The following is a 57,671-nucleotide window of genomic DNA, read 5'->3' as shown; positions in this document are numbered from 1 at the left end:
GCCCCTTGATTATAATAGTTTTACTCTTTGAAACCTGAGAAATCAAATGCCGCATCCTTGTCCAGCAGTAGCAAGAGAAAATCACTTCCCCAACCTGCAGCCCAGGGCGTAAATTTATGAGAATTGCTCGTCTCAAATTCCCCAATTTCTACCATTTTACCATTTCGGGGATTAAACCACCAGGCGGAAATGTTTGCTGAACTCATTTGGGTCAGATCGATGGTTAATGGAGCACCTGTTGGTGTGTAGGCAAGGATCAGGTCAGCTTTTTCTGTCTTTGATGCAAGCATGTAGGATTCGTTTTCCGGGTTTTCTCCCAGGATCAGACTTTGATCCAATTGCAGTTGCTGCCAGGGCAAAGCTTCAAATAACCTTTTCATGTATCCCATATGGGAAGCTCCTGGAAGATCGAGGGCAGCTTGCCAACCCGTGCGGGCATTGATAATGGGTGCACGGTTGTTGGCATACATCTGCCAGACATCATTGCAGCCATAGGTGTAACCTGCAGCCCCTGACAACATGCTCCAATAACCAGCAACCCTAACATCAGCATCATCCAGCCATCCATGGTGCTTGTCTTCCCAAAACCGGTCCGGAATATTCTCATAGCGTGCCTCTCCGTTGATTACAGGCTTTATCCGGTCTGAATTTCTGGCATCCATCACGTATTGATAGTCCTTTGCCAACCGGCTATGACCACTCTGAAACATGTCCATATCCAGCCAGGAATCCTCACTAAAAAAGTCTGTTGCTTTTTTTGCACCTACAGGGTGAAAAGTAATCAAATGATCCTCATCAAAGGAGCGTATGCCTTTTGCCATGGAGCGGATAATTTGGTAATGGGTTTCATTTTCCATGGCCCGGTCACCCCCAAGGATCCAAACCAGGTTGGAATGATCCCGGTACCTCTTGGCCAGTAACTCCCCGTATTTCTCCGCATTTTCCGCAGTAAAAATTTCAGGACCGGTACCCCATTTTTTGTTGAATTTATCGCCCCAGGTAGGTAGAAGGCCCACATACATGCCCATTTGGCCTGCTTTTTCTACCAGGTAATCTACCAGTTCAAAATATTTTTCATTCAGCTTCTCAGGATTATGATCAATCAAAGGGGTCTCCCCATAGGCATTGGGGGTATTCAGTCCATCCAGTTCAGCAAGTACTACTGTTTGGATAAGATTAAATCCTTTGTTGGCCCTGTCTTCCAGGTACTGATCAATTTCCTCCTTGTTTAAGCGGTGGATCAATTCCCAGGCCGTGTCTCCCAACCAAAAAAAGGCCTGCTCGTCTTCCGTGACAAGGTATCGTTGGTTTTCGGAGATTTTCAGGAAAGGGAGTTGCTGCCCGCTGGCGAAAAGGGACAGGAATAGCAGGGGCATAAGCAGGTAGATGGTTTTCATTTGGATGACATTTAGGTTTGACAAGGTTATTGAAAGCTGGGTATAAAAAAAGCAGGCCATTGCTTTCCGCCCGGCAACAATAAAGTAAATATCGGTTAAATGGAAAATAATTGCAACGGCCAAAGTGAAAAGCTGTTTCCTGGCAGGTCACCGTTACCATAAGGTTGGGATTGGGACCGCTTTTTAGGAGAATAAAAAAATGGCTAGAAGCTAGATCATTGACTAAGCTCTCACACTTAATTATTTTTTATTCGGCAATGTTCCAAACCATTTCTCAATTTTTTTTTTGTCAGACGGACGAGTAAATAAGGGAGTACTTGGTAGGTCCTTTAAAAGAAAATCGCTTTTTGCAAGAATTAGGGTAAACTTGGTTCTTATACGGATCGCCCTATTTTTGCTTAACGCATCCCAATGATTTGCCCATTTTCCTCCAGCCCAGCTTTTAATGCGGCATAGGGCAGGTTCTGAACGGCTACCTTGTTTTCCAGGCAAAGGTCCGCCGCAATGCCAACAGCTTCTCCCAACAGCATAAAAGTCCATTCCAGCCGGATGGCCCCATAGGCGATATGGCTGGAGGAAAGACAGGTTGGGGTCAGCAAATTGGTGGTTTCGGACTTCCGGGGAACGAGGCTCCTGTAAGGAATCTGAAAAGGTTTCCAGTTTTCTCCACCAAAGACGAATCCTTCATTATAGGCGAGCCCCTCTTTTACGATGCGCCGTACATGGTGTACATCCGGCGGCCAGAAGGCGATGGCTACCGGGTCTTCAATGAAAATGGAGCTGTCTTTTCGGGTATGGTGTTCGGTAATCACATAATCTGACTGTATTCTTCTGCCGTCCCGTATGTACAGCATTCTGGGCCACCCTTCATTATCGGTAAATTCATCTTTCGTTGTACCCCACTGGCTCCATTCCCGCCTGACACCTACCGGCACTTCCGGATCATTGGCCAAAAACCAAAACAGTCCCCGGGTAAAATCGAGGTGGTATTGGTAGATCTCCTGTCGTTTCTGGTAATCCCCTTCCGGATACTCGTGATTCATGCCGTAAAGGTTGTGTGACAGGTCGTGCCAGGCACCTAAATCGGTTTTGTTGTTGGGAATGGAATAGGAAGGTTTGTAAAGCGTACCTCCTGCATCCAGGTAACGCAGGTAAATTTCGTACCATTCCCGTTTGTAATTTTCCGGTTTGATAAAGGGAACCCTGTTGGCAGTATCCTTTGTCAGGCAGGCCCGAAAGCAATAGGCCTGTATGCGCTGGTCCCCGGCACCTGCTGCTCCCAGCGCTTCATCCTGAATGGTATGAATCAACCCACTTTCAGGGTTTCCGGGCACTACATAAGGGTCAACCGCAACTTCAAAATTCCGGTAGGTGTTGCTGTGCCGGATGCCATTTCTTGTTTCCTGGTAAAGGCTGTTGGGCTCCCGACCTACAATGGTGGATACGCCGGCATAGTGCAATAGGTCTCCTTCGTAGGATGCATCAATAAATAGATCGGCGCGAAAGATTTTCCCATTTTCGGTTTCAAAAGAGCGGAGCTGTTGGTTCTCTTTTTTGACAGCATCAAAAGCAAGTCGAAGCCGGGATTCCCTGTAAACCCGAATATCATAGTCCTCCAGCCATTGGTCAAAAATCCTTTTGGCCACATGGGGTTCAAAGCGCCAGGTTTTGGCATCGGTTCTTGCTGAATCAAAATTGGCGATACCATAATGCCGGGCTACTTCCTTATAAAATTCCAGGGTCATTCCTCCGATCACATGATCGTTTTTGAAACCTGCATGGTTGTTGATATCCGAGCCGCCGAGCCCTTCTATGGTCATGCCTCCCATATACTTATCGGGACTTACGATCACCACTTCCCTGCCGCTCTTTTTCAGTTGAATGGCTGCAAGCAGGGAGGCACTGGAGTTGCCATAGATGCAAACTTCGGCATCAATGGTGTCCTTTGGGAGTTGGCAGGCGGAAAGCAGGAGCCCAATCCCTAAAAAGGAAAGGGCTTTGCATAGGAATTTTTTCCCGGAAGACAGGATTGGACTTGCTTTCATGGGTCAGGGGTTATTACCTTTCAAGGTACCCATTTTTCCCATAATTCTTTTTGACCAATGGTGAGGTTAAGCCTCAGAAGTTTAAAAAGAGATTTAGGAATCGTCTTCATCATTTTCCTCAGGCAACAAACATTCGCCTTCAAACTCTGCTGCGACGAAATCTTCTTTATTTAACCAGTATTCTGAAGTGATCAGGGTATAATCGGTTGAGTCCTTTTTATTTAATTCCCATATAATGGCGTCAGCTTCCACAAATTCTTTTTCTGTGCTCATTTTTTCGGGAAACAGCCTTTTAATAAGATTTCTGTCTGAAATCCCCTTATAGAGGGATTTTAAAACTATCTCTTTGGTTATTTCCTGGTCGAAATCCGCCGCAGGAACCATTGAAAAATCGACAACGGTTGCTTTGGTATTGGGAAATTTTCCGTTAAACGCCTTATAGAGCAACTGATTGATATTGAACAGGTCATAGTGTAGGTCGATCTCCGGGTATTCTTCACTTACCTTGTCTTGTAACATGTCGTTAGAAATTTGGGCGATTTGCCCTTCATTCAATCTTTCTGCAAGTTTATAGGTCAGGACTATTTCTGCAGCCTCATTGGGTTCAAAGTCTGTAATCGCCATGTGGAGCATTTCCCGTAAATTTTCCGGTTTGACAGTATTGGCATCCGGAAAATTGAATTGTTCCAATAAGGTGATGAAATCCTGTTGCTGCCAATAGTGGGGTATTTCTTCGACAGTTGTAAGGTTTTTGATCGTGATGTTGAATTTCATTTTCAGATTTATTCACATTTCTACCTACTCTCCAAGCTTTTCGGCTAATGCTCCTTTGAAATGGAAGGTCATTCCGATAGGAATGAAATGAACCCATCCTACCTTTGGATATAACGACAGGTAGCAGGAAATCGTTGGATATTACTGGTTTTTTACCATCCCGGTATTTGGGGCTGTTCCTGACAGTTCAATGTGCCTTCCTTTATGCCAGGCGATTTACGGTTCAAAACACCTTCCTTCCAGGACCTTATTATCAGTAGTTTTCTCCAGATTCAGAAAGGGCATGAACAATCCCAGGCACCACTGCGGGGACATGGGTGCTTCATGACACCGCCTAAAAAATAGGGATCGAAACTGCTTCACTCTTGTGCGGCCTTGTAAATGGCGTCAAGGAGGCTGCCGGCTTCTTTGGTATCATTGCCTAGTTCCCAAAACATCAGGCCCCCCAATCCTTTGGACATGGCATATTTTGTTTTAAGCCTGACGGAAACTGTATCGTCATAGGATACCATGAGGCTGTCTGCGGCATGATACATATAAGGTGCTTCCGCAGTGGCATCCCAGTAGCGACGAAAATTATTGTCCGGTTCATACCGCTCCCGGATTTGATGATAGGCCAACCAGCCAATGTGAATCCCACCACTACGCTGATACAGGCCATTGTTCTCAGGAGGGACGCCTTTCCAGACACGCCCGTAAAAAGCACTTCCAATTACTATTTGCTCGGGGGCTACCCCTTCCTCTATCAGAAAATCTACAATTTTCTGTGCTGAACGCGGATGCGGGTCCCTATTCGCACCGACCTTGTACAAGCTATCCAGGTAATCATGAAAGGGCGTACCCTGAATGTCTTCACTGTGTACCTTTCCCAGTGGGGTATGATGACCTGTATATTCCGACACACCGGATACCTGGTCATAGGTCATGACATTGGTGTAATCGGCATATTTCATCACTTCATTTACCTCTATATGGTTATAGTATCTTTTCCAGCCGGCAGAGGCGAAGGTCAGTAGCTTGGGTGCATTGAAACTGTCCAGCATCTCCCGCAGGCCTTTCATCAAAGCAGTGAAATTTCGGGTATCTTCCTCGCGGGCTTTGGTACCGGCACCTGAAATTCCAGGATATTCCCAGTCCATGTCCATACCATCAAGCGCATATTTATTAATGAATTCCGCTGCGCTTCTGATAAATTTTGAACGGCTCTCTTCCGTCAGTGCCATGTCTGAAAATCCATCGGCACCCCAGCCACCACAGGCGATCATTACTTTGAGGTCGGGATTGCGTTGCTTTTGACGCACGAGGGCTTCCAGTTTTGGCCCTGCCACATCAGGGTTCCTGAATTTCATCTCCCCGTCAATCACATGAGTAAATGAATAAATGATATGAGTAAGCTTTTCTACCGGGAGCTCTTCCGGCTTATAATCTTTCTCCGGGACATAATAAGCCATTACCAGGGGGTTGTCTGGTCCCGGTGCAGCTGTTTGGGTTTCATCAGCAGAATTACCTGATGGTTGGGAACAGCTAAATAAAACGATTAAAAGCGAGATCGGAGATAGGGTTGCGTTTTTCCAGTTCAATAGATTTCTATTAAGTCTTGAGTAATCAAGAGGTGTTTAGGTATGTTTTATTTTTTCTATTGGCTAAAAAAACCATTTTTTCATGAAGGAGAAAACAATGCCGCCAATATTTTAAAATTCAATCATTTGTTTTTTGAGAAAAGGTGACTTATTCCAATGCTAATGGGGTATGGCCGGGTAATTTTACTTTGAAATTCAAATAAGGCTGGATTTTCATGGGGCTTTCGTATCTTTCCTGCTTAAACGCTCAAAATTCCAAACTTATGAAAAATTCGAAATACCTTTATTTGACCAGCTTGTTTACCTTTTTACTGATTTTTTCAGTTTTTTACCAATCCCATGCCCAGTTGCAGGCCCCGGCTCCCAGCCCCGCCGCTTTTGTATCTCAAAATGTGGGTTTCACCAAAATCAGTATAGATTATTCTTCTCCGGGGGTGAAGGGCAGGACAGTATTTGGTGAATTGGTTCCTTATGGGGTGCCCTGGAGAGCCGGTGCCAATGATCCCACCACCATCGAATTCAGTACTGCGGTAAGTGTCGGCGGAGTGGCACTCAGCCCGGGCAAATATTCCGTTTTCATCACGCCCGAGCAATCCGGTGACTGGACCATTCACCTCAATGGCAAGGGAAATGCCATCTATGCGTACATGCAGGGTGAAAATGTAGATGCTGCCGCCCTGGCTAAGGACGATGCAGTAGCCATCCAGGTAAGCCCCGTAATGATGGGGGACAATCAGGAAAGACTTTCTTATGCCCTATCAGCAGAAGACAATAAGGTGGCCAGGGTGACCTTTGGATGGGAAAAGGTAAGGCTTTCATTTATGGTGGATACCCAGGTGGATCAGCAAATGGAAACATTCAAGGCAGCATTTGACTAAATACCTGACGGCTTTATCGAAATAGCATAAAAACCATGAAAGAAACCTCCAGCCGGAGGTTTCTTTTTTACCGGAAAGGACCAGGCTGATTGAATTCAGCTATTCACGGTACTGCTTGCCGGAATAAAACCTCAGTAGCCAGGTGATGATACCTGTTGGACCATCAAATTTCTTATTTGACAAAATGAATCGCTTTCCCAAACTATGGCCATCTCAGGACCTGTCGTTAGAAAGCCCTGCAGATTGGAGCCGGTATGGAAAACGTCCATTCCATTTCTCCCGGTTCAGTAAACTAAAGGTGAAGGGGTACTGACTAGAACGATTCAAAGTTATCCTTTCTTACCTGTCCTTCCGTGTCAATGGAATAGCCATCGGGCGGCCCTTCTTTCCAGCTCATTTGTGGCAACAGGTCCAGCAGTACTTTTCGATGTTCTTCGATGACTTGCGCATTTTCTTTTTTATACGCAACATTATCCCATTCATTGGGGTCATTTTCGTGATCGTAAAGTTCTTCCAGATTGATTTCCGGATAATAAATATACCGGTACCTCATGCTCCTTACGGCATGTCCCGTGACCCCATTCGGTTTGGGGTTGGGAAATTTATAACTGGATACAACCGGGGAAGTCTCGGTACCTGGGTCGTTTAGTTGGGGTACCAGGCTTTTTCCATCCAGGTGGGCAGGTTGTTCAAAGTCTGTCAGATCTACCAGGGTGGGGTACAGGTCCATCAGGCTCACCGGTTGGTCACAGCGGGTCCCTGCCTGCGCCATACCGGGCACGGAAATGAGTAGGGGTACCCGGGTGGACCGTTCCCAGAGGGTAAATTTTTCAATGTTGTCTTTTTCGCCCATGTGCATGCCATGGTCAGACCATAACACTACAATGGTATTTTCCGCATAGGCTGATTGTTCCAGGGCATCCAGCAATCGTCCCACCATGGCATCGGAGAAGGTGATGGAGGCGGCATAAGATTGGATGATTTTTTCCCATTGCTTGTTGTCCAGTACCCATTCCATGATAAAACGCCGGCCATGATCGAAGGCGTCTTCCAGATCGTCCTTTCGGCGTTCCGGCAGGACAATGTCTTCCAGGGGATACATGTCAAAGTATTTTTGGGGAACTTCCCAGGGATCATGGGGTTTCCACATGCCTGCAGCCAGAAAAAAGGGTTTGTCATGTGATTGCCCGAGTTGGTGACTTGCCCAGTCCACGACATGGTAGTCGGCCATTTTTTCATCCGGAACAGGGATGGCACCCCAGGTCCACCATCCGTTTGCCCCGCCTCCAGGCCTGTTTTCGTTGTCTACATCCTCCGGATAAATGACTTCGTCTGGTGCCCGAATCTGGAAAGGATGGGAAATATAGGGACTGGGGTAGTAAAAATCCCAGTTGGCCGGTTCTACCTGGCTGGTGGGGGTCCAGGGAGGTGCCTGACTGTGGTAAATTTTACCCGCACCCAGTGTTTTGTAGCCATTTTGCTGAAAGAATTGCTCCAGGGTGACGACTTCCCTTAGTGCCTCAAATTCCCGCCACTTCGGGCCATCGCCCCAATACACGTTTTCTGCCCCGGAGCGTGCATGGTGAACCCCGGTAAGGATGGCTGCACGGGTGGGCGCACAGGCCGGTGCCGGGGTGTGGGCGTTGGTAAAAACCATGGAAGAAGCCGCCAGCCGATCGATGTTGGGCGTATGGATTTTCATGCCGGAGTGTCCGGCTAAAAACCCCGCCCAGTCGTTCATATCGTCAACAGCGATAAATAGGATGTTTGGCTTTGTTTCAGTCTTTTCCTGCGGTGCGTCGCAGGCATGGAGTAGCAGGACCGATGCTACCAAAAGGAAAAGGCGGGTGGGAGATAAGGTTCTCATGGGGGTTTCTTTATATTCTCGTTTCTGAAATAGTGACTATCACTCCGAAAGGTGACTTTTGTAACTGCCTATCGCAAAGCAAGTAGATACTTCCCCATTGTTGAGGTTAAGCACGGGGGCAGAGCTGGCAGAATAAACCTGCTGTATGGTACCCCAATAATGTTCCTTAACAGCCAGTTCACCGGGTGAAAATGCTTGGTATATGGCAGATAAGTCCTCGAAGAATGTTCCGTATCCCTGGTAGAAAATACTTTGTGCAGAAAAAGCTCCTCCTGCCAGAAGGGTGGCGTTTATCAAAAAAGAACGTCTATTTGATTTTGTACCCATTGCAAAATAATCTATTAGTGGTTAAGAAATAAATAAAATTAAAAATAGGGCAAAAGACCCATTTAATCAAAATTTCACCTGAAAATTTTGGGGTAGATTCCTGTTCAGATGAAAAATAGGATTTATGAGGTTCCCCCCGCCTGTTTTAGCCGGAGAAAAGAATATCCAGCGTATAGGAAAACAAATGGCCTACAATCAGGCCATTGATTTTTTGAATATTTAATGAGTGTTTTTAAACAATTAAATCAATCCCAGATGATGAGACAGTGACCTTAATTGCCCAGGATTATAAAAATAGAGAACGTGGAGGAATTTTAAATCCAATGTATGATTAATAATGGAAAAAGCAGGTTATTGGATTTTAAAAAAATATTCAGCGACTGGAATATTTCAAAAGAGGACATAGAATATCAACTTTTACAAAAATTATTGAGGCCGGATTGGGTAAGCAATTAAGATTGATAGTGGAGTAATTTGAAATGATGGGGGTTTACCGAAGGGCATTTCTGAAGAAGATTTAAAGTTCATCAATCAAATGCGATGCTCAAAGAGGTTCCAATAAAGAAATTGCTTTGAGTGGGAACCTGTTGGCTGTCCAGGAAAATTTCATCTCTCCTACTACTAAAGGTCCTACCTTCTACCCGCCAGAGCACATTTTCCATTACCTGCACATCCAAATTCAAAGAATACCCAAAGGTTTGAAAGCCACTGCCGGTTGAAATGATCACTTCATCTTTATCTGAATAGTACTCCGCCCTGGCGGAAACAGCCAGCTTTTCGGTAGGTGTAAATCGCCCTATGAGCACAGGCGAATACCAATGATGGTAATCATTGCTACCTTTCGCCACTTGCTGTGCACCCATATCAAAACCAGCGATCAAACCAAATTTTTTACTGATTTGAAATTGACCATAGAAATTGTGAAAATACCGCATCTGCCGTGTACTGTCCGGCGTGTCGCTGCCAATAAAGGAACTGCTGTTGAGCGTTACCTTATCATTTGGCGTCCAGGTAAGTTGATGGCCAAAAGCAGGGGTTTGGTTGCCAGGCACCCGTTGTATGCGCTGCCAGCCATTAAGGAGTAAGCCACTAAGAAACCAGGCTTCATTATCACTGGTATATGAAACTTTTGCCCCGGAGAGATAGTAAGGGGAGTTTTCCGCCAAAATACCCCGTGTCATGTTCCAGCAATTGGCCCCTATGGCGCTTTCAAAACCAATATGAGAGCCAAAGATGCCGGCATCGACCCAGAGATTTTTTGTTTTGGATATTTTTACTCCCGCATTGGCTTCAAAGATGTTTTTCAATACACCGGGTTCGGCCGCAAGATTGGCATTGGCATAGGTACCTGCCATCAACGCCAACGTTCCCCTTACCTGATCGTTGTCATAGGCGGCCTGAATGTACCCGAAGTTTAGACTTACTTCGTTGTGCCGGTTGAATGAATAAAGGAAATCGGGTCGATTGTGGTCCACGGGCTCGCCAAAATCGTACACGTAATAGGTTTCCAAATACCCGCTAATTTTCAATGGGTTATCACTTGAGCTGGTCTGGGCAAAAATCAGGTTAACCAGGCCAAAACTCATTGCGATTGAAATCAATATTTTATTCATGTCGTTTAAATTAAACCTTGTACAATGTAAGATTTTTTGAAGCCCGCTTTCATAATTATCAGAGCCATCATCTTACACAGATTAAAAAGCTCCAAACAAGCGGCTACTTTTGTAAAGTAACCAAGCAAATACTCGGTAGGAATGGAATTGCAGCCATTCTATTCATTGATCGGTTCAAAATTTAAATTTCTGGAATGGTAAGGCTAAAATGTAAAAAAGGTTTTTTTAAATCAAATCCCCAAAGTCAGTTGGTCTTTGACTTTGTGGTACCTTAAAGCCGCTTTGATGCATTCTTTTAGTTCCGGGACCGGGATTTGCTGGTTTATTGCAAATATAATGGCCCGATTTCCCTCGTAGTGAAAGGTACGGTCAAAGACCATTCGAAAGGTATCCACCAGGCGACTCGTGCATTGGAAATACAGGGCATACTGATCCGGGGCTTTTGCTTTCCAATCCATTCGGATGGTGCTGCCCTTTCTGGTCCGGTAGCTTGGTTCCCCCCATTTCAATGTCTCTTCCAGCTCGTCAACACCCTCCGTTTCTTCGGCCGTTTCGAAAATCAATTCCCGTAAAAAAAGCATTTTATTACGAACGGGGTCAGGATATTGGGCAAATACCCCCTTTACGGTTGGGTTTGTTTTTCGTGCCAGCTTTTCCATGGTCTATTTTTATTCAGCATGTCCCAGACTGATTACCACCTTGCCCTGATGCTTTCCCTCACCAAAATACTGAATCAGTCTGGGGGTATCCCCGAGTAAATAGGGCCCGTCAATGAAGATCTGAATCTTCTTTTGGCTAAAGAGTTCCAGGAAATAGTCTAGATCTTTATTGGGTTTCAAACTTACTATTTGAAGCTTTTTGGTGGAAAATAGGGATAGTATTTTGCCAAAAACGAGCAGATTTATCAAGCTGGCCGGTTTGCCACCGATCGTAATGTATTTTCCGTTCGTGGATAAGGCCCGTAAGTAGGACCAGGGATATTGGGCGGTTTTGCAATCCAGGATCAAATCGTAGGTCTCGCCCTTCTTTGTGAAATTGGTCTTCTTGTAATCAACCACAAAATCATAACCGATTGCCTTCATTTGCTCCAGTTTTTCTCCCGAGTCAACTCCGGTTACCTCGCAACCCTCCAGTTTGGCCAGCTGAACGGCCAGGCTTCCTACCCCACCTCCACCGCCGTTGATAAGGATTTTTTGCCCTTTTTTAAGTTTTCCATGGTCCCGAAGCGCTTGCAAAGCGAGGCAAAATGCATGGGGTACCGCCGTGGCTTCTTCGAAACCCAGGTTCTCTGGTTTTTTGATCAAAGCATTTTCATCTATACAGATGTATTCAGCAAAGGTCCCGAAACCATATTCCGAAATATCTCCAAATACGGCCTCTCCAACGGCAAATTTTGTCACATCCGATCCGACTGCATCCACCATTCCTGCCAATTCCATTCCTGGAATTTGCACCTTGGGTCGAAACAGGCCAAATAGCAGTCGGTACAGGTAGGGTTTGCCGCGTACCAGGCTCCAATCGTAATCATTTATGGCGGTAGCACGTATTTTTATCAATACCTCGTGATTTTTGGGAATGGGTTTCTCCACCCCCCTTACAGCAAGCACTCTTTCAGGATTGCCGTATGTTGTAAATTGGACCGCTTTCATAGGCGTAGGAATTGGTTGTTGTTATCTTTCGATTCAGATTCAGTGTACATCTCATTTCATCGCTGTTATTCCATTTGATGCGATTTCCAACCACGCCGCCAGGTTCCGGTCTTAGAAATGTGAAGAGGGAATGCGTATGTTTTCCATTCACGCAAACTTTATCCGACATAATAAAACTCACCCCATAGTTAAGCTGGCAAGACGCTTCGTTTCGAAATCATAAAACATTTTTTAGGTTCCATTTTTATTTTTCTGAGTCCATTTATTGAAAGCGCCGGTGGACCAAAGGGCCCATACAACCAATACAGGTTGGAAAAATAGCCGTATCAATCGTTTTTGGTCGGTATCCAAGCCAAAAGCATCGATACCATTGGTGTACTGAGATAGGTTTCCAGGGAAGATAAGTACGTAAAAGACCGCCAACGCAATCCCCACGTAATAGATATACCCGGTTAAAAAGATCATAGCAAGTCCCAGCGATATTTCTACCAAGCCAGAGGATATGACGACAAAATCCATAAACGCTGGATCCTCAGGTAACCATCGTGGAACCTGGGCCAGGAATTCCTCCCGTTGAAAAGTCAAATGACCCAGTCCTGCCAGTACCATTAGGCCACCCAGCAGGATTCTCATTAGGTTTTGAATAAGCGTTGTTTTCATTTTGACTATCGTTTAGGATGAATTCGTTTACGATAGAAATGTACCCAACATTTGCCGCATGATCAAACCGATGTGAATCATTTACTGAAAACCTTACGTCCGCCCGCGGATTTAAGCCAGGTAGTGGTTGGCCGCTCCCAAAGCGACATCTATGGAATAAATTGGCCAAAGCGCAGGTGCATGGGGTAGGTGTGCAGCGCCTCCAACCTACAGGCCAGTATCCATGATCACGACATATTTAGTTCTTTAATGCGTCCTGGTATTTTTTCGTTTGGGCTGTTGCGCTCCTCATTTTTTTGTGGATTATTGAATTTTTATTAATTTAAAACGATGGCAGGTATGCAGGTTTCTTACCTATTGGCTTTTCCAATGATCACTGCTGCTGCTTTATTGCCGAAATCGTAACCTATCCGTCCGTATATTGCGTACACGACCCTATTTCAAAAATGAGTATCAACCGAAGAACCTTTATTAAATCCGCTGCTTTTGCCGGAGCGGGATTAGCAGCTAGCCCGGACTTGTCAGCCGGCGCCAGGTCTGTTGTCGTTAAGGCAAAAGAGGGAATCGAAATTGATCCCGAGCCTACCTTTGCCTTGTCTCCTTATTTGTACATGCAGTTTATGGAACCCCTGGGCCGCACCGATGGGTCGGTAGAGGCCGCGTGGGATTTTAGTAAACACGCCTGGCGGGAGGACGTGCTGGAAGCCACCCGGGAGCTGGCGCCCAGTATGGTGCGGTTTGGTGGTATTTTCAGTTCGTATTACCGCTGGCGAGAGGGCATCGGTAAGCGAAGCAGTCGTGTACCCATGCAAAATCTACTGTGGGGCGGGTATGAATCAAACCAGGTAGGCACCGCAGAATTCGTCGACTTTTGCAGGCAGGTGGGGGCCGATCCGCTCATGTGCGTGAATTTTGAGTCGGAAGGCAGTCCCGGATGGTCGATTGACGGTATGGGTAGCGATCGGCGGGGTACCGCTCAGGAAGCAGCCGAATGGGTGGACTATTGCAACAATCCAGACAATTCGCTGCGAAAGGGCCACGGTATAGACGGTCCCTTGCAAATCCCCTTCTGGCAAATCGGTAACGAAACCTCCTATGCCAACGACCGTTTCCACCTGGATACCGCCGTTCAGAAGACACTGGCGTTTAGCAAAGAGATGCTTCGGGCAGATCCGTCTATCAAACTGATCGGCTGGGGCGGTTTGCAACGATGGGGTGAAGGAAAAGAAACCTTCTGGGCCAGGGAAATGATCGAGCGTGCCGGAGAGCACCTGGATTACGTGGCGTTTCACCACATGTTCAATCCCTACGGCAGGGACCCAGGCAACCCCTTGAAAGGAGTAGATTACCGGAAAGATCCAGCCCGAACCTGGGAATACCTGATGAATGCCTGTGCCTACCACGAGAAAAAAGTAGTTGCCATGCGGGAACAGGTGGAGCCCTACCAAATGCCCATGGCCCTGACCGAGTGCCACTACAGTTTTCCGGGCAGAAACCGAAACGAGGTGATGTCCACCTGGGCCACCGGTGTTTCCTATGCCCGCATGGCAAATTTACACGAACGCCACGGGGACCTGCTCAAGATCGCGACCATGGCGGATTTTTGCGGCACGCGCTGGCAGGTCAATGCCCTGATGATTCCTATTCCAAGATCCTACGGGGAAACATTCCTGATGCCCGTTGCAAAAGTGATGAAACTCTACAGAAAGTACAGCGGCACCAACTATTGCGCAACCACACAAACGCCCGCCTACCTGGACGTTACTGCAAGTAAAAAAGGGAATACGTTGTTTGCGCACGTAGTCAATACGCATCGATCTTCGCCCGTAAAAACCACCTTATCTCTAAAAGGGGAAACGATAGCCTCGATCAAGGTGCACGAGATGGCAGCCGATCCGGAGTTTGAAGTAATCTCCCGGGAGCCCGACCCACTCCAAATACAAACAAAGGAGGCACCTGTCGACGGAAAATGGACCTTTCCTGCTGCTTCGGTATCGGCAGTTGAAATCCAACTCGTGTAACGGGGGCCGTAGCGCCCGGCTTAGCCACCCGCTACTAGCCCGGACGGATGCTGGCGGTTCGGGGACACACAGGCTTCACAAGATCTGCCCTATCCCCGAACACAAAGTACGTTTTAAATAGCAGCATCCCGGCATTGTAATCCGAGGAATCCAAGGCCATCAGATACAGGTTAATGGCTTCTAAATTGGCATGCTGCCAGGACAACCATGGCCAGCTGTCTTTTTGATAGGGCCAAGCTTCTAGAAAAAGGCCTTGGTAATTACCAACAGCTGAGGGGTTATTTTTTTGAATGATTTCCTAGCCGATACTACCCGAAACACGTGCAGTAGTTCCACCTTACTGATTAACTTAGAGCTGAATTTTCTTGTTTGAGGGGCATCAAGATGTTGGCTTTGTGGCAGCATTTACCAAATCCCAGAATTCTTCCCGGTTATTGGTGCGGGGAAACGCCGTATCGGGGGCCTCTACGTTTAAATACCCGCACAATGGTTCCCAGCCTTCCTTTACCTGATATACCAGCAGTTGTTTGGGTGGGATTAAATCCACGACTGCTTTATTATGTGCTTCGTATCTTTCTGCCAGGCCCTCAAAATCAAGGCCAATTGGAAAACCTGATTTTTCAATCACCTTCACCACCATGTTGAGCCATTCCTGAACGGGTGCCGGTGCGTTTTCCCGCTCGGTAAGCAATTTGTAGATCGTAGAACCAAAGCTTTCTGCCCACGATTCTTTGCTCCGGTGTGTTAAAATAAATCGAGCATTCGGATACGTTGCATAAAGCTCTTTGTAAAAGGCAGCGGTAGGCCAATCCACGGCACTTTGCATGCCTTCATAAACGGCGTCAAAGTCGGTCGGATGATTCAATGCCTCATTCCAAAGGGGCAGTTGCACTGGCATGTTTTGCGCCACACGCTCCATGTGGTGGCAAGGACCCAGTTGCAGTTGTTCCAGTGCTGTTTTCAACGAATAGGTGCCGGTTCTTCCCAGACCTAATCCAATAACTTTCAATTTCATAAATATTTTTTTGTTTACTAACTACCTAGGCTAAATCGGTTTTCGGCCTACCCGTTTTTGAAAATTCTTCCAATGATAGGATAGTTGAATCCCCTAGTTTTTCAATACAATTCGGAAACGGGCCTTCCCAGATTCCAAATGTTCCAGGGCTTCGTTGACCTGTGACATGGGGAATTCTTCTGTAATCGGATAAATGCCATGTCTAACACAGAATTCCAGCATGGTTCGTGTCAGGGCCGGGCTTCCAAGAGGGCTACCTGCGACAGATTTTTCTCCCATAATCAAGGAAAATGCAGGTATGGCCATCGGTTCCAAAACCGCTCCCACATTGTGAAATTTTCCTTTTGGGGCTAAAGCGGTCAAATACGAATTCCAATCCAACGTAACATTGGTCGTATTGAGAATGAAACTCAAACTTCCGGCGATTTTTGCCAGTTCCTCTGGATTTGTGGAATCCACAACCTGTGTGGCCCCCATTTCCAGGACGGACTTCTTTTTATCAGGGTTGGAGCTAAAAGCAATTACTTCACAGCCCCACTTGTTCAGGAATTTGAGTGCCATATGGCCCAGGCCCCCGATGCCAATGACACCAACTTTATCAGTTGCTTTGACTCCGGCTATAATGATCGGATTAAACACGGTAATGCCACCACAAAGCAAAGGGCCAGCCTTATCCAGGTCGATACCCTCAGGCAGGGGAATAGCCCAGGACCAATGGCTACGCACATGGTCTGCAAAGCCACCATGTCTGCCACCAATAGTGAATTCGGCTGCAGTGCACAGGTGATGGGAGCCATCCATACACTCATGACAGGCCATGCAGGATCCCGATAACCAACCCACACCGACCTTATCCCCAACTCTCACATTTTTTACTGCATTGCCTGCTGCGATCACCTCACCAATAATCTCGTGGCCGGGGACAATGGGATAGGCCGTCATTCCCCAGTCATTGTTCATCATACTGAGATCTGAATGGCAGATTCCGCAGTTAATCACCCGGATATCGACTTGTTCAGCACCTGGTTCTCCTAATTCGTAAGAAAAGGGGGTTAATTTTTCATGGGGGCCGTTGGCGGCATAAGCGGATACGTTCATATTTTTTATTTAGTTTAAAGTGTGGACAAGGGTGATGGCGGATTGGTATAAATTAAATTCTTGGATTTTAACCTAATTGATTTTTTACTCAATTAAGGCATCATGTAATTTTTTCGTATCCACATATTGTTGAAAAGCAACCACTTTCCCGTCTTTCAATGTCCAGAAATGGGCCACTTGGGCATTGTATGTTTTTCCTTTTTTGGTTTTGGCATCATAGCGTAAGGTGGCCAATACTTTGTCATTAAACATCTCGTGCAGCTCGATATCCTTCAAATTAAAATATTCATGTTCCTCACCAATGCGGGCAAAAACACCATTCAGCACCGCATCTGGTCCTTTATATGGATTGCTATCTGCATAGGCATTGCCTTCAGCCTCATTCCAAATGATATTTGAATCCATCATTCCCAGAACTGCGGGAATGTCGCCAACGGCAAAGGCCTTATAGAGTACATCTATGACAGCCTGATTTTGGGTGGCAATTTTTAAATCATCTTCATGTGTTTTCATAAAAATCTTTCTTTTTTTAATGGTTAAGTTACTTTTTAACTTTTCCAAAGTTCCAAACTTTGGAAAAGTTAGTTATTGTGGTTTATGTACTTCCAATTCAATTTCGATCAGAAATTCAGGCAATGCCAAACCTTTGACCTCCAACCAGGAACCTGTCGGAAACTGCAGGGTGTAGATGGAATTGCGGTATTCGGCATGTTCCAAAAAAGCCTGCATATCGGTCGTAAATACATTCTCCACCACCACATCGTCAAAGGTGCAGCCGTAGTGCGTTAGTACTTTGTCCAGATCAGAATAACAATTTTTCATTTGTTGAAGAAAATCACCCACTGCGGTGGGCCCACCTTCGTCGTTCATGCTGACTGCTCCGGATATTTTGATGCTGTTGCCAATCTTGACGGCGTGGGAATATCCGTAGGCTTTTTCTACTTCAGGTCTTAGGTTAAAGTATTCTGGTTTATCATTATTCATTTTTTTTATTTAATAGTTAATGATAGAAATTAGACGCTCATAGTTGTATTAACTAAAATTATCTTTTTATTTTTTGAAATGAAACCCATCAAGGATGAAGCCACCCCATTTTTTGTCCGAATGCATCGATTTATTTTCTCAAGGAAAAAATGATCAATTGGTCACCCTTCTCTGTTCTTCCTGGGAGCCTACTTTTCGGTCTCTGGTTCCTTTGATTTTGCTATTACCAAACTTGTAGGTGTAGGTGGCCATAAACACCCTTTTTTCAAACTTGAGCCTACCTGTAATTTCCAAATCAGCACCATCGAATGATCTCCACCTGAGTTGACTGCTTTCGAGTATGTCGTTGCAGGATAACCTTAACACCCCGGCCTTTTGGAAGTCTTTTTGGATTCCCAGATTGAGAAAGCCCCGCGAAAGTACTTTGTAATATCCCATGATACTGGGAGACATATAATACCCCATCAACTCTATGGTATATTTTTTGGGAAGTGTAAAGGTATTTGTGAGCACTACCTGAATACCTTTCTGATCAACATCATAGGCCTCTCCATTCAGTTCTGAATTGACTTTCTGATAATTTGCCGTGAAGTTGTTTTGGGTTTCCCACCAGGAAGTCACTTTCAAGGGGAAAGCGACAATCATGGATACCGTCTGCCTTTGGTCGATATTTTCTGTTTTAAGGAATATGGTGTTGGTCTCTTCATTTAGGGTAGGTTGAAATTGTGCGATTACATCTTTATCCATGCTATGCTGCACCGAGAAAATCATACTCTTGTAAGAATAATCTGTTTTGATGTTGTTGGTGTAGGTAGGAAGTATATTTTCATTGCCGGCGAAAAAGGTAAAAGGGTCAGAAAAAAACACGAAAGGTGCCATCTCATTGAAAGTAGGGCGGGTAATCCTGCGTCCATAAGACAGCTGTACCAGGTTGTCATCATTTATTTTTCTGGATAAAAATGCCGTTGGAAAGAAATCCCCGTAATGCCTGTCAACGATTTTTTCTCCTGAAACGGTCGTCAGGTTGGTTTTGGTGTTCTCGTATCGTAGCCCTGCATTTAAGGTGGTTTTTTCATCAAATTCAATTTTTGCTGTGGAAAAAGCTGCCAATATATCTTCTTCGAGAAAGCCATCATTGGTGAAGTTTGGATCAACCAGCCAATCTGATCCAAGTTTCTCTTCGAAGCGCACCGTATTGGTAAATTCTGAAAAAGTAGCTCTGAGACCTGATTCTACGGCTACTGATTCCCCGATTTTCATGGAGTGGTTAAGATCTGTCACCCAAAGCTCAATTGGGGTATCCTTGGTTATTCTGAATTCCTCTGATCCGATCAAATCATTGGATTCATCATAATTCATAATGGTATACCTGGATGGGTTGGAATTTTTGTAGGTCAGGTAATCTACATTGGTACTGATGACCTGACCATTTTGGAATGTATGCTGAAGATTGATATTGCCCATGATATGACTCCATTTATTAACTTCTACCGTTGTCATTCTAAAAAGGGTATCCGGGGAGATGGAATAATTGGATTTTGTGACATTGGGTGCAGTCATATCCCAACGGTTAGTATAGCCACTGACCAAGCCACTGAAGATGGTATTGCTTCCCAATTTGTAGTCAAACCCTGCCTGATAATTGATGGACTTTCTGGTGGAAAACCGATCGGTATTTGTATCAATACTAATGTCTTCAAATCCGTTGTTATTGCCTCTAAATTGTTCCCATTCCTGAACCTGATCTACATAAGTCGTGGACAAAAGACCAAACCAACTGAATTTTGGCCCTTGATGGTTGAGATTGAAGCTCATATTGCCATTGTAGCCTGATCCATAGCCTTGTCCGATGGTCAGAGAACCGTTGGTGCCTATCATATCGTTGTCTTTTTTCATCACAATATTGATAAATCCGGCATCACCGTCCGCATCATAGTTGGCCGGAGGGACAGTAATGATTTCGATCTTTTCGACATCACTGGAGTTGAGACCGGCCAGCATCTGAAAAGCCGCCTCCAGGGGCATTCGGAACCGTTGGCCATTCATCAGGATAACCACGCCGTTTTTCCCTAAAACGGAAAGCGAATTACCCTGTCTGTTCACCATTACCCCGGGAGACCTGTCCAGCACATCGATGACGGACAAGCCCGCAGCAGAAACGCTGTTCGCTACATTGACCACCATTTTCCCCTGTTCCAACTCAAAGAGAGGCCGTGTGGCTGTTACCGTCACTTCATCCAGGTTCTGGTCTTCTTCCTTCAATAAGATAGCCGCCAAATCACTTTTTTCAGTTCCCAAAAAGGGGAACACCGGGGAAAAGCTTTTGGCATATCCCAGGATCGTTACTTCCACAAAGTATTGCCCTTTTGGGATGTCCGTAAATACATAGTTTCCGGAGTCGTCGGAAATGGCACCTTTGATCAGGGAGGAATCCGGCTCGTTCCTGAGCAGTACGCTGGCATAGGATAGGCCTTTTGACTGGGAATCAAACACTTTTCCCTGGATTATTCCTTGAGAAAAAACGCTGGAAGCCAATAGACAAAACAGTATGACAATCAATGGGACCTTCAAAAGATTACAATAAAATTTCATTGGATTAATTTTTTTTCAGCGGTAACACCTTCGAGTGTAGCAAAAAAACACCTCTCAAGCGGGAAACAAATCCCTTTGGTGATTTCAAGATCACCAAAGGAAATATGACATTATGAAGTTGGTGATTTACTCAATTAGCGGGAGGGGTCACCTTAAACCCCTGCGTTTCTAGAACATTGAGCATGTCATACCAATACCGAATAAATGTTATTTTACCATTTACGACTGTGGCGGCTGTATGATATGGAACCTCGATTATTTTCCCACTTGCCTTATTTGTAAGTGTGTTTGTTCCCCATGACAGGATCCATTCGCCTTCATTCCAATTGTTACTCACTTTGACAGGCAGATAAAGCTCTTGCGAAAGGCTGTGCTTGAATTGGTTGGTACTATTGGTGTAATATTCATTGTGCTGTGCCACAGTAAGGGAGTCCAGGCCTCCGCCCAAACCATAGATCATGGCTCCTGTAGCGAATTGAGCATTCATTGTGCCCACATCACCTGCTTGAAGTGCTTTCGTGTAGGTTTGGACTACTTCCATCGCTTTTGCTGCATTCTGAAATTCCAGCGTTACTTCCTGTGCCATTGAAATAGGGGTTGTCAAAATCAGCAGGAAGGCAGATGCTATGATTATTTTGAAAATTTTCATGGTAAATGGGTTTGATTGGTAAGGAATGGGAAAAGTTTATTTAATAAACTGAATATAAATAGATTAGCAGTGGTCGGAAAGAAGGGCAGGATGAAAGGATGGGTTTACTGTCCGAAGTCAATAGAATTCTTTTCGGGCCTAGATTTGAAGAACGGATTCTGAGCCTCATTTAGAAAAATAAAAATGGCCACATCAAAAAGCGGCGAAAAAATAAGGCCCGCTTCTTCCTCTCCAATATCAGGTTGGCAACCCTCCAAGGGAAAAGATTCCCTCCTGTATACCCTCCGAAAACAGAAAGATCATTATAACCGGATGCAAGTCAAAATCCATCAGCATGGGCAGGCGCTTGTACAGAGAAGCCCTGGTTCTAGAGGGCTTCCACGGGTGCTATACCATTGGCGAACTACCTGTTCGATATCCATCGTTTAAAATAACCAAAGTCAAGAGAGAACCCTTTGTATTTGACAACAGTAATCAGGGAGAAAATTTCATTTTTTGCAGGGTCAATTGTATGCTCTCCCCGAAAGCATTTATTCACGAAGAGTTTCAAGGTATTGGGCAAACGGCTCATTTACGCTAGGGCTTGTTTCCCGTACCAGCTTTCCCATGGTCTATTCTTGTTTGGTGGCCTTTTCATCAACAGTTGTTTTCAAAGGGTTTTTATTTTTGTCCCACGAATTCCGGTCGTATACGCCCGGTATCCCATGATCACCCTCTTTGAAATCAAAAGAAACATGATTTATTCCATGTAATTCAGTAAACGAATAAGTCGTGGAAACCATGAAACTCTCCGCACCAGCAGATCCCATTTGTTGTGTCAAAACTTGACTGTCAGGAATGGATATAAATGCCGTGTCATTTGAAGTTCTGATAAATTTAATTTGTACTTTCGGCCATGTTTTATTGATTATTTTTTCTAAAACCTCACCCGTTAACGCATTTCTGTCCACCCCCCGTAATTGGGTTACTTCAAATTCTTCAGTCTGCTGGTTAAAGTCATATCTCCAAATCGCTTCTGATGAGTCAAATACCTCTGAACGCTCTGAACGGAGTTCGCTTTTCTTTTCCTCACCACTTGAAGCACTCTCATCCTGCTTTTTCTCTTTACAGGCGATTATCAATAAAATCAGAACAAGTGAAATCAATTTAGTTTCCATACCTTATCAGTTGCTAAGAGTGTTTTGAATGGTGAATATATGCCAAAGATTTGACCCTTACAACGGCAAACAAGCCTGTGTTCCGTTTAATGAAATCAGCGCATGCACCCCGAAATAAATGGGACAGTATTAGTGAAAGCTTGCAAAAGTTTGGGCATATAAGGGGAGGATTTGCAAGGAGATACCTGTGCATTCGGAAATATTCTCGGTAAGATTTTTTTCAGGGTACCAGGTTCGCATCGGGAAGATGGGTAGGGTGCCGCCGAAGCTTTTCATGACATGATTCAGAAAGCCCTGAAAACCGATAGTTTTCTATTGGTCTTAAAATTGCAAAAGGTAAATGTAAACCTGTATTTTCACTTGTTAATGGCTTGGACATTGTTAATGAATAGGTCGTGGCATTTGTTCCTATCATTTAATCGACAAAAAGTATGAAACCTGAAATTAAAAGTGAACGGTATAAGCTGCTCAGAACAATAGAAAGCATTCTTGAATCCCCTATGATTTTTTTAGGATTTATTTGGCTAATCTTACTTATAGTTGAGTTGGTCTGGGGAAGAAACAGGACGCTTGAACACATTAGTTTAGGCATTTGGGGAATTTTTATTCTTGATTTTCTGATAAAAGTTTTTCTCGCCCCGGAAAAGCGATACTTCCTCAAAAAGAATTGGCTGACTACCATTTCTCTGTTCATTCCGGCATTACGTGTATTTCGGGTATTGAGGTTTGTCAGACTTTTACGTGGTCTCCGGGGAATCAGGATTGTCCGTATCGTATCTTCGCTCAACAGGAGCCTGCGTAGCTTAGGCAAAACCATGAAGCGCCGGGCCTTTGGTTATGTGATGATTGCTACCCTGATTGTAACCTTTGCTGGAGCTGCTGGGATGTATGCCTTTGAAAATTCGACCCCTGGCTTTACCAGTTATGGGCTGGCACTTTGGTGGACGGCGATGCGGGTTATAACGGCAGGTAATGAATTTAATCCCATGACTACGGAAGGCCGGGGTTTGGGCTTTTTAATTGCTGTTTTTGGATTTAGTATTTTCGGCTATTTCACAGCCACTTTTGCTACCTATTTCATCGGAAGGGATGCCGAGGAAAAGGAAGGCCCAATCGCCGGATCCATGGAAATTGAAGACCTGAAATCAGAAATAATGGCCTTACGAAGGACCATTGAAAAGCAAATAAATGCGTAAGCAGTTCCTCCTTCGAAATCTTTGTGCAGATGCAACTACCGAAGAAAATTTGGGGATGGGCTGCGACCTTTGGGTAAGGGTTCACAATTTGAACCCAAAATGGGGATGAATAGGCTTGTGACAGCCTGAAATTGCTTCAAAATCAGTCCATGTACTTTTCCTCGAAATTACGGATACTTTCATCGGTTCCGGCGATAATAACCTCATCCTGATCTTGAAACTCAAAAGTTTTGGGGTTCAAGGCGGAAATTTTTTCTCCGTTCCGGATGACGGCAAGTATGGTGCATCCCCTATCAGCTCGTATATCGCTTTTGGCCAGGGTAGTTCCAGATAACCTACCAGCCGGCAACTGCACGAGGTTAATCCGTTTTTCAGCGGCTAAGGACGTTTCGTCCTCAAATATGTTGGAGACAAGCATCCTGCCGCTCACTGTTGCGAGGGACTGAACGTAGTCAGCACCGGCATGATAGAGTTTTTTCACATTTCCAATATTATTGGCACGTACGATAATATGCATTTTGCTGTTCATGTTCCTCGCCAGCAAAGTGGCAAAAATCGCCATCGTATCATGCTGAATGGTGATAATGATGGCAGAAGCATCACTTACGCCGGCTTCCAGAAGAGTTTTAGTTTCACGGATATCACCGACAATGTGAACCCCTTCTTTTTCCTGTATGTCAATGACTTTTACTTCGATGCTCTTCGTCTTCAGTATCTCAAAAGCAGCCTTACCAGATAAGCCATACCCAACTATCAGAACCAGTTTCCGGGAAAATTGCCTGATGTTGGCTTCTGCCTTTTTATTGAGCTTTCCGAGCTCCTCTCTGTCTCCTGCGACAAGCAAACGTAGTTTGGATTTTAAAACCAGGTCAACAGGGACCGGGCTTTTAAACTCGCCGTCTTGCCAGGCACCAATAATATTCAGGTGATATTTATCCAATAAATGAGCGTCACTGATAGATTGATTGCAAAGTTCACTTCCTTCTTCTATGTCAATCTCTATCAGTTCAACGGTGCTATCAATTTCAATGCTATTTTTGATGGAGATGGCAGGAACCTGGCCAGCCAGGCTTTTTCCTATCAGTTGTCTTGGTGAAATGGTATGATCGGCCCCAGCCAGTTTATAATATTTTGCCATCTCTTCATCTTCAAGAACTGCAATTATTTTGACCGTTTTATGGATATTTCTGATGGAAAACAGAATGCTTATATTTTTGTCGGTGATTGAATTGAGAACGACGGTTTTTGCATGTGTTAACCCAGCCGCTTCCAACGTAGACTCCATCTCGGGATCGCCTACCATGACCTCCATGCCAGATCTCAAAAGAGCAATTGCCTTTTCCTCGCGCGATTCTACAATGACGTAGTCCTGATTTCGGGAAATAAGCTCTTTTACCAATACTTCTGCGTGGGTTGAATAGGAACAAATAATGACATGATCATTTTTAGTGACCTTGGTTGGAGGAGATTTTTCGAGTGCCCCCTTTAGCGAGGGGAGAAAAAAAACAGGGAAAGCTACGAAAACAAGTACCACACCCGTTAAATTCATGATAAGCACGAAGTAATTCAAGAAATCACTTTCCCAGGGTGAAAATCCTCCATAGCCACTCGTGGTCAAAGATTCTACTACTACTTGCAGGGCTTGGGGAAAAGTTACCTCCCGATGCTCAAAAATGCCCATGGACCACAAAAAAATTTCTGCATAAATCACAATGATGCAAGTCACCGTGAGGGCAGCAAAGAAAATTCTTCTTTTCAGGTTGTTGTGCATCAAATTTGTCCAGTGTTATTATTTAAGTTTGCGTATCGCCCCTCATCTTGCCAGTCTGGCTGGTAATTTAATAAATCATATAGAACTGATTCCCAATAATACTTCAATACTATTTTCGGGATCGGACTAACGAGCTGTCTGGAATTCGCCTTCAATAAAACTCTTTTCCATAGTGCTGCATACGTCAGAAATCGTGACAATCTGCTTATCCTTGCATGTACCTTTTGCTGGCAAACCAAACGGTTGAACTCCGGTTTACAGGTGTATAACGATCCTTAGAGGGCTATGATCGTGAATAAAATTCCACTACCCATCCAAAGATCAGCTTTGTTTTGGCCAGGAACTTTCTGCCTGTTATTTGGAAATAACGTTATCCTGGAATTAGGTGAGAGGTCTTACGAGGAAATAGGTGCTCTTTTCAGATAATCCTTATCCTAATTGTTAAACCACTCAATTATTCAACTGGGGTAAGGACAATATTCCTATAACTCACCTTGCCATGATCTCCCTGAAGATATATTGGTCCGGGAGCCAGCACCTCAGCACTCATGGCCCCTCCGGTGGGGCCCCAGGCTGGTTCATTGTCAATGATTTTTTTACCATTTAAAATAACCGTAACGTGGCGATCTACCAGGGTAATATCCATAGATTGCCATTCCCCTGCCGGTTTTTCAGCGGCCAAATCCGGAGTAATTCGGCTGTACAAAGCACCCATGTTGTGTGAATCCAGCGGTTTTCCATAAGAATCCACTACCTGGATTTCATAGATGCCCCGCAGGTATACACCGCTGTTGTTTCCCTCTGGTACGTTGACCTCTAGTTTTAGGTTAAAGTCTTCAAATTCCTGTTGGGTGCGAATGTTACCATAGGATATGTGCTCCCCATTTTCTGGCTGTACAGGATTGTTTACCAGAACACCGTTTTCTGCGGCAAAGCCATTGGTCTGGTTGGGATTCATCAGTTCCCAACCGGTAAGGTCCCCGCCGTTGAACAAGGAAATGGGATTGCCATAGCTGATTTGGGACAGGTCTGGTTTTTCCGGCATGGGAGGCATGCGTTTGGCGGTAAAGCGGGATTGGTATTCCCCGTTTCTTCCAGGTCCAGTCATGGTTCCTTTCAAGGATTCTCCGGATTTCTCTATCCGTAGGGTATGGGTGAGTACGTGCGTTCGCTCATCACTTTTTCGGGAGTTGCTCGTTCTCGTAACAACAAGGGTGTTATCATCTGCCAGGTAAACATGGGCCACAGGCAAGACACTTCCGCCAATCCAAAGTAGCTCGGCATCGAGGAATCCTTTCTCTTCGTTCACATGCAGCCACCCGACCCCACCGCCTTCGATTTCCAAACCCCACATGCCGAGGAAGGGATTGGCCAAAGGACTTTTGGAAGCGGGAATAACAAAACTACTTAATACAATAGCGAGCAGGAGGATAGGGCGAATGGTAGGTTTCATGGTGTTTTTTTGAGTTATTTTTCAGATTTACATTTATGGATAGGATGAATATCGAATGTACTAAAAATTTGAATTAAAACTTCAATTTGGTTGTGATATCAGGATCAGAAAGTGTCCTACTCCTGGTTTTAGAAGTGTTTACAGATTTTTAATTAAAATTTGATTTCTTCCTCTGACAGGATGCAGGATATAAAATTTAAAAACCAGGTTGTGGGGCTTATTGTCTTAATTTCCAGCCGAAACCCTTGAGCCGTAGCATCATTATCCGATTGTTTGCTATCTGCATTGCCAACAAAAAGGTATTTTGGATCTGACGGGACCATTATTGAAATACTTTTCCTTCCAATTCCGCATCCTCATTACAAGAATTAGTACCAATGATTGTCACAATTACCAAGTACAGGCTTATTTTTCTCCATCTTATCATTTTCATGGGCTTAGTTTTTTTATGATTAGTTATCTATTCAACGAATAGGGAACAATGATGTCATCAGGAAATTTCAGAAAATACCAAATGGAATATATTTCAATAGATCCCATTTTCCAATGAACAATCAGCTACGATGACGAATGGAGGCAAAATAAACATTTACAAAACAAAGTCAACGCTGTTCCTTATACTTCTCTACCTCAATTTCTTTTCAGCCACTTCATTTCGGTTAAGATACCATATTTTTTGGTTAAGATGTAGGATACAAAAGAGCCGGCATCAATCTAACTTAGCCTATCCTTAACACTTAATCAACGCATATGAAAAATTTTACCCTAAATCCCCTAAACCATAAAATATCCGGGATCCTTTGGATATTGATGGTTTTTATGATGACCGAAACCTTTGGTCAGAGCAGGGTTAGCGGCACTGTCCGCAATGAGACCAATGAGGCACTGCCCGGAGTCAGTATACTGGTGGTGGGCACCACCATTGGTACCGTGACGGATGTGGATGGTCAGTATTCCATCAATGTTCCCGAAGACGCTCAAAGCCTTTCTTTTTCGTTTATCGGTTTTGAATCCCAAACCCTGGATGCCAGCGGCAGAAGTACCCTGGACGTGGTCATGCGAGAGGATTCTCAGGACCTGGGAGAAGTGGTGGTGACCGCCTTCGGGGTACAACGCGAAAGAAAAGAACTGGGTTATACCGTACAAGCCCTGAAACCTGAAGACCTGACCTCTGCCAATGATTTTAACCTGGTCAATTCCCTGAGCGGAAAAATTGCTGGCGTGCAGGTGACGAATAGTGGCTCCCAGGTAGGAGCTTCCTCCCGGATTGTCATCCGGGGAAACGCTTCTTTCTCTGGAAATCAACCCCTGTTTGTGGTAGATGGCATTCCCATAGATAATTCCAGTAGTAACATCGGTGGTGCCGGAGGACTGGATTATGGGAATACAGCGGCAGACATTGACCCGGAAAACATTGCTTCCCTGACGGTCCTGAAGGGAGCCAATGCAGCAGCCCTCTATGGCAACCGGGCCACCCATGGGGTCATTCTGATTGAAACCAAAAAAGGACAACAGGGAAAAATGGGCCTGGGAGTAGAATTGAATTCTTCCATGGTTTTTGATGTACCCAGTTTTTTTATGAATTTCCAAAACGAATACGGGCCTGGACAAAGGGGCGGAGAATATGATTGGCAGCAATACCTGGAAAATAATCCGGGATCCAACCTGAGTTACAATGAATATGCCAAGCAAAATAGTTACAATTATGTGGACGGCACCGGTGGTGGGATCAACGAGAATGCCACTTCCTGGGGTCCGCGGTTTGATGCCGGTTTGCTACTGGATCAATGGGTAAAGGGACCCAACAGCCCCTGGGAGTCCATGCCCAATAATATCCATGACCACTACTTTCAGACCGGTAAAAACTTCATCAACCAGGTGGCTGTAACGGCAAAGGGCAAACAAGCCTATGGAAGGGTAGCCTTTTCCAACCGGCAAATGAATGGCACATTTTACAATACGGACCAGACGGTCAATACCTTTAACGCCAGCCTCACCCTGCTGCCCACCGACAAGTTGAAGGTCAGTTCTGACTTTAATTATGTCAACCGTTTTAGTGATAATATACCGGTGGTTTCTTATGGTTCGATGACCAAACTGGCTTGGGGAGCCTTTAGGAATATTCCCCTGGACGAAGTCCGGAAAGTGTATGAGGAGCATGGCAATGAAATGGGTAGCGGCTATAACATAAATTCCAATAACTTCTATTACGATCTGGAAAATACCAATAGTATGAACCGTCAGCGGTTTTTTGGAAATATCAATATAGATTACCAGCTCAATGATTGGCTTTCAGCCGATTGGGTTACCGGATTGGATTATTACAATGAAGAGCGGGAATCCATTACCCTTTCCAGAACCAGGGCCAACATCAATAATAACATGGGCGGTCAGTTTTCCCTCTCTGATCAAAGCAGGCAAGAGTTTAACAGTGACATCCGGCTGAACATCAACAAGGAATTTGCCAATGATTTCTCCCTGGTAGCATTGGTAGGAGGAAATTTTCGCCAGAATAAGTTCAATTCCATTTCTTTGAGCGCTCCAGACCTGGCCGTTCCGGACCTTTTCAATATTTCCAATGTAAGAGGGACTCCTGGAACAGGTATGTTTGAAAGCCTGAGAGAAACCTATAGTATTTATTCCTCAGCCACATTGGGGTACAAAGGATATTTGTTTTTGGGTGCTACCGGACGGAACGACTGGAGTTCCACGCTGCCAGAAGCAAACCGGTCCTATTTCTACCCTTCTGTAAACCTGGCATTTACCCTGTCTGAGGCACTGGAGTTTAATTCCTCTACCCTTAGCCATGCTCAGGTTCGGGCCAGCCTGGCGCAGGTAGGTTCAGATACAGATCCTTACCAACTTATGGGTACCTATGGTACCACTTCTTTCAACAATATTTCCCTGTTCACCCCCACAGCGGTTAAGCCACCTGCCAATTTATTACCGGAAATGACCACTTCTTTCGAGGTAGGCGCTGATTTGCGGTTTTTTGATGATAAGGTTTCTCTGGATGCAACCTATTACCGGCAGGTAACGGAAAACATGATATTGCAGGTACCGACAGCCAGATCCACGGGTTATGCCTCTCAATTGATCAATGCGGCGGAGATTGAAAACCAGGGGATTGAATTGATTCTGAGGGCCAGGATGATGCAAAGGGGAGACTTCTCCTGGGATGCCACCGTCAACTGGGCAAAGAATACCAGCACGGTAGTTTCTTTATATGAAGGTTTGGAGAACATCACCATTGCCTCCGGATTTGGCGGAGTGCGCCTGGTGGGTACCCCCGGACAGCCCTGGGGCGACCTGAGCGGTTTGCCTTATGTGCGGGACGACAATGGCAACATCATGATCAGTGCCAACGGTACCCCAATGACCACCAACCAGCAAGTGATCCTGGGAAATGTGACTCCAGACTGGATTGGAGGCATACAGAATAGTTTCCGCTATAGAAATTTCAGTTTCGGTGGCCTGCTTGACTTCAGAACGGGCGGCGATTTCTTCAGTACCACTTTATGGCATTCCTATCCCACAGGTGCTTTTCAAAACACCGTGCAAAACAATGTCAGGGAAGAAGGCATTATCGTAGATGGAGTCAAGGGAGACGGCTCCCCCAATGATGTGCGCATCTCTGCTCAGGATTATTATAACGGTTCCTGGGTATGGAACAACCACGAATATTCCATTGTAGATGGCTCTTTTGTCAAGCTTCGGGAATTGACCTTTGGCTACCGGTTCAATGTCTGGCAATTACAGAACGTTAATTTCTCCGTTTTTGCCCGGAACCTTGCCATCCTCCACCGCAGTGCTAAAGCGAAGGAGCTGGGCCTTGACCCGGAGTCTGCCTCCCAAATGGGTGGTGGAGAAGCCGGTACCGGATTTGAAAACTTCATGCCCCCAACCAACCGGTCTTATGGATTTAACCTGCGGATTACCCTTTAATGGGGTACCTGCCAGTTGGGTAAAATTGTTAATTTGCTAAATTCTGCTAAAAATGAAACATATCATAACATCTAAATTCACCGGCCTGGTAATGGCTTTCGTGATGGTTTTCGCTTCCTGTACGGAAGATTGGAATGAAATGAACATCAATCCCAATCAGCCATCAGAGGTACCGGCAAGTAATGTGCTAGGTGCTGGCATGACAGTAGTGGCCGGTCAGTTGTTTGGAGAGCGTATAGGCATCTATTATGCGGGTACCTGGTCTGGACAACTTGCCGCCATAGGCGCCGGAGATTATGAGTTCCGGGTAGATATCAACAATGGGCAATGGGATAACCTGTACCGGGCGATGGCCTACTTTGTGGATGCCGGAAAAATCGCCAGGGAAGGAGGTAACCAAAACCTGGAAGCCGTTTCCCTGATCATGAAGGCCTATACCGGTCATCAGGTGACGGACATGTGGGGAGATATTCCCTATACCCAGGCCTTCCTTTTGGATGAAGAAGGGATATTGAGTCCTGAATTTGATTCTCAGGCAGTAGTTTACGACAAGATCCTATCAGAATTGGATCAGGCCAATTCCATGCTCGACCCCAATGGTATGGCACTGGGAGTGGGGGATTTCATTTATGGAGGAGATATCATGCAATGGAAAAAGTTTGCGAACTCTATCCGCTTGAGAGTAGCCATGCGCATGTCCTCCGTTGTGCCACAGGAGGCTGCGGCGGTTCTGGCTGAGATATTGGGTAATCCAGCTACTTATCCCGTATTTGAAGACCACACGGATAATGCCTACCTAAACTGGCCTGGGGTCAGTTCCAATATAGAGCCCTGGAGGCAGCGATTGGGAACGCCCAGCAATAAAAATGACCAATACAGAACCAATTATGACCTGATCAGTATCCTGGAAAATCTGGATGATCCCCGGTTGCCGGTTTATGCAGACAGGAATCAAAATGGTGCATTCAATGGTTATAAAATGGGGATAGGGCAGACCAGCGACCCCATGAATTCCCAGGCCAATGTTTCTCATATAGGGGACCGTTTTGGTTACGATGACACCGGCTTTTCTCCCTTTATGAACGCCTCCCAGGTATGGTTTATCAAGGCTGAGGCCTATGAAAGGGACCTGGTTTCCGGTGGGAATAGCCAGGAAGCCTATGAAAAAGGCATTGAAGTGTCTTTGGAAGAAAATGGGATCGCTCCGGAAATGATCGATGCCTACCTGCAGCAGCCGGGAGTAGCCTGGGGTTCCGGATCTTCTACCAATCTTGAAAAAATACGGCTGCAGAATTGGCTTGCTTTGTACAAACAAAGTGTGGAAGCCTGGGCAGAGGTGAGAAGAACTGATGTCCCCTTATTGGATAAGGTATCTAATGATTACGCAAATAACCACAACCGACCACCATTTCGCATGTCCTATCCCGCCAACGAAATTGCCCATAATCAAAGTTTTCCTTCTGATATTGAAGAAGAGGACATCTTTTATGGGATACAGCTCTGGTGGGATACCCGTACCGGCGTGGAATAGCACAGGGTTGATGACGATTTAATTGATAATCATATGTATATACGAATTTTAGTGAGTGCCTTATTATTGGGAATCAGTGGCCTGGTGGTGCATGTTTCCGGACCCTTGAACAAAGACCCGATCAAGGCAGGTTATGAAATTTCCCAAAAAGCCAATGGACTCCACGGATACATTGGCTATAGCTCTCCCAGGCGTCCGGATGGATTTGGAGCAGGGATTGGCTTTTATACAGCAGTATGGCCGCTGGTGGAAAGGCCCCTGGCAGGCTTTCAGATTGGCTTGCCCGGAAATTGGATCATACCGGATAATCCGGACAACACGGATATCCCCTGCTGTCCGGAAGGGACCATTGCCAGGACCTGGGAACCCAGAGGTCCTACCTGGGCCAGTGTTTTTCAAACCCAGGAAGGGGGATTGGGCTATTGGCGGGGAAACCGCTACCACTACGGACCACCCAAATTCAGTATGAACGGTGTACCCAATTGTTACAATTCCGAAATTGCATCTCCAGGTTGGCCCTTCTTTTACCGGGCGGAAGCCCTGCCGGAGGATGAATTGGGCATTGCACAACTTAGCAACCGGATAGTGGTACCACCGGATGGGATCACCTTTGTGGAGGACCTGGATGGTAAGTTCCTGGGTTATACACATATGATGCTGCCCCTGACCGAAAAAAGGGATGGACCGCCACCAACCGGCGATCAAAGCTGGACCCTCTTTCTCAATGCAGCTAATTTCAAAGGACCTGTTGCTTATTATATTCCCGAAATGTGGAGCAGGCTCTCCAAAGATTACCCAGTCATAGAAGGTATGGGGTTGGATGCCCGTGAAGGCACCATGGGTGGGGGAGGTGCCATGGAAATCAATACAGTGCCTTCCTTTGAAATGGAGACTGCTGACGGTGAGCTCTTTATCAAAATTCCTCAATTGCAATTCCCCGTAGATGCCCAGGGTCGTTCTGTTCTGGTGCAGGACGTTACTTATTATTCCAAAGATGCTTTGTTTAATCCGGTTAAAAAGTGGAAAAATGGGGGGAAAGCTGTTTCCGGAGCATTTAGTGAAGCCCATTCCTGGAAGCCTGATATCAGTCCCAGGAAAATTTCCCTTGACCAGGGAGCACAGTTAAATGCCGGTGGTACGCAATTGGGAGCACTGGAGACCGTGGTGGAGACTACCGTCAATGAGGTCAATGCCTTTGGCCTGCAATGGCAGGACAATCCCTATGCTGACAAGGGTTTATTCCCTCAGTATTTCAAGCAGCAGGGAGAGCAGCGCATACCCATAACGGAGGAAGAGGTGCCAGCCGAATTGAGAGCAAGTACCTTTGCCGGAGCAGAGACAGAGGAACAATACATCAATTGGAGAGATGGAAATGAAATCGTTCCGGGAAATTTCAGAATTGATAAAGACCTTCCCTATTCTACACCTGAATCAGGAGCATGGACAAACCCGGGACCTGTTTCTGAAGCCTATTCCATTGACCTGAAGGATGGTTCCACCCTTACCTACAAATGGTATCGCTTTATAGATCAGCCTTCCTTCCAGCAGTTTGACTGGAGCAGGGAAGAAAAGGAAGCCTTGCAGCAGCTGGTAGAAAAGATCCATGAAAGCTGGACCATAGACAAAACCTACATGGCTCCCCCTACTGCAGGGGAACTGGTAGCCATAGATCCAGCCCTGATCCTCACACCACCTGCTGGAATGGAAGTAGGTTATGTCCCTATCGTTGTTCGCCAGGAAAGGAAAATGAACGCTTCAAAGAAAGCTAAAATGTCTCCGTTGGCTGATTTATAGGTATTTGGTAAACATACTGCCGGTTGACTAAAAAGATGCTTTTTCACCCGTTTTTTTAGTCACTATTATCACCCAAACAAACCCAAAAGATGCCGGTAGCTTTTGGGTTTTGTTTACCCGAAAATTCTGGCAATTCTTTTTGCATTGCCTTGGTGCAAACTCCTGACAAGATGCAGTATATGACTACAAATAGGAAATGGTTACTTTGGATGGTTGTACTTTGGTATTTTTCCCTCGATTCCGTCCATTCCCAAAGTAAGCCCGCATATCCTCCGAATATCATAATTTTCCTAACAGACGATTTGGGATATGGTGACCTGGGAAGTTATGGCCATCCCTTTATTAAAACACCAAACCTCGACCAGTTTGCCGGAGAGGGGGTAAGAATGACTGATATGCATTCAGCTGCAGCAGTTTGCTCACCTTCCCGGGCCGCTATCCTTACAGGTAGGAACGGCTACAGAAGCGGTTTTTATAATATTGCCGGATTTTTTGGTACGACTCTGGACAAAAATGAAATCACCCTGCCCCAATTGCTGCAGGAGGCGGGTTACGAAACGGCATTTTTCGGCAAATGGCACCTTTCCAAACTGGAGTCCCCCGATGAAGTATCGGTAAATGAAATGGGCTTTGATTATTCACTGGCTACCTCAGTCAATGCCTTTGGGACAGGCCCTAAAAATCCTGATAAATTTTTAAGAAATGGCATACCTGTAGGGGAGATGGAAGGTTGGTATGTGGACATTGTCTCCCGGGAGGCCGCAGATTGGATCGCTGAGAAAAGGGACAAAGACAAACCTTTTTTTATCATCATTTCTACCAACGAACCGCATACGCCCATTGATCCGCCCAAAAATTTTGCCAGTTTATATGACTCAGAAGAAATCCGGACACTAAGCCAGCAGGTTTCCTATGGTGGGGTGAAACGGCCGGAGAGGGATATCTCTCCCTACGCAAAACAATATTATGGTACCGTATCTCAGGTAGATGACTCATTTGGTGCTTTTATGCAATTTATTGATAATCAGGGACTGAAAGATAGTACCTTGGTCATATTCACCAGTGACAATGGCCCGGAATACCCGGTAACCCTGGAGGAATCTCACGGAGAGTGGGATGATCCCATCCGGGATAAATGTTTTGGCACACCGGGCATGCTGCGGGGAATGAAGCGGTTCCCCTACGAAGGAGGGCACCGGGTGCCAGGAATCATTCGATGGCCGGGACATATCCCGGCAGGAACCGTGAGTGATCAGTTATTTAACGGTACTGACTTTTTACCTACCCTTTGTAAACTGGCAGGGGCCAACGTTCCAAAGGACAGAACCATTGATGGGACGGATGCCTTCAATGCCTTCCTGGGAAGGAGTTATGAAAGAAAGGTTTTGCCCATCTGGTTTTTTCTATTGAATTCCTCTCACATGCCGGGCATGGCACAAATGGCCATGCGCTATCAGGATTATGTACTGGTAGGAAAACTTGCCCCCAGACGGGAAAATTTTGGTGGAACCGCTGCCGAAGGAACCTTTCCGGCAGTGGATTGGCTGAAAACAGCCATACCGGATGACTTTGAGTTATACCATATCAAAGAAGATCCCGGTCAAAGAAAAGATATCGCCCTGCAGGAATATGACACCTACCTGGAATTGATCCCAAAAATGCAGCAACTCTGGCTGGATATACGGGATGAAGGACCCTGGTGGGGCCGAATTCCCGATTAATGCCATTGCCATTGTTTTTTATTAACCGGATTTGAATTATATTTTGAAAATAGAATACCCTTTAATAACATGAACGTAAAATTTACTGCCTGGTACAGCCCTCTGATCGTATTGATGATGTTGGCTTGCCAAAAGAATTCGGACAAGGAATCGCTTTCAGATACCGCTGGATCCGGTTTTATCCTTCAGGAAGCCGACCTACCGGAATATGAGAAGAACATCGACCACATGGGCTTGCTGGAGGCATTGGGCGACAGGCACGGAGAATCCATGCGCACAGGGCAGCACATCTACAGCAATACTTGCTTCAATTGCCACGGAGATCCGGAGCAGGAGGGCTCCCTGCCTACTGCTTTTAAGTTCTGGAAGGATGCTTTCAAGGTAGGTAACGATCCCTATGCCATTTACCAGACCCTCACCCGGGGACATGGAGCCATGCCACCTCAGGTGAACCTTAGTCCGGTGGAAAAATATGATGTCATTCATTATGTCAGAGAGACATTTGTCAAAGAAGAAAATCCTTCACAGTATTTTGATATCGATGCAGCCTACCTGGCAGACCTGCCAGTTGGTACGACCATGGGCCCGGAACCCAGGGAATACAAGCCCTGGGCAGAGATGGATTATGGGAATTTTTTGATCAATACCTATGAGTTGGTAGATGAAGACGCTCCTCCGAGGGAACGGTCTACCGGACCGGTACAGCCCCTTCCGGATGAAGATTTTGGGGACGCCAATTTTGCCTATAAGGGCATTGCTGTAAGGCTGGATCAGGGTGTGGGAGGGGTAGCCGCTGGAAATGCCTGGATGATGTTTGACCACGACCTGATGCGGATGGCTGGGGCCTGGACAGGAGAAGGTTTTATCGATTGGGAAGCCATTTTATTCAATGAAAAGCACAACATTTCCCCCAGAACTATCGGCAAGCTGCATGTGGAAAATGAAACAGGTCCCGGATGGGCCCATCCGGAGACAGGTACTTTCAAGGATCCCCGTTTTCAGGCCAGAGATGGAAGAAAATTTGGCCCTCTCCCCAGGGAATGGGCGCATTTCAAAGGCCTTTATCCGTATGGCGACCGCCTTATCATGAGTTATACGGTGGGTAGTACACCAATTTTGGAAACTTTTGGCCTGGATTCCCTGGAGAATAACCCTGTTTTTACCCGGACATTGAATATCAAACCTGCCGGAGGACTGTTGAAAATGCGGGTAGCTCCCCCGGGCACTGCTGTCGCGCTGATGGGGGAAGGAGCTGAATTGAATGAAGAAAACGACTATCAGGTGGTACATGTCAAGGAATCCTCGGGGCTAGTGAAGATCAAAATATTTTTGGCAGCGCCCGGTGTTTCCGGCCTGGAGGAATTGGCCAGGTCCGCTGCTCCAGCGGAGTCTCTGGAGGAATTTACCAGGGGAGGCCCTGCCCGCTATCCTGAAAAACTGGAAACGAATATCGTGCAGGGAGAGCAGGAGGGGGCCTTTCAGGTGGATGTCCTGAATCCGCCGTTTAATAGTCCATGGAAAAACCAGTTGCGCTTGAGTGGATTGGATTTTTTCCGGGACCGAAATAGGGCAGTGGTGTGTGCTACAGATGGAGATGTGTGGTTGGTGGAAGGCTTTACGCAAAATGAGGAAACACTTACCTGGCAAAGGATCGCTTCCGGTTTGTTTCAGCCACTGGGCATCAAGGTGATTGACGAAGAAATTTTTGTTACCTGCCGGGACCAGATCGTCCGTTTACACGATTTTAATGGTGACCAGGAAGCAGATTATTACGAAAGTTTCAATAATGACCACCAGGTGACCGATCATTTTCATGAATTTGCCATGGGTCTGCAAGCCGATGAGCAGGGAAACCTGTACTATGCCAAAAGTGCACGGCATGCCCGGGAAGCACTGGTTCCCCAACACGGCACGCTTTTAAAGGTTAGCCCCGATGGAGAAAAAACCGAAATTATTGCTTCTGGCTTCAGGGCAGCTAATGGCGTTTGTATCAATCCGGACGGTTCTTTTATCGTCACGGATCAGGAAGGGCATTGGAACCCCATGAACCGGATCAACTGGGTAGAAGAAGGTGGCTTTTACGGCAATATGTTTGGCTATGATCCACCAGCGGACAGTACCGATTCCGGCATGGAGCAGCCGCTTGTTTGGGTGGAAAGGGAACGTGATCGGTCTCCTTCAGAACTGCTTTGGGTAGAAAGTGATAAATGGGGTCCACTGAACGGGAAGCTGTTGAGTTTTTCCTATGGCTATGGCAAGGTATACCTGGTTCCTTTTGAAAAAGTAGGCGGGCAGGTGCAGGGAGGAATCGTTGAATTGCCTCTTCCCCGTTTTGCCACCGGCGTCATGCGCGGAAGGTTCAATCCGGAAGATGGTCATTTGTATCTTTGTGGGTTGTCCGCCTGGGGTTCCACCCAACCTCAATTGGGTGGTCTTTACCGCATCCGGATGACCGGCGAACCAGTGAATTTACCAGTAGACATACAAGCGCAAAAAGATGGGGTTTTGCTGACTTTTACTGAAAAGTTGGACGAAGGCAGTGTAAAGGAATTGTCCAATTACTCTGTGGCCACCTGGGATTTGTTGCGTTCGAGAAAATATGGATCCAAACATTATAATGAAAAGGAATTGGAGGTTACTTCAGCTGAGCTGGGTACCGACGGAAAATCCATAAAACTTAAAATACCAAATATTGAACCTACCTGGGTAATGGAAATCAATTACCAGCTGGAAAGCGATCAGGGTGAAGTGATCGAAGGCCTGGTACAAAATACCATTCACCGCTTGGGGGAGGTGTCTTCTTAGCAAACAGAATTTGCAACTCCATTTATGTGTACGTCTGGGGGATCATAAATTCCGAGGAGCACGTGCTGTTCGACATTTGCAATGTCGAACCACAGATAATCAGGAATTGCAATCCTGCTTTCGTGCACATCAGGGGGATTACAAATCCCCCGAACTGTACCACGGGATTATAAATCCCGAGGAGCGGGTGCTGTTCGACATTTGCAATGTCGAACCACAGATAAGCAGGATTTGCAATCCTGCTTTCGTGCACATCAGAGGATTACAAATCCCCCGAACTGTACCACGGGATTATAAATCCCGAGGAGCGCATGTAGTTTAACATTTGCAACATCGAACTACAGATGAAAAGGAAGGCAAATAAAAATTCAACGGTACTTGAATTCCACTTTATCCTTCATAATTAAGAAGATCGAAGGATGCCTTAGCAGCTTTTATAAAATTGCCCTTTCCCTAGTCTTTTTTCGATTTCCTTGGCGGTTTTGGTAATGGAAAGTCCCCCGAGGTTGGTACACCTGAGGGTATTGGGGATGCTTTTTCCTACTTCATACATGGTTTCTATCACTTCATCCAGAGGGATCAGGTGATCATAATCTGCCAATGCCATATTGGCGCAAGAGAGGGCATTGGAGGCTGCCATGACGTTTTTATTCAGACAGGGAGCTTCTACCCGGTTACCAATAGGGTCGCAGATCATTCCCAGTGAACTTTGCAGGGCCATGGAGGCAGCAGAGATGCTCTGGTCCAGGTTTCCGCCTGCCAGGTATACAATGCCTGCAGCTGCCATGGAAGATCCGGATCCGCATTCGGCCTGGCACCCTCCCACTTCTGCAGCAAAGGTAGAATGGGCTGCGATGAAAACACCGATCAGTCCCGCAATCATCAGGGCTTTAACCGTTTCTTCTTCCGAAAGTCCCATGGTATCGGAAACCGCCAGCACAGCGCCAGGCATGGCCCCACAGGAACCGGCAGTAGGTGCAGCAACGATCACTCCCATGGAACTTTTGACTTCCATGATGGCAGATACGTACATGATAATCTTGTTCAGCACCTCTCCATCCACCAGCTTTTTGCTTTCCATCTGGGATTTGAATTTAACGGATTGAGGGCCCAGAATACGGTCCTCGTAGCTTGTTCCCTTAATGCCTGTGCTGACGGCATCTTTCAGGATTTTTCGTATGTTGTCCATTTTGGCCAGTACTTCCTCCTCAGAAATATTCCCTCTGATGCTTTCATACCTGACCGCCAATTCCCAGAGGCTAAGGTTTTTATCCTGGTTATAACGCATCATTTCCTCACAGGTGATGAAAGGAACGGTTTGATCTTTTTTGGTCAGCACCGGCAATACAGGCCTGATTTGTTTGACACGGGAAACGGTTTCCATTTCCCTTAAATCCTGTATGTCTTCCAGAAATTGTTGTGATTTAAGTTCAAGGAAAACCTGGTCTGCTGAGTGAAACGCCATGCTGTCAATGTCCTTTCTTTGCTCCAGGTACCTTTGTATGTTTTCATGGTCGGTAGTATATACCAGGGTCAGGAAGCAATCCCCGGCAAATGATACCCTGGCTCCGTCGATTTCAATTACTTCGATCATACCTCCACCGGTAGAGATGGCAATGACCTGATGCGTTTCCCAGGGATTGGTTAAGGTGATTTTATAGGTGTTTGGGTGCTCAGCTTGAATGTCCCTGATGTTAATTTTTACTTGAATGCCCGCTGCTCCCATGTGTTGCTCCGAGTGGACCAGGCGTTCATCATGAGCCTCCCAGCCCAAAAATCCTCCAAACAAGCCCATATCTGATCCCTGTTCCTTATGGGTGGTAGCCAGAGACCCTTTGGGGTCAAAATCTATCTCAATAGTTGAAATGCTTCCCTCCATCAGGTCATGGCAGATTCTGCCGATCCGTAGGGAAGCTGCACAATGGGAACTAGAGGGGCCTCTCATAACCGGCCCTACTACATCATTAAATATACTTGGAAAGTTCATTTACAATTTCTGTTTTGGTTAATAATAAATATAACACTTATTCGGGCGGATGTATTTTCAAATATTAGCCATTGTGTATACTATCTTAGCAATTTGCCTTTTCTTTGTGTACTTTTTTGCATTCTTTCTTCTTTTATCCTAATTTAATACCAGTATTTCATTCCATAATTCACATTGACCTGCCAATGCAACCTTTACATTTTAAAGTTCCGAAATTAGAAGAAGAAACCATCCGGGTGGAATGTTGGGATTTAGACAATTTTTTTGAACCCATACACTACCATGAGGAATTTCAGATCAGCCTGATATTGGAGGGTGAAGGTTCCCTCTTTGTGGCTGAAAGTGTGGTGCCTTTTAAAAAGAATGAAATTTTCCTGTTGGGGAAAAATCTACCACACGTTTTCAGAAACAAACATGTGAATTTTGGTGGGGCAGGTCACCGGAAATCAAAAGCTGTTTCTGTTTTTTTTAACCAGGATGTCCTGAAAAACTCACTCAATGAAATACCGGAAGCCTATTCCATTAAGCGATTAATTGATTTTGCCATTTATGGAGTAAAGATTTCGGATACCATGGAGGAGTCCATCAGTTTGAAGCTTAAAAACCTTCCCGATAAAAATTCATTCGAGAGATTTTTGGGGTTATTGGATATCCTTCAAAACATTTCAAGAGACAATAATTTAAATTTTATCTCTTCATTGGGAGTACCCATCCATTCTGTTCAGGAAAATCTACCCAAGATTAATTTGGTTTTTGAATACATCAGGAACCATTTCAGTGAAAGAATCACCTTGAAGCAGGTTGCGGAGATGGTAAACATGTCACCCACGGCTTTTTGCAGGTATTTCAAATACAAAAGTCAAAAAACCTTTTCCAGATTCCTGATTGAAGTCAGGATTGCCAATGCCTGCAGGCTGTTGTATCAGGATGATTTCAACACATCCGAATGTTGTTACAGTTCAGGCTATAATAACCTGTCGAATTTTCACAAGCATTTCAAAAGTGTTACCGGAATGACACCTCTGGAATACAGGAATAACATCCTTAAAAAGACCTCAGATTAAGCGAGTAATAATTGGATAAAGGAACTCCTGAAATATAAAGGACGGCCATTTTTTTCGCTATTTTTCATACCCTGACCTTCTCTTTTCTCATTTATTTGTGTCATCGCTAAAATACCATACCATTTGGCTAAAATGGTGGAATAGTAAATGTTTTCAAATACCATATCTTTATGGCTATAGTTTGTGGCCTGTTTTTACCTCTTATAAAGCTGGGTTTGAACATTTGGCTCTGTTTGGTATAAGCGTTAATCTAGAATTGAATGAAAAGAATTATTTTACTGAGCTTTTATTTTTTCACTTTTGCCGGTACGGTTTTTTCCCAAACAAATTTGAGTTTGGAGCACATTTTCGCTAAAGAAACCTTTAAGCAAAAACAGTTTGGGCCCATACGTTGGATGAAAGATTCCAAAGGGTATTCCAGTATAGAGGAAAATCAACAAATTGGGGGAGAAGATATTGTACGGTACAATCCTGCTACAGGAGAGAGAGAAATACTTGTTGCCGCAGAAGAGATAATCCCGGAGGGCGCAGATGACCCCTTGGAGGTATCAGATTATCACTGGTCTGCAGACAATCGAAAATTACTTGTTTTTACCAATACCAGGAAAGTGTGGAGGTACCATACCCGGGGTGATTATTGGGTGCTGGATCAGGATACCAGGGATTTAAGAAAATTAGGTAGGGGACTTCCGGAAAGCAGCCTGATGTTTGCCAAATTTTCGCCTGATGCTTCAAAAGTCGCCTATGTCAGCGAGTACAATATATTTGTTGAATCCCTCAGGACTGGAGAAATTAATCAAATAACGCAGGATGGTGGTGGAAATATCATCAATGGTACCTTTGATTGGGTATATGAAGAAGAATTGGGCTGCAGGGACGGGTTTAGATGGAGCCCGGACGGGGAGTCAATTGCCTACTGGCATTCCGATACCCAGGATATAGGAACTTTTTATCTGATCAATAATATTGATTCCATCTATTCCCAGCCTATTCCGCTTCCCTATCCCAAGGTAGGAGAAAAACTTTCTTCAGTGAAAGTAGGCGTAGTTTCAGCAGAGGGCGGAGAAAGCCAATGGTTTGATATTCCAGGTGACCCACAAAACAATTACCTGGCAAGAATGGATTTTATCCCGGAGTCACAGGAATTACTGATCCAGCAGTTAAACCGGAGGCAGAATACCAATACCGTCTGGATTGGCGATAGCAAAGACATGTCCCTTACCAGTATACTGGAGGAAAAGGAGGATACCTTTCTGGATATTCACGATAACCTGATCTGGTTGGAGGAGCAACAATATTTTACCTGGACCAGTGAAAGAGATGGCTGGAGGCACCTCTATAAAGTTTCCCGGGATGGTCAATCCATGACTTTGCTTACCCGGGGGGATTTTGATGTGGAAAGGATCAGTCATATCGATCCGGTAGCCGGTTACGTGTATTATATTGCTTCACCGGATAATTTCACCCAGAGATATTTGTACCGGAGTCCCCTTCACCAGACGGGAGAAGCTGAAAGGATTACCCCGATGGGAGCTCCCGGGCAGCATGCTTATCAGTTGTCACTGGATTCAAAGTATGCCATCCATACTTTTCAGAATGCCAGCACTCCACCGGTAATTTCCCTGATAACGCTTCCGGATCACCAAACACTTCGGGTTCTGGAAGATAATCAGAGACTTAAGGAGAGATACGATGATTTGGGGTTAAAACCGAAGGAATTTTTCAAGGTGGATATAGGAGAGGTGGTTTTGGATGCCTTTATGATCAAACCTGCTGATTTTGAGCCGAGCAAAAAATATCCCCTGATTTTCTATGTCTATGGAGAACCTGCGGGTTCCACCGTTCAGGACAGTTGGATGAATGGTGACCTGTGGCATCAATACCTCTCACAATTGGGCTATGTGGTTATTAGTATCGACAACAGGGGAACCAAAACGCCCAGAGGCAGGGATTGGAGGAAGTCCATTTATGGCCAAATCGGAATACTGGCATCAGAGGACCAACATGCAGCTGCCGAGAAAATACTGTCGACCTACGATTTCATTGATGGCTCCCGGGTGGGGATCTGGGGCTGGAGTGGAGGGGGGCAGATGACCTTAAACTGTATGTTCAGGTATCCTGACTTATATCAGACTGGGATCGCCGTATCCTTCGTTTCTGACCAAAGGCTTTATGATGCCACCTATCAGGAGCGGTACATGGGCTTACTGCAGGACAATGCAGCAGGGTATGATGAGGGCTCTCCGATCAATCATGCCAGTAACCTGGAGGGAAAGCTGATGATCATGCACGGTACAGCAGATGATAATGTCCATTATCAGAGTTTTGAAATGTTGGTGGATAAATTAATCGCTTACAATAAATTGTTTTCAATGATGTCTTATCCCATGCGGGCACATGGGATAAATGAGCGGGAGAACACGTCCTTACACCTGAGAAAAACCATGGAGAAATTCTGGTTGGAAAATTTAACCCCTGGGGGCAGGTAGTATTTACCTATTGGATTAATTGAAAGTAGCTTTAAAAAAATTGATATAAAAAAAAATTGTTTACCACTAAATTGAATAGCTATGATAAATTGGAAAGGAGTATTTCCAGCCATTACCACTAAATTTACTTCCGATGACCAGCTAGATTTAAAAACTTTTCATGCCAATATCAAGGTGCAAATGAAAGCTGGTGTTGACGGACTGGTTATAGGAGGGAGTCTTGGAGAAGCCAGTACCTTAACGGATGCGGAAAAAGAAACGCTGGTAAAAACCACCGTAGAAGTGGTAGAGAATAGGATCCCTGTGGTTTTAACCATTGCCGAACAATCTACGAAGAAGGCCATTGAAGTAGCGGAAGCCGCCAATAATAGTGGTATCCAGGGGCTGATGATTCTTCCACCCATGAGGTATAAGGCTGATGACAGGGAGACCGTTACTTTTTTCAAATCCATTGCCGGGGCGACCGACCTTCCCATCATGATCTATAATAACCCTATAGATTACAAGATATTGGTTACCCTGGATATGTTTGAGGAACTGGAAGCCTGTAGCAATATCAATGCAGTAAAAGAGTCTTCCAGAGATCTTACCGTAGTCACCAAAATGATCAACCGGTTTGGAGACCGGTTTAAGATTCTGGGCGGGGTAGATCCGCTAGCATTGGAAAGCCTGACATTGGGAGCTCATGGCTGGGTAGCCGGACTCGTTTGTGCTTTCCCTTATGAGACGGTAGCTATCTACCGCCTGGTCCAGGAGGGAAGGATAGCGGAAGCCTTGGATATTTATCGCTGGTTTTTTCCCCTATTGGAGTTGGATATCCATCCCAAACTCGTACAATACATCAAACTGGCAGAAGTAGCAACGGGCCTGGGTACCGAATATGTGCGGGCTCCCAGGTTGATGCTAACCGGAGAAGAACGTCAAAGTGTTTTAAAAGTTATCGAGGATGCTCTGGCCACAAGGCCTGCATTACCAAAATTGGAGAAAATTTCCCTTTGAAAGCAGGTTCATTTGGGTATTTTGCAGAAATTTTAAGTTACTAGCCCATCCCGGATCCATAAGGAGGGGATGTTTATCGGACCGATTATAAGATGGAATTATTTTCAAAAGAGACTTACCAGGAAAGAAGAAACAGGCTGAAAAGATCCCTTTCGGGCGGTGTCTTACTATTCTTAGGAAACGAAGAAAGCAGTAGTAATTTTAAAGACAATTGGTACCCATTCAGGCAGGACAGCTCTTTTCTGTACTTTTTCGGTTTAGATTTACCCGGATTAGTAGGGGTAATAGATTTGGATCTGGATATAGAAATTATTTTTGGGGACGAATTGACGACCGAAGAATTGATTTGGCATGGAGAGAAACCCAAGCTCAGCGATTTGGCAGAACAGGTGGGTATACGCCAAACCCGTCCAATGAAGGAAATTGGGAATTACCTGGAAAATGGAAAGCAACGTAAGATCCATTTTCTTCCTCCTTACCGACCAGAAAACACGCAAAAACTTATTCATTGGCTCGGTATCAGCGGCGCCAGAATTGCGAGCCATGTTTCTGAGGATTTGATTAAGGCAGTGGTAGCTTTAAGGTCTGTCAAGTCCGAAGAAGAGGTCAGGGAGATTAATAAAGCGGTAAATACCAGTGTGAACATGCACCGGAAAGTAATGGTAGAGGCCGATCCGGGAATGAAAGAATACGAGTTGCTCAGCATGGTTACGGGTGAAGCCATCGCAGCAGGTGGTAATCTATCCTTTATTCCTATCATTACCACCGATGGGCAAATATTGCACAACCACAACTATTCCAATACCTTGGTGGAAGGGAAGATGCTGTTGGGAGATTTTGGGGCCGAATCAGCCATGCATTATGCAGGAGACATTACCCGTACGATTCCAGTAGGGAATACCTTTTCGCCCCTCCAAAAAGAAGTGTATGAGGTGGTTTGGATGGCCCATCAGGCAGCCGTTCAGGCCTTGAAGCCGGGGGTTAGATTTTTGGATGTTCATTTGCTGGCTTGTAAAAAATTGGCCGAAGGTCTCAGGGATTTGGGCCTGATGAAAGGAAACCTGGAGGATGCCGTGGATCAGGGGGCCCATGCACTTTTTTTCCAATGCGGGCTGGGGCACATGATGGGTTTGGATGTACATGATATGGAGGATCTGGGAGAGGAATTTGTGGGCTATACCCCTTCCTTGATGAAAAGCAGGCAGTTTGGTTTAAAATCTCTCAGATTGGGAAAAGAACTCGAACAGGGTTATGTGATTACGGTAGAACCAGGCCTTTATTTTATCCCCCAGCTGATGGATCAGTGGGAAGCCAGGAATGTACACAAGGACTACATAAATTATGGAAAGCTGGCAAATTTTCGGAACTTTGGTGGTATCCGGATTGAAGATGGATTTCTGATCACCTCCAATGGTTCCAAATTATTGGGTGACCCGCTGGAATCTACTATCCAGGAGGTAGAAAGCCTCAGGAGCAGATAGGATTCCTAGGTTTAGGAATAGCAGGGTTAGGAAATCTAACCTGAAACCAATACTTCATTAAGGAAGATCAAACGACGCTGGTGTTTAAAAACATTCTTAAAATCCATCCAAAATGCAAAAAATTCTTTCAGGTAACCAGGTAAAATTATTGGATGAAGCATATGTTTCTGGTGAAGGAATCAGTTCCTATCAACTTATGGAAAGAGCTGCTCATGCCTTCTGTGATTGGTTTGTCTCCTATTTTTCGGTAGAAAACACCGTATCGGTATTTTGCGGGACCGGCAACAATGGGGGGGATGGTCTTGCCATAGCCAGGATTTTACACCTGAAAGGATATACTGTAATGGTAGGACTGATTGGTAATCCGGAATCCGGTTCCACAGACTTCAGGCAGAATTTCCAAGTTTTACCCGAGCTGGTAAGTAGGGTTTCATGGAATGGGTTGTCAGTAGGTGATGTCATCATTGATGCGGTATTTGGGGTAGGGATCAACCGCCCGCTGTCAGGAGAGTATCTGGATTTGGTTCAAAGTCTGAACAACAAAGAAGCCATCAAAATCAGTGTGGACATGCCTTCAGGCCTTCCTTCTGACGGTCCGGCAGATGGTGAGGTTTTTCAGGCTGATTACACGCTAAGTTTTCAATTTCCCAAAATCGCTTTATTGGTTCCCGAAAATGCCCTGTTTACAGGGGAATTGATTGTCAGAAGTATCGGCATAGATGAAAAATATTTTCAGGCATTTGAATCCCGGTATTTCTTTTTTTCGGGAGAAAAAGTTAGCACTTATCACAAGAAATTTCATTCCTTCAGCCACAAGGGGGATTTTGGAAGGGTAATGTTGGCAGGTGGAAGTTACGGGAAAATGGGTTCCATAGGTTTGGCAACCAAAGCCGCTTTGAGGACAGGAAGTGGATTGGTTTTTTGTCATATTCCTTCCTGTGGCATGGAAATCATACAGAGCAGTATACCCGAAGCCATGGTAATGGATAGTGGGGAAGAGAAGGAAGTAGCTCCAAAGCTTGATAGCTCAGGAATAGATGCCCTAGGGATCGGCCCAGGTATGGGTAAAGGAAAGCAGGCGGCCCAATTGGTTTACCAGGTGCTGAGTGAATTCCGGGGACCTACCGTTATGGATGCCGATGCCATCAATATTTTGGGAGAACATCCGGAATGGTTGAATTTTTTACATGCGAATGTGGTACTGACACCCCATATCAAAGAGTTTGAAAGGTTAACAGGAATTCAAGCTAAAAACCATTTTGAGAGAATGGAATTAGCCAGGGACTTTGCCCAAAAATATGGTTGCGTCCTGGTATTAAAAGGGGCCTTTACTTTAATTTCGTTTCCGGATGGTAAACAGATTTTTAACGCTTCAGGCTCTGTTTACATGGCAACCGGGGGTTCCGGAGATGTATTGACTGGAATACTCACGGCTTTATTGGGTCAGGGCTATGGCATGGAAAATGCAGTAATATGTGGAGTATTCCACCATGGTCACGCAGGAGAATTGGCCGGGGAGTCCAGGCGAAGAGGGACCATTGCCTCAGATATCATCAGCCAAATCCCCGAAAGTTTCCTCCATTACGGGGTTGAATGAGTTTCATTCAAAGGTCAGTTTCAATATTTTGTCATCATGGATTCTCACTGCTGCCCTTCCATCCGTGTTGCTGGTAGTAACGTATAAGTTGCCATCAGGACCAATGGTTACATCCCTCATCCTGCCATAAATTCCTTTGGAGGGGGCATAAGAAAACCACCGTTCCACTTTTTTGACCTCATAATCATTTTCCTTGTCAAAAACCAAACGTATAAGGGCTTGTCCACCCAGTGAAGCTACGAAAAGGTCCCCCTTGTAAAAGGTCATTCCGGCAGGAGGTACGGCCGCCTTATTCCAGATGGCTTTGGGATCCACATAGCTGCTCATTCCGGGAGCTCCGACCACCACCGGCCAGCCATGGTTGCCAGCTTTTTCTACCTTATTGATTTCATCGCGGTAGCGAACACTTCCTTCTACTTCAGCACCTGAGGGGCCATGTTCCGAATTGAAAAAAGCACCTGTTTCGGGGTCCCAGGCAAATCCCTGTACTACCCGGTGCCCATAGGAATAAACCGCTGAGTTTTCAAATGGATTGTCGGAGGGAATTTCTCCTTCATCGGTTATACGAAGGATTTTGGAAGCGAGGTGGTTGATGTCCTGTGCCAGGAAGGGCTGGGACATGTCGCCGGTACCTATATACAATAAGCCGTCCGGACCGAAGGCTATCCTGCCACCCAAATGAATGGCATAGGCAGGAATATTGTCCATGATCACCTTGTCCACTACGGCAGTGCTTCCCTGATGGGACAGGCGAACTACCTTACTCAGGAGTTTATCTTCCTGATTGCGGTAGGCATGCATGATATAAATCCATTTATTGTTATCAAAATCAGGGTGTATGGCCAAACCCATCAGTCCTGCATCCACTTCATGAACGGCACCAGGCACATCAAAATAGGATTCCTGCTCCTGCTCTCCGGAAGGGATCCTGACAATTTCACCTGTACGCTGGGCCACCAGCGCATCCCCATCCGGAAGAAATCGCAAGGACCAGGGAATGGTCAGGCTATCTACCCAAACCTCCACCTTGACCCCTGGAACCTCCGGTAGATAAACATCTTCTGTTTTTTGGGGTACCTCACCCAGTATCGGTTGGGCTTTTTGTACGTTTTCCTGAGCCATTAAGAAAATGGGCGAAAGCAAAAGCCAGATCAGGCAAAAGGTATTTTTAGGGTTCATATGCATCGTTTTTATTTACTTGTAAACTTTCCCCTCCGGCGAATCGTTCCCGGAATTATTCATAAGTCTATATTTAACTGCTTTGGCAAAAGGCGGAAGGATTTTCTGTGCAGGGGACTGGGGCCTAATTTTTGAATACCTTCGCGGTGTTTTTTGGTGGGGTACCCTACATTTTTCTCCCATCCATAGCCTGGGTATTCCCGTGCAAGGCGGATCATTAGCTGATCCCTATATGTTTTGGCCAGGATGGAAGCAGCGGCTATGCTGGCATATTTCCCATCCCCCTTAATGACACAATCAAATGGTATGTCATGTTTGGGTTTGTACCTGTTCCCATCGATCAGAAGATGTTCGGGCCTGACTTTTAAACCATCAATGGCCCGGTGCATGGCTAAAAATGAGGCATTTAGTATATTGATTTGATCGATTTCCTCTACTTCAGCAAACCCGATTGCCCAGGCCAAAGCCTGTTCTTTTATTTCTTCAGTAAGGAGGGTCCTTTTGCTTTTGTTTATTTTTTTTGAATCATTGATCCATTCATTGGCATAGTCTGGGGGAAGGATTACGGCCGCGGCCACCACTGGACCGCAAAGGCATCCCCGGCCTACTTCATCACAGCCGGCTTCCTTTCTTTCAGCTTTTAAATGAGGTAGCAGCATTTGGATAAAATTCCTTTTCCTTATAATATTTGTGGATCAGTTCGGCTACCAAACCTGTCCAGCCGGTTTGGTGGGAAGCTCCTAATCCCCGGCCATTCTCTCCGTGAAAGTACTCATAGAATAGAATTAAATCCTGGAAATGAGGATCTTTTTGCATTTTTTCATTATCGGCATAAATGGGCCGGTTTCCCTCCTTATCTTTTCGAAACATATTGATGAGGCGAAGCGAGAGTTCTTTAGCGATTAAATCAAGGGTGATAAATTTACCCGAACCGGTAGGATATTCTATGGAGAATGTTCCGCCGTAATAGAAATCAAATTTTTTCAATGATTCTATGATCAGGTAATTGATGGGAAACCAGATCGGTCCCCTCCAGTTGCTGTTGCCTCCAAACATGGTGGTTTCCGATTCTCCGGGCGCATAACTCACCGAAAATCGGCTGCCATTGATTTGCACGGAATAAGGGTTTTTCAGGTGGTCTTTCGAAAGGGAACGAATACCATAATCAGATAAGAATTCCTTTTCATCCAGCATTTTATTCAGGATGCTTTTCATCCTATGTCCCCGCAATAAAGAAAAAAGTCTTCGTTTTTCATGGCCAGGGTGGATCCAGTTAGAAACCAGAGCCGCAAGTTTTGGTTTTTCTTTAAAAAAGAAATTGAGTCGGTTTTTAAATTCCGGCAAGTCATCAAACAATTCTTCACGAATGGGTTCAACTGCAAACATCGGAATGATCCCTACAATGGATTTAACCTTCATCAGTTCAGGTTCCTTGCCGGAAAGGTGCAATACATCAAAGAAGAAATTGTCCTCATCGTCCCATAGACTAATATTTTCCTTGGAAATATTATTCATGGCTCCGGCGATGTAGAGGAAGTGCTCCAGAAACTTGGTGGCGGTGTGTTGGTATACTTTATTAAACTCACACAAGTCCAATGAGATGCGCAACATGTTCAGGCAGAACATGGCCATCCAGGAAGTGGCATCTGCTTGTTCCAGTTTTCCAAATAGCTTATCCACGTGGCTTCTGTCAAACACACTGATGTTGTCCAATCCTAAAAATCCGCCTTCAAAAATATTCTTTCCCTCTTCATCTTTTTGGTTGACCCACCAGGTGAAATTGAGCAGCAGTTTGTGGAAGGCCCTTTCCAAAAATTCCTGATCGCCTACATTTTTTCCGTTGAATTTTTTATCAATCTGGTATATTCGCTGAACCGCATAAGCATGTACAGGAGGGTTGACATCATTAAAATTCCATTCATAGGCTGGCATTTGTCCGTTGGGATGCATGTACCAATCGTTGAGCAATACCAGTAACTGGTCTTTGGCAAAGTCAGGATCGAGTCTGGCCAGCGGGATACAATGGAAAGCGAGGTCCCAGGCAGCATACCAGGGGTATTCCCATTTGTCTGGCATGGAAATGATGTCATAGTTTTGAAGGTGCCTCCAGTTACTATTTCTTCCTGTTTTTCTTTCCTGGGGTGGCTGGTACCTGCCCGGATCTCCCTCCAGCCATCGTTCTACATTGTAGTAATAAAACTGTTTGGACCATAACATGCCTGCAAAGGCCTGTCTTTGGATCAGGCGCATTTCATCGTCCTTTACCCGTTCCTGCAGGTCCCCGTAAAAGGCATTGGTATCATTTATTCTTTCGTTAAATATTTCATCGGCATTTTCTAGCGGTGCTTCTGTTTCCTCCCTTTGCATTCGAAAGATCACTGAAGCACTGGCGCCGGCCGGGATGTCGATTTTGTAAATGGCAGCGGCTTTTGTACCTATAAATTTTGGGTTGAGATGTTTGTTGTCACCCTTTATGACATAATCGTTGATGGCGTCCTTCAGGAATTTCTTTTGGTTGCCGATGTGGTAAAGCCTTTCTCTGTTGGTCTCGTTATCACAAAATTGTAATTCCGGCTCTCCCTGAAAAGTGAAACTGAAATTTCCCGATTTAGGTGAAAAAGCCTTGATTTTATTGGGACCCGTTTTCCTCAGGGAGGGCATAAAAGGCTCATCACCTGTAAACCATGTTTTTCTAAACCAAATGGTTGGCATTACCCAAATACTGGCTTCCCGGGAGCCTCGGTTATAAATAGTGGCTTTGCCGTAAATGTCTTCTACATCGGCTTTGGCATATTCCAAAAATATATCAAAATAAGCGTCATCATCGAAAACTCCGGTATCCAGCAGCTCAAATTCTTTTTCGTTTTTACCCCTTTTTTGATTTTCTTCCAAAATCTGCTGGTAGGGAAATGCCTCTTGGGGGTACTTGTAGAGCATTTTCATGTAACTGTGGGTAGGGGAGGAGTCAAGGTAATAATACAACTCCTTGACATCTTCACCATGGTTACCCTCATTTCCCGTTAGCCCAAATAATCTCTCCTTGATCAATGGATCTTTCCCATTCCAAAAGGCCCATGCCAGGCAAAGTTTTTGTTTATGATCACTGATACCACCTATGCCTTCTTCTCCCCAGCGATAGGCCTTGCTCCTGGCATCATCGTGTGTCACGTTTTCCCAGGCTGAGCCATCCGGGCTGTAATCTTCTCTAACAGTACCCCATTGTCTATCCGTGAGATATGGTCCCCATTTTTTCCAATGACGGATTTTCTCCCTGTTTTCCTTTAATCTTTCTAACTCTATATTCATGGGTGTGTATGACCAGCTTAATAAAGAGCGAATTTAAGGCATTTACCTTTCTAATTGTCAAATTATTCAAGATGTATTTGATAATTTTTATTGGTTTAGGTTGAAAAAATACCCTGGAATGCCTTAAAAAGCTTTAAATAGATGTAGCCAGGCAGACTAAAAATGATAAAAATTTCATAAAAATATCTAATACAGATATTACAGCTGTTTAATTTGGGATAGGTGTAGCGAATACCTCTCTTTCCTTTCCTTTTTATCTACTTCTATCAGGGACCCCATCAATTGACTGAAATGAAATTCCAGGCGATGCTCCCAATCTTTGAATTTTTCATGGGTACTCCTGTTGCCATTTCTATTTTTCAGATAATGCTCCATTAGCAAGGGATCGAATTTCTCTGCAGCGATTCCAGCACCAGTTTTTTCAGCATCCAGGGCATTGCATTTTTGTTCGTACTGGCCCATGACAGGTACCATCATTACTTTTTTGTTTAAGTACATGGCTTCAGCAATGGATTCAAACCCTGCCGTCGTCAAATAGGCTTTGCACTGGCTAAGTTTTTCAATGAACAGCAGGTCATTGACCTGGTGGAACAGCAGGTTTGGTAAGGGTTGGTATTGTAAAGGCATTTCTTTGTCATCCCAAAAGGCCTCTATATTAATTTCAGGATACTCTTTTGCCATCTGAAAAACTTCCTGGGCATAGCCGGCATTGACGATATATACCAGGTAAAAATCACCGGCAACGGGACATGCGGATTTTACACTTGCTTTGATCAAAGGAGGCCATACCAGTTGACCTGGACTGGTAAAGGCCTGATGGGGTTCCCAAAGCGAAAGGCCTATGGTCTTGAATGCACCAAAAGCGGTAATTTTTGTATTGATCCTGAAAAGTAATTTTTGGATTCCCCCGGGCCTGGCAAAAGTAAATTCCGGATGCTCAGCCAAATATTGGTGGCCGATCACGATGGTCTTGGCCCTGCTTGGGTAGCAAAGATTGAAAACTCCCCCGAGAATATCATAAAAATTGATGATGCAATCAGGCTGGTGTTCCTCAACCAGCCCATGAAGTTTTTTCAGGCTTTTGGTATAGGAAGGGATTTTTTTCAGATTTTTCATCAAAGTGGCACCAATCCTGATAGCTTTATTGGCTTTATCTGTAACGAAATTCGGACTTTCTATTTTGTGAACAGGACAAGGGAAGGCATTGATAAAATAGGCTGGAATTTCCCTTCTCTTACTGCTGCCAATAACCACGCCTACTAAATCATGGCCTTCTTTTCTGATCAATTCTTGCATGACCATGGCCTGGGTCATGTGACCTCTCCCTTCACCCTGAACAATAAAAAGAAACTTCATTTCAAAATCAATAGAACTTATTCAATTTGCTGGTTCCGGTATCAACTATAGGAACTATCTTTCCCCTGGCCTCCTCCTGTTTTCCAAAGTCTAATTGATTGAAGTAAATGAGTTGCCAGTTGCCATCGTGATCCTCCGCCAATGCACTCAAAGACTCTACCCAATCACCGGAGTTGTAATAATCGATGCCATCAATGTTTCTGATTTCGGCCTTGTGAATATGCCCACAAATGATCCCATCGCAGCCTTTGGAGCGGGCGACTTTGCACAGTTCCTTTTCAAAATCATCAATGTAGCTGACAGCAGATTTGACCCTTGATTTTACATATTGCGAAAGTGAAAAGTAGGCCAAACCTTTTTTTCTCCGATAGTAATTGACCCTGGCATTTAGCCATAGCAGGAAGGTGTATCCTATGTCTCCCAGATAGGCGATCCATCGCAAATGGGTGGTGATATTGTCAAAAACATCTCCATGAGTAATGAAATATTTCTTTCCCATACTTTCGTAAACCATGTCTTTCCGGATAGAAAGATTTCCAATTTCCAGGGGAAGGATCTGATCCAGGAAATCATCGTGGTTTCCCCTGAGGTATACCACCCGGGTGCGGTCACAGTCGATCATTTTCAGGACACGGTTAAAAACGCGGGTGTGTTTTCTTTTCCAGCTTCCTGATTTCTTGAGTTGCCAGCCATCAATGATATCTCCATTGAGTATCAGGTTTTCACATTGAAACTGCTTCAGAAACCGGACAACCTCCTTTGCTTTGGAACCTTTGGTTCCCAGGTGGATGTCAGATAGGACAATGGTTTTAAAGTTTGTTTCCAAAACGTATTTGTTTTGGAAGCAAGCTAAGAAGGGAAAATAAACTGGTGGTGAAGCCTGTTTTATTAAAATGCTAATAATGCGCTCCAACAGCCTGAAAGTGTGAACGAATTGTTATCTCCTGATTAAAAAGTAATTTCTGTGACATCATGCATTAAAAATCAATTTGAATACCGACCCTTTACCCAGAGTGGATTTCACCTGAATGTTCCCCTTGTGCCTACGCATGATCTGCTTGGAAAGGCTGAGTCCTATACCCGAACCTTTCTTTTTGGTGGTAAAAAAGGGGATAAAAATGTTATTTAATGCTTCCTCCTCTATGCCCTTTCCTGAATCTTCTATTTCTATTATTATTTTCCCATTGTCATCAATGAAAGCCCTCAGGAAAATGTTTTTTTCAGTTTCATCTTCTACTGCATGAATAGAATTTTGCGTAAGGTTAATCAATACCTGTTCAATTTGTGAGCAATCTGCAAATAGTAATAAATCTTCAGGAGTGATTTCCTTGTGTAGCACTACCTGTTGGGTTTCTAATTGATTTTGCAATAAAATGTCTATCTGGTCAAACAGGTCCCTGATTTTGATAGCCGTAAATTTGGGCATTGGGATATGGGCAAGACTTCTGAAGTCACTGACAAAGTTGATCAGTCCTTCACTCCGTTTTTCTATGGTAGAAATACCCATTTGGTAATCTTCCAGGTCATTTTTTTCTACGGCTTCATTTTCCTGTATTTTGTGTTTGATGTCAGTACTGATGGTGGCAGCCAATGATGAAATGGGAGCGATGGAATTCATGATTTCATGGGTCAACACCCGGATCAGGTTTTGCCAGGCTTCCATCTCTTTTTCTTCGAGTTCACTCTGAATATTTTGAAGGGAGACCAACTTGAATTTAACATCCCTGAGGACCAGTTCTATGGCATAAACCGAGAGTTGCATGATGCCGTCAGGATGAGCTATTTTAATCAATTCACTTCCTCCGGTCCGAAGGTTTTCTATGGCATGATGAAGCTCTTTGTTGATTTGGGCAATTTCTCCAATATGATTTAGTTTATCTATGTTTAACATGCGTTTGGCAGCTGTGTTGAGTATTTGCACACTCCCATCTGCCTCAAAAGTGATTAATCCAATGCTAAGGTGCTGGAATACCGTTCGGAAATAATGGAAATTAGCTTCTTTTTCCAGCTGATCTTCCTTTAATTTGGCCAGAATGGCATTGAATTCTATGTGCAGGTCATCGGTCTCCGTACCGTCAAATTTCACCGGATAGACCGTAGAATAATTGCTTTGTTTGATATTGTCGAGAAACTGCCTGACTTTTTTAAAGCTGCTTTCTGCATACCTAATCAGTAGGATTAATTGCACAAAGGTAATGATGATGAAAAGGGATATGGCAAATACCCCTGAATCATTGGCAATGATGTAAGCAAGTAAAAAAAGGGTAATGGCCAAAACGAATACCCTTCCCAATAATCCAATTTTATAATCCATATTTCTCCAATCTCCTGTACAGGGAGGCCCTTGTCAATCCCAGTTCTTTAGCTGCCTTGGATATATTTCCTCCATTTTTGTCTATGGCCTTTTGGATCAGGTTTTTTTCCACTTCATCGAGGTTGTAGGTATTGCTGCTCACTTTCTCATTGGTAGGTTTGGCCGAAAGGAAGAAAAAATCTCTGCTGTCCAACTCGTCCCCTTCAGCCATGATAATGGCCCTTTCTATGGCATGTTGAAGCTCTCTGATATTACCTGGCCAACTGTACCTTTGCAACAGTTGTAAAGCATTTTGCTTGAGTCCTTTAAACTTTTTGCGGTACTTCCCGGAATAAATCTTCAAAAAATGTTCTGCTAAAACAGGGATATCATCCTGTCTTTCCCTAAGTGGAGGAAGAAATATTTCTACGGTATTGATGCGGTAGAGCAAATCCTGCCGGAAGCCATTTTCCATGATCATGTCATGTACCGGCATATTGGTAGCGCAGATCAGGCGGATGTCTACGGGGATAGCCTTGTTGGTTCCTATCCGGGTTACTTCCCGTTTTTGCAATACGGTAAGTAACTTGGATTGGAGGGGCATGCTGAGGTTACCGATTTCGTCCAAAAACAGGGTACCCTTGTCGGCCACTTCAAACCTACCAGCGCGATCTTCCTTGGCATCCGTATAAGCACCCCTTTTATGGCCAAAAAGTTCGCTCTCAAATAAACTTTCTGTGATGGCACCCATGTCTACGCCAACAAAAATTTCATCTTTTCTTTCTGAGCGGTCATGTATAGCCCGGGCTATCAATTCCTTACCGGTGCCATTTTCCCCGAGTATCAGGATGTTTGCGTCTGTTTTCGCTACTTTTTCAATAATGGAGAACACATTTTTCATAGATGCGCTCTGTCCAATGATATCGGCAAATGGTTTTTTTAAATCAGCCTGTAACTGCTTTTGTCTGGTGGAGAGCTTGTCGACCTGATCATAGCTTTCCCGGAGCTTGATGGCAGCAGAAAGTGTGGCGAGCAATTTTTCATTTTGCCAGGGCTTGAGAATAAAATCAGTGGCCCCCTCTTTCAAGGCCTGAACAGCCATTTCCACATCTCCAAAGGCAGTGATTAAAATCACCACTGATTTGGGATCTATTTCCTTGATTTGTTTGAGCCAATGGAAGCCCTCCTTGCCGGAAGTGGTGTCTTCCGTAAAGTTCATGTCCAGAAGAATCACATCAAAGCTATGATTATTGACCAGAAAGGGGATTCTCCTTGGGTCTTTTTCTATGGTCACCTCTTTTGCATGTTTCTTCAGCAACATTTTTGCTGCGAATAAGAGGTCTTCATTGTCGTCTACAATCAATATCCTTCCCAAATTTTTCTCTTCCATTGTTTTTG

Annotated in this window: 40 protein-coding genes; 13 read left to right on the top strand and 27 right to left on the bottom strand. The window is 45.0% G+C overall.

Features of this window, described 5'->3' with window-relative positions; translation table 11 throughout:
* Window positions 1-20: 20 nt before the first annotated feature.
* From GL182_RS07740 to GL182_RS07725, 4 genes are all read right to left on the bottom strand, one after another.
* Window positions 21-1,397 (bottom strand): glycoside hydrolase family 140 protein, encoded by a 1,377-nt coding sequence (locus GL182_RS07740; protein ID WP_163379060.1) that lies wholly within the window; start codon window positions 1,395-1,397, stop codon window positions 21-23.
* Window positions 1,398-1,795: 398 nt separating this feature from the next.
* The gene (locus tag GL182_RS07735) at window positions 1,796-3,442 is read right to left on the bottom strand and encodes an FAD-dependent oxidoreductase (RefSeq protein ID WP_163379059.1); all 1,647 of its coding nucleotides are present in this window, start codon (window positions 3,440-3,442) and stop codon (window positions 1,796-1,798) included.
* A gap of 93 nt (window positions 3,443-3,535) precedes the next feature.
* Window positions 3,536-4,216, bottom strand: a complete 681-nt coding sequence (locus GL182_RS07730) for a hypothetical protein (RefSeq protein ID WP_163379058.1) — start codon at window positions 4,214-4,216, stop codon at window positions 3,536-3,538.
* A 359-nt stretch (window positions 4,217-4,575) separates the two neighbouring features.
* On the bottom strand, window positions 4,576-5,796 hold the full coding sequence (locus GL182_RS07725; RefSeq protein ID WP_240469730.1) for a glycoside hydrolase family 18 protein: 1,221 nt from the start codon (window positions 5,794-5,796) through the stop codon (window positions 4,576-4,578).
* A 263-nt stretch (window positions 5,797-6,059) separates the two neighbouring features.
* On the opposite strand from GL182_RS07725, the gene GL182_RS07720 reads away from it, so the two are divergent.
* On the top strand, window positions 6,060-6,674 hold the full coding sequence (locus tag GL182_RS07720; RefSeq protein WP_163379057.1) for a DUF2911 domain-containing protein: 615 nt from the start codon (window positions 6,060-6,062) through the stop codon (window positions 6,672-6,674).
* A 313-nt stretch (window positions 6,675-6,987) separates the two neighbouring features.
* On the opposite strand, the gene GL182_RS07715 is transcribed toward GL182_RS07720, so the two are convergent.
* From GL182_RS07715 to GL182_RS07685, 6 genes are all read right to left on the bottom strand, one after another.
* A complete protein-coding gene (locus tag GL182_RS07715; protein WP_163379056.1) occupies window positions 6,988-8,541 on the bottom strand; it encodes a sulfatase in 1,554 nt (517 codons plus the stop codon).
* A gap of 39 nt (window positions 8,542-8,580) precedes the next feature.
* Window positions 8,581-8,838 (bottom strand): hypothetical protein, encoded by a 258-nt coding sequence (locus tag GL182_RS07710; protein ID WP_163379055.1) that lies wholly within the window; start codon window positions 8,836-8,838, stop codon window positions 8,581-8,583.
* A 557-nt stretch (window positions 8,839-9,395) separates the two neighbouring features.
* Window positions 9,396-10,481 carry a porin gene (locus GL182_RS07705; protein ID WP_163379054.1) on the bottom strand — a complete coding sequence of 362 codons (1,086 nt, stop codon included), beginning with the start codon at window positions 10,479-10,481 and terminating at the stop codon, window positions 9,396-9,398.
* A gap of 230 nt (window positions 10,482-10,711) precedes the next feature.
* Window positions 10,712-11,140, bottom strand: coding sequence for a DUF1801 domain-containing protein (locus GL182_RS07700; protein WP_163379053.1), 429 nt, complete (start codon window positions 11,138-11,140; stop codon window positions 10,712-10,714).
* A gap of 9 nt (window positions 11,141-11,149) precedes the next feature.
* Entirely contained in the window at window positions 11,150-12,130 is a 981-nt protein-coding gene (locus GL182_RS07695; protein ID WP_163379052.1) for an NAD(P)-dependent alcohol dehydrogenase, read from the bottom strand.
* Between the two features lie 231 nt (window positions 12,131-12,361).
* Window positions 12,362-12,790, bottom strand: coding sequence for a hypothetical protein (locus GL182_RS07685; protein ID WP_163379050.1), 429 nt, complete (start codon window positions 12,788-12,790; stop codon window positions 12,362-12,364).
* 446 nt (window positions 12,791-13,236) lie between these two features.
* Between GL182_RS07685 and GL182_RS07680 the strand changes: the two genes are divergently transcribed.
* The gene (locus GL182_RS07680; RefSeq protein ID WP_163379049.1) at window positions 13,237-14,811 is read left to right on the top strand and encodes an alpha-L-arabinofuranosidase C-terminal domain-containing protein; all 1,575 of its coding nucleotides are present in this window, start codon (window positions 13,237-13,239) and stop codon (window positions 14,809-14,811) included.
* A gap of 379 nt (window positions 14,812-15,190) precedes the next feature.
* Here the strand turns inward: GL182_RS07680 and GL182_RS07675 are convergent, their stop codons facing one another.
* The 7 genes from GL182_RS07675 to GL182_RS07645 form a co-directional block, all read right to left on the bottom strand.
* Window positions 15,191-15,826, bottom strand: a complete 636-nt coding sequence (locus tag GL182_RS07675) for a sulfotransferase family protein (protein WP_163379048.1) — start codon at window positions 15,824-15,826, stop codon at window positions 15,191-15,193.
* 93 nt (window positions 15,827-15,919) lie between these two features.
* A complete protein-coding gene (locus tag GL182_RS07670) occupies window positions 15,920-16,924 on the bottom strand; it encodes an NAD(P)-dependent alcohol dehydrogenase (protein WP_163379047.1) in 1,005 nt (334 codons plus the stop codon).
* A gap of 84 nt (window positions 16,925-17,008) precedes the next feature.
* Window positions 17,009-17,437, bottom strand: a complete 429-nt coding sequence (locus GL182_RS07665) for a nuclear transport factor 2 family protein (RefSeq protein ID WP_163379046.1) — start codon at window positions 17,435-17,437, stop codon at window positions 17,009-17,011.
* Window positions 17,438-17,509: 72 nt separating this feature from the next.
* Window positions 17,510-17,908, bottom strand: a complete 399-nt coding sequence (locus GL182_RS07660; RefSeq protein ID WP_163379045.1) for a RidA family protein — start codon at window positions 17,906-17,908, stop codon at window positions 17,510-17,512.
* A gap of 153 nt (window positions 17,909-18,061) precedes the next feature.
* A complete protein-coding gene (locus GL182_RS07655) occupies window positions 18,062-20,500 on the bottom strand; it encodes a TonB-dependent receptor domain-containing protein (protein WP_163379044.1) in 2,439 nt (812 codons plus the stop codon).
* 130 nt (window positions 20,501-20,630) lie between these two features.
* Window positions 20,631-21,149, bottom strand: coding sequence for a nuclear transport factor 2 family protein (locus tag GL182_RS07650; RefSeq protein WP_163379043.1), 519 nt, complete (start codon window positions 21,147-21,149; stop codon window positions 20,631-20,633).
* A gap of 611 nt (window positions 21,150-21,760) precedes the next feature.
* Complete coding sequence (locus GL182_RS07645) at window positions 21,761-22,306, bottom strand: hypothetical protein (protein ID WP_163379042.1); 546 nt, start codon at window positions 22,304-22,306, stop codon at window positions 21,761-21,763.
* 431 nt (window positions 22,307-22,737) lie between these two features.
* Between GL182_RS07645 and GL182_RS07640 the strand changes: the two genes are divergently transcribed.
* Complete coding sequence (locus tag GL182_RS07640) at window positions 22,738-23,502, top strand: ion transporter (RefSeq protein ID WP_163379041.1); 765 nt, start codon at window positions 22,738-22,740, stop codon at window positions 23,500-23,502.
* Between the two features lie 142 nt (window positions 23,503-23,644).
* Here the strand turns inward: GL182_RS07640 and GL182_RS07635 are convergent, their stop codons facing one another.
* A complete protein-coding gene (locus tag GL182_RS07635; protein ID WP_163379040.1) occupies window positions 23,645-25,273 on the bottom strand; it encodes a potassium channel family protein in 1,629 nt (542 codons plus the stop codon).
* 454 nt (window positions 25,274-25,727) lie between these two features.
* Window positions 25,728-26,726: a DUF1080 domain-containing protein gene (locus GL182_RS07630; RefSeq protein WP_163379039.1), complete on the bottom strand. Its 999-nt coding sequence runs from the start codon at window positions 26,724-26,726 to the stop codon at window positions 25,728-25,730.
* Between the two features lie 750 nt (window positions 26,727-27,476).
* Here GL182_RS07630 and GL182_RS07625 point away from each other — a divergent pair.
* The 5 genes from GL182_RS07625 to GL182_RS07605 all read left to right on the top strand — a co-directional run bounded on the left by GL182_RS07625 (window position 27,477) and on the right by GL182_RS07605 (window position 38,522).
* Complete coding sequence (locus GL182_RS07625) at window positions 27,477-30,671, top strand: SusC/RagA family TonB-linked outer membrane protein (RefSeq protein WP_163379038.1); 3,195 nt, start codon at window positions 27,477-27,479, stop codon at window positions 30,669-30,671.
* 52 nt (window positions 30,672-30,723) lie between these two features.
* Window positions 30,724-32,202 carry a SusD/RagB family nutrient-binding outer membrane lipoprotein gene (locus GL182_RS07620; protein WP_163379037.1) on the top strand — a complete coding sequence of 493 codons (1,479 nt, stop codon included), beginning with the start codon at window positions 30,724-30,726 and terminating at the stop codon, window positions 32,200-32,202.
* Between the two features lie 33 nt (window positions 32,203-32,235).
* A complete protein-coding gene (locus tag GL182_RS07615) occupies window positions 32,236-33,996 on the top strand; it encodes a hypothetical protein (RefSeq protein ID WP_240469729.1) in 1,761 nt (586 codons plus the stop codon).
* A 209-nt stretch (window positions 33,997-34,205) separates the two neighbouring features.
* Window positions 34,206-35,717 (top strand): sulfatase, encoded by a 1,512-nt coding sequence (locus GL182_RS07610; RefSeq protein ID WP_163379036.1) that lies wholly within the window; start codon window positions 34,206-34,208, stop codon window positions 35,715-35,717.
* A gap of 69 nt (window positions 35,718-35,786) precedes the next feature.
* Window positions 35,787-38,522 (top strand): DUF6797 domain-containing protein, encoded by a 2,736-nt coding sequence (locus GL182_RS07605; RefSeq protein ID WP_163379035.1) that lies wholly within the window; start codon window positions 35,787-35,789, stop codon window positions 38,520-38,522.
* Between the two features lie 424 nt (window positions 38,523-38,946).
* On the opposite strand, the gene GL182_RS07600 is transcribed toward GL182_RS07605, so the two are convergent.
* Window positions 38,947-40,509 (bottom strand): L-serine ammonia-lyase, iron-sulfur-dependent, subunit alpha, encoded by a 1,563-nt coding sequence (locus tag GL182_RS07600; RefSeq protein ID WP_163379034.1) that lies wholly within the window; start codon window positions 40,507-40,509, stop codon window positions 38,947-38,949.
* Between the two features lie 185 nt (window positions 40,510-40,694).
* Here GL182_RS07600 and GL182_RS07595 point away from each other — a divergent pair, with 185 nt between their 5' ends.
* The 5 genes from GL182_RS07595 (at window position 40,695) to GL182_RS07575 (ending at window position 48,139) form a co-directional block, all read left to right on the top strand.
* Window positions 40,695-41,573, top strand: a complete 879-nt coding sequence (locus GL182_RS07595) for an AraC family transcriptional regulator (RefSeq protein ID WP_163379033.1) — start codon at window positions 40,695-40,697, stop codon at window positions 41,571-41,573.
* A 260-nt stretch (window positions 41,574-41,833) separates the two neighbouring features.
* Complete coding sequence (locus GL182_RS07590) at window positions 41,834-44,062, top strand: S9 family peptidase (protein ID WP_163379032.1); 2,229 nt, start codon at window positions 41,834-41,836, stop codon at window positions 44,060-44,062.
* Window positions 44,063-44,143: 81 nt separating this feature from the next.
* Window positions 44,144-45,061 carry a dihydrodipicolinate synthase family protein gene (locus GL182_RS07585; protein WP_163379031.1) on the top strand — a complete coding sequence of 306 codons (918 nt, stop codon included), beginning with the start codon at window positions 44,144-44,146 and terminating at the stop codon, window positions 45,059-45,061.
* A 92-nt stretch (window positions 45,062-45,153) separates the two neighbouring features.
* Complete coding sequence (locus tag GL182_RS07580) at window positions 45,154-46,542, top strand: aminopeptidase P family protein (RefSeq protein WP_163379030.1); 1,389 nt, start codon at window positions 45,154-45,156, stop codon at window positions 46,540-46,542.
* Between the two features lie 112 nt (window positions 46,543-46,654).
* Window positions 46,655-48,139, top strand: coding sequence for an NAD(P)H-hydrate dehydratase (locus GL182_RS07575; RefSeq protein WP_163379029.1), 1,485 nt, complete (start codon window positions 46,655-46,657; stop codon window positions 48,137-48,139).
* Window positions 48,140-48,142: 3 nt separating this feature from the next.
* On the opposite strand, the gene GL182_RS07570 is transcribed toward GL182_RS07575, so the two are convergent.
* The 7 genes from GL182_RS07570 to GL182_RS07540 form a co-directional block, all read right to left on the bottom strand.
* On the bottom strand, window positions 48,143-49,318 hold the full coding sequence (locus tag GL182_RS07570) for a PQQ-dependent sugar dehydrogenase (protein WP_240469728.1): 1,176 nt from the start codon (window positions 49,316-49,318) through the stop codon (window positions 48,143-48,145).
* A 59-nt stretch (window positions 49,319-49,377) separates the two neighbouring features.
* Window positions 49,378-49,977, bottom strand: coding sequence for a ribonuclease HII (locus GL182_RS07565; protein WP_163379028.1), 600 nt, complete (start codon window positions 49,975-49,977; stop codon window positions 49,378-49,380).
* Window positions 49,952-52,624: an MGH1-like glycoside hydrolase domain-containing protein gene (locus GL182_RS07560; RefSeq protein ID WP_163379027.1), complete on the bottom strand. Its 2,673-nt coding sequence runs from the start codon at window positions 52,622-52,624 to the stop codon at window positions 49,952-49,954. Before GL182_RS07560 ends, GL182_RS07565 begins: the two co-directional genes overlap by 26 nt.
* Window positions 52,625-52,822: 198 nt before the next feature.
* Entirely contained in the window at window positions 52,823-53,980 is a 1,158-nt protein-coding gene (locus GL182_RS07555; RefSeq protein ID WP_163379026.1) for a glycosyltransferase family protein, read from the bottom strand.
* 7 nt (window positions 53,981-53,987) lie between these two features.
* Window positions 53,988-54,806, bottom strand: a complete 819-nt coding sequence (locus GL182_RS07550) for a UDP-2,3-diacylglucosamine diphosphatase (RefSeq protein WP_163379025.1) — start codon at window positions 54,804-54,806, stop codon at window positions 53,988-53,990.
* Window positions 54,807-54,950: 144 nt separating this feature from the next.
* A complete protein-coding gene (locus GL182_RS07545; protein WP_163379024.1) occupies window positions 54,951-56,294 on the bottom strand; it encodes a sensor histidine kinase in 1,344 nt (447 codons plus the stop codon).
* Complete coding sequence (locus GL182_RS07540) at window positions 56,284-57,663, bottom strand: sigma-54-dependent transcriptional regulator (RefSeq protein ID WP_163379023.1); 1,380 nt, start codon at window positions 57,661-57,663, stop codon at window positions 56,284-56,286. The genes GL182_RS07545 and GL182_RS07540 overlap by 11 nt, the downstream gene beginning before the upstream one ends.
* Between the last annotated feature and the right edge of the window lie 8 nt (window positions 57,664-57,671).

The sequence above is a fragment of the Cyclobacterium sp. SYSU L10401 genome (assembly GCF_010993705.1).
Taxonomy (GTDB): Bacteria; Bacteroidota; Bacteroidia; order Cytophagales; family Cyclobacteriaceae; genus Cyclobacterium.
The sequence above is the reverse complement of the archived record's forward strand: the minus strand, read 5'-3'. Positions and strand labels throughout refer to the sequence as shown.

Bases quoted from the DNA above. Each gene is read 5' to 3' on its own strand.
- GL182_RS07740 (WP_163379060.1), bottom strand. From the start codon at position 1,397: ATGAAAACCATCTACCTGCTTATGCCCCTGCTATTCCTGTCCCTTTTC.
- GL182_RS07735 (WP_163379059.1), bottom strand. From the start codon at position 3,442: ATGAAAGCAAGTCCAATCCTGTCTTCCGGGAAAAAATTCCTATGCAAA.
- GL182_RS07730 (WP_163379058.1), bottom strand. From the start codon at position 4,216: ATGAAATTCAACATCACGATCAAAAACCTTACAACTGTCGAAGAAATA.
- GL182_RS07720 (WP_163379057.1), top strand. From the start codon at position 6,060: ATGAAAAATTCGAAATACCTTTATTTGACCAGCTTGTTTACCTTTTTA.
- GL182_RS07715 (WP_163379056.1), bottom strand. From the start codon at position 8,541: ATGAGAACCTTATCTCCCACCCGCCTTTTCCTTTTGGTAGCATCGGTC.
- GL182_RS07705 (WP_163379054.1), bottom strand. From the start codon at position 10,481: ATGAATAAAATATTGATTTCAATCGCAATGAGTTTTGGCCTGGTTAAC.
- GL182_RS07700 (WP_163379053.1), bottom strand. From the start codon at position 11,140: ATGGAAAAGCTGGCACGAAAAACAAACCCAACCGTAAAGGGGGTATTT.
- GL182_RS07695 (WP_163379052.1), bottom strand. From the start codon at position 12,130: ATGAAAGCGGTCCAATTTACAACATACGGCAATCCTGAAAGAGTGCTT.
- GL182_RS07685 (WP_163379050.1), bottom strand. From the start codon at position 12,790: ATGAAAACAACGCTTATTCAAAACCTAATGAGAATCCTGCTGGGTGGC.
- GL182_RS07680 (WP_163379049.1), top strand. From the start codon at position 13,237: ATGAGTATCAACCGAAGAACCTTTATTAAATCCGCTGCTTTTGCCGGA.
- GL182_RS07675 (WP_163379048.1), bottom strand. From the start codon at position 15,826: ATGAAATTGAAAGTTATTGGATTAGGTCTGGGAAGAACCGGCACCTAT.
- GL182_RS07670 (WP_163379047.1), bottom strand. From the start codon at position 16,924: ATGAACGTATCCGCTTATGCCGCCAACGGCCCCCATGAAAAATTAACC.
- GL182_RS07665 (WP_163379046.1), bottom strand. From the start codon at position 17,437: ATGAAAACACATGAAGATGATTTAAAAATTGCCACCCAAAATCAGGCT.
- GL182_RS07660 (WP_163379045.1), bottom strand. From the start codon at position 17,908: ATGAATAATGATAAACCAGAATACTTTAACCTAAGACCTGAAGTAGAA.
- GL182_RS07655 (WP_163379044.1), bottom strand. From the start codon at position 20,500: ATGAAATTTTATTGTAATCTTTTGAAGGTCCCATTGATTGTCATACTG.
- GL182_RS07650 (WP_163379043.1), bottom strand. From the start codon at position 21,149: ATGAAAATTTTCAAAATAATCATAGCATCTGCCTTCCTGCTGATTTTG.
- GL182_RS07645 (WP_163379042.1), bottom strand. From the start codon at position 22,306: ATGGAAACTAAATTGATTTCACTTGTTCTGATTTTATTGATAATCGCC.
- GL182_RS07640 (WP_163379041.1), top strand. From the start codon at position 22,738: ATGAAACCTGAAATTAAAAGTGAACGGTATAAGCTGCTCAGAACAATA.
- GL182_RS07635 (WP_163379040.1), bottom strand. From the start codon at position 25,273: ATGCACAACAACCTGAAAAGAAGAATTTTCTTTGCTGCCCTCACGGTG.
- GL182_RS07630 (WP_163379039.1), bottom strand. From the start codon at position 26,726: ATGAAACCTACCATTCGCCCTATCCTCCTGCTCGCTATTGTATTAAGT.
- GL182_RS07625 (WP_163379038.1), top strand. From the start codon at position 27,477: ATGAAAAATTTTACCCTAAATCCCCTAAACCATAAAATATCCGGGATC.
- GL182_RS07620 (WP_163379037.1), top strand. From the start codon at position 30,724: ATGAAACATATCATAACATCTAAATTCACCGGCCTGGTAATGGCTTTC.
- GL182_RS07615 (WP_240469729.1), top strand. From the start codon at position 32,236: ATGTATATACGAATTTTAGTGAGTGCCTTATTATTGGGAATCAGTGGC.
- GL182_RS07610 (WP_163379036.1), top strand. From the start codon at position 34,206: ATGGTTGTACTTTGGTATTTTTCCCTCGATTCCGTCCATTCCCAAAGT.
- GL182_RS07605 (WP_163379035.1), top strand. From the start codon at position 35,787: ATGAACGTAAAATTTACTGCCTGGTACAGCCCTCTGATCGTATTGATG.
- GL182_RS07600 (WP_163379034.1), bottom strand. From the start codon at position 40,509: ATGAACTTTCCAAGTATATTTAATGATGTAGTAGGGCCGGTTATGAGA.
- GL182_RS07595 (WP_163379033.1), top strand. From the start codon at position 40,695: ATGCAACCTTTACATTTTAAAGTTCCGAAATTAGAAGAAGAAACCATC.
- GL182_RS07590 (WP_163379032.1), top strand. From the start codon at position 41,834: ATGAAAAGAATTATTTTACTGAGCTTTTATTTTTTCACTTTTGCCGGT.
- GL182_RS07585 (WP_163379031.1), top strand. From the start codon at position 44,144: ATGATAAATTGGAAAGGAGTATTTCCAGCCATTACCACTAAATTTACT.
- GL182_RS07580 (WP_163379030.1), top strand. From the start codon at position 45,154: ATGGAATTATTTTCAAAAGAGACTTACCAGGAAAGAAGAAACAGGCTG.
- GL182_RS07575 (WP_163379029.1), top strand. From the start codon at position 46,655: ATGCAAAAAATTCTTTCAGGTAACCAGGTAAAATTATTGGATGAAGCA.
- GL182_RS07570 (WP_240469728.1), bottom strand. From the start codon at position 49,318: ATGAACCCTAAAAATACCTTTTGCCTGATCTGGCTTTTGCTTTCGCCC.
- GL182_RS07565 (WP_163379028.1), bottom strand. From the start codon at position 49,977: ATGCTGCTACCTCATTTAAAAGCTGAAAGAAAGGAAGCCGGCTGTGAT.
- GL182_RS07560 (WP_163379027.1), bottom strand. From the start codon at position 52,624: ATGAATATAGAGTTAGAAAGATTAAAGGAAAACAGGGAGAAAATCCGT.
- GL182_RS07555 (WP_163379026.1), bottom strand. From the start codon at position 53,980: ATGAAGTTTCTTTTTATTGTTCAGGGTGAAGGGAGAGGTCACATGACC.
- GL182_RS07545 (WP_163379024.1), bottom strand. From the start codon at position 56,294: ATGGATTATAAAATTGGATTATTGGGAAGGGTATTCGTTTTGGCCATT.
- GL182_RS07540 (WP_163379023.1), bottom strand. From the start codon at position 57,663: ATGGAAGAGAAAAATTTGGGAAGGATATTGATTGTAGACGACAATGAA.